This is a genomic window from Streptomyces sp. NPDC048111, from assembly GCF_043202815.1.
Taxonomy (GTDB): Bacteria; Actinomycetota; Actinomycetes; order Streptomycetales; family Streptomycetaceae; genus Streptomyces.
Window position 1 is genome coordinate 86,258 of sequence record NZ_JBIDBD010000013.1, and the last position, 55,042, is coordinate 141,299.

At 71.8% G+C, this 55,042-nt stretch carries 55 protein-coding genes and 1 pseudogene (1 of these 56 only partly in view); 29 read left to right on the forward strand and 27 right to left on the reverse strand.

The genetic code is table 11. The features are described 5' to 3' along the window. Window positions 1-157: 157 nt before the first annotated feature. The 3 genes from ACGF3I_RS21330 to ACGF3I_RS21340 all read right to left on the reverse strand — a co-directional run bounded on the left by ACGF3I_RS21330 (window position 158) and on the right by ACGF3I_RS21340 (window position 3,194). Entirely contained in the window at window positions 158-1,006 is an 849-nt protein-coding gene (locus tag ACGF3I_RS21330; RefSeq protein WP_393134279.1) for an SMP-30/gluconolactonase/LRE family protein, read from the reverse strand. Further along, a complete protein-coding gene (locus ACGF3I_RS21335; RefSeq protein WP_393134281.1) occupies window positions 1,003-1,773 on the reverse strand; it encodes an IclR family transcriptional regulator in 771 nt (256 codons plus the stop codon). Before ACGF3I_RS21335 ends, ACGF3I_RS21330 begins: the two co-directional genes overlap by 4 nt. A gap of 191 nt (window positions 1,774-1,964) precedes the next feature. Continuing rightward, window positions 1,965-3,194 (reverse strand): alpha/beta hydrolase family protein, encoded by a 1,230-nt coding sequence (locus ACGF3I_RS21340; RefSeq protein WP_393134283.1) that lies wholly within the window; start codon window positions 3,192-3,194, stop codon window positions 1,965-1,967. A 128-nt stretch (window positions 3,195-3,322) separates the two neighbouring features. Between ACGF3I_RS21340 and ACGF3I_RS21345 the strand changes: the two genes are divergently transcribed. Continuing rightward, window positions 3,323-3,916 carry a TetR/AcrR family transcriptional regulator gene (locus tag ACGF3I_RS21345; RefSeq protein WP_393134285.1) on the forward strand — a complete coding sequence of 198 codons (594 nt, stop codon included), beginning with the start codon at window positions 3,323-3,325 and terminating at the stop codon, window positions 3,914-3,916. A 55-nt stretch (window positions 3,917-3,971) separates the two neighbouring features. Here the strand turns inward: ACGF3I_RS21345 and ACGF3I_RS21350 are convergent, their stop codons facing one another. Next, window positions 3,972-5,060 (reverse strand): alcohol dehydrogenase catalytic domain-containing protein, encoded by a 1,089-nt coding sequence (locus ACGF3I_RS21350; RefSeq protein WP_393134287.1) that lies wholly within the window; start codon window positions 5,058-5,060, stop codon window positions 3,972-3,974. Between the two features lie 109 nt (window positions 5,061-5,169). On the opposite strand from ACGF3I_RS21350, the gene ACGF3I_RS21355 reads away from it, so the two are divergent. Then, window positions 5,170-6,072 (forward strand): LysR family transcriptional regulator, encoded by a 903-nt coding sequence (locus ACGF3I_RS21355; RefSeq protein ID WP_393134289.1) that lies wholly within the window; start codon window positions 5,170-5,172, stop codon window positions 6,070-6,072. Window positions 6,073-6,214: 142 nt separating this feature from the next. On the opposite strand, the gene ACGF3I_RS21360 is transcribed toward ACGF3I_RS21355, so the two are convergent. Beyond that, window positions 6,215-7,654 (reverse strand): FAD-dependent monooxygenase, encoded by a 1,440-nt coding sequence (locus ACGF3I_RS21360; protein ID WP_393134291.1) that lies wholly within the window; start codon window positions 7,652-7,654, stop codon window positions 6,215-6,217. Window positions 7,655-7,770: 116 nt separating this feature from the next. On the opposite strand from ACGF3I_RS21360, the gene ACGF3I_RS21365 reads away from it, so the two are divergent. From ACGF3I_RS21365 to ACGF3I_RS21375, 3 genes are all read left to right on the forward strand, one after another. Further along, complete coding sequence (locus ACGF3I_RS21365; protein ID WP_393134293.1) at window positions 7,771-8,736, forward strand: Lrp/AsnC family transcriptional regulator; 966 nt, start codon at window positions 7,771-7,773, stop codon at window positions 8,734-8,736. A 389-nt stretch (window positions 8,737-9,125) separates the two neighbouring features. Continuing rightward, window positions 9,126-9,746 carry a DUF3291 domain-containing protein gene (locus ACGF3I_RS21370; RefSeq protein WP_393134458.1) on the forward strand — a complete coding sequence of 207 codons (621 nt, stop codon included), beginning with the start codon at window positions 9,126-9,128 and terminating at the stop codon, window positions 9,744-9,746. 19 nt (window positions 9,747-9,765) lie between these two features. After that, window positions 9,766-9,888 (forward strand): hypothetical protein, encoded by a 123-nt coding sequence (locus ACGF3I_RS21375; protein ID WP_393134459.1) that lies wholly within the window; start codon window positions 9,766-9,768, stop codon window positions 9,886-9,888. A gap of 123 nt (window positions 9,889-10,011) precedes the next feature. On the opposite strand, the pseudogene ACGF3I_RS21380 reads toward ACGF3I_RS21375, so the two are convergent. The 3 genes and pseudogenes from ACGF3I_RS21380 to ACGF3I_RS21390 all read right to left on the reverse strand — a co-directional run. After that, window positions 10,012-10,773, reverse strand: a pseudogene (locus tag ACGF3I_RS21380) (Ku protein); the annotation flags it as partial. A gap of 144 nt (window positions 10,774-10,917) precedes the next feature. Next, window positions 10,918-12,162, reverse strand: coding sequence for an enoyl-[acyl-carrier-protein] reductase FabV (gene fabV / locus ACGF3I_RS21385; protein WP_393134295.1), 1,245 nt, complete (start codon window positions 12,160-12,162; stop codon window positions 10,918-10,920). 197 nt (window positions 12,163-12,359) lie between these two features. Then, complete coding sequence (locus ACGF3I_RS21390; protein WP_393134297.1) at window positions 12,360-12,827, reverse strand: MarR family winged helix-turn-helix transcriptional regulator; 468 nt, start codon at window positions 12,825-12,827, stop codon at window positions 12,360-12,362. 256 nt (window positions 12,828-13,083) lie between these two features. On the opposite strand from ACGF3I_RS21390, the gene ACGF3I_RS21395 reads away from it, so the two are divergent. Continuing rightward, on the forward strand, window positions 13,084-13,455 hold the full coding sequence (locus ACGF3I_RS21395; protein ID WP_393134299.1) for a VOC family protein: 372 nt from the start codon (window positions 13,084-13,086) through the stop codon (window positions 13,453-13,455). A 196-nt stretch (window positions 13,456-13,651) separates the two neighbouring features. Here ACGF3I_RS21395 and ACGF3I_RS21400 read toward each other — a convergent pair whose 3' ends face one another. After that, window positions 13,652-14,215, reverse strand: a complete 564-nt coding sequence (locus tag ACGF3I_RS21400; RefSeq protein ID WP_393134300.1) for a cysteine hydrolase family protein — start codon at window positions 14,213-14,215, stop codon at window positions 13,652-13,654. A gap of 271 nt (window positions 14,216-14,486) precedes the next feature. Here ACGF3I_RS21400 and ACGF3I_RS21405 point away from each other — a divergent pair, with 271 nt between their 5' ends. The 4 genes from ACGF3I_RS21405 (at window position 14,487) to ACGF3I_RS21420 (ending at window position 18,582) form a co-directional block, all read left to right on the forward strand. Continuing rightward, window positions 14,487-14,975 (forward strand): hypothetical protein, encoded by a 489-nt coding sequence (locus ACGF3I_RS21405; protein ID WP_393134302.1) that lies wholly within the window; start codon window positions 14,487-14,489, stop codon window positions 14,973-14,975. Window positions 14,976-15,770: 795 nt separating this feature from the next. Further along, a complete protein-coding gene (locus ACGF3I_RS21410; protein WP_393134304.1) occupies window positions 15,771-16,121 on the forward strand; it encodes a PadR family transcriptional regulator in 351 nt (116 codons plus the stop codon). Beyond that, window positions 16,118-17,020, forward strand: coding sequence for a hypothetical protein (locus ACGF3I_RS21415; protein ID WP_393134306.1), 903 nt, complete (start codon window positions 16,118-16,120; stop codon window positions 17,018-17,020). The genes ACGF3I_RS21410 and ACGF3I_RS21415 overlap by 4 nt, the downstream gene beginning before the upstream one ends. A gap of 296 nt (window positions 17,021-17,316) precedes the next feature. Then, window positions 17,317-18,582: an acyltransferase family protein gene (locus ACGF3I_RS21420; RefSeq protein WP_393134308.1), complete on the forward strand. Its 1,266-nt coding sequence runs from the start codon at window positions 17,317-17,319 to the stop codon at window positions 18,580-18,582. Window positions 18,583-18,636: 54 nt separating this feature from the next. Here ACGF3I_RS21420 and ACGF3I_RS21425 read toward each other — a convergent pair whose 3' ends face one another. Continuing rightward, entirely contained in the window at window positions 18,637-19,236 is a 600-nt protein-coding gene (locus ACGF3I_RS21425; protein WP_393134310.1) for a DUF2867 domain-containing protein, read from the reverse strand. Window positions 19,237-19,333: 97 nt separating this feature from the next. Between ACGF3I_RS21425 and ACGF3I_RS21430 the strand changes: the two genes are divergently transcribed. Beyond that, window positions 19,334-19,891: a TetR/AcrR family transcriptional regulator gene (locus tag ACGF3I_RS21430; RefSeq protein ID WP_393134312.1), complete on the forward strand. Its 558-nt coding sequence runs from the start codon at window positions 19,334-19,336 to the stop codon at window positions 19,889-19,891. A gap of 6 nt (window positions 19,892-19,897) precedes the next feature. Here ACGF3I_RS21430 and coaD read toward each other — a convergent pair whose 3' ends face one another. The 4 genes from coaD to ACGF3I_RS21450 all read right to left on the reverse strand — a co-directional run bounded on the left by coaD (window position 19,898) and on the right by ACGF3I_RS21450 (window position 22,690). Next, window positions 19,898-20,323: a pantetheine-phosphate adenylyltransferase gene (gene coaD / locus ACGF3I_RS21435; RefSeq protein WP_393134313.1), complete on the reverse strand. Its 426-nt coding sequence runs from the start codon at window positions 20,321-20,323 to the stop codon at window positions 19,898-19,900. A gap of 168 nt (window positions 20,324-20,491) precedes the next feature. Further along, window positions 20,492-21,217: a dienelactone hydrolase family protein gene (locus tag ACGF3I_RS21440; protein WP_393134314.1), complete on the reverse strand. Its 726-nt coding sequence runs from the start codon at window positions 21,215-21,217 to the stop codon at window positions 20,492-20,494. Between the two features lie 468 nt (window positions 21,218-21,685). After that, window positions 21,686-22,111: a DUF3592 domain-containing protein gene (locus ACGF3I_RS21445; protein WP_393134315.1), complete on the reverse strand. Its 426-nt coding sequence runs from the start codon at window positions 22,109-22,111 to the stop codon at window positions 21,686-21,688. Window positions 22,112-22,318: 207 nt separating this feature from the next. Further along, window positions 22,319-22,690, reverse strand: a complete 372-nt coding sequence (locus ACGF3I_RS21450; protein WP_393134317.1) for an RlpA-like double-psi beta-barrel domain-containing protein — start codon at window positions 22,688-22,690, stop codon at window positions 22,319-22,321. Between the two features lie 687 nt (window positions 22,691-23,377). Here ACGF3I_RS21450 and ACGF3I_RS21455 point away from each other — a divergent pair. Together ACGF3I_RS21455 and ACGF3I_RS21460 are read left to right on the forward strand one after the other, a co-directional pair. Then, entirely contained in the window at window positions 23,378-24,325 is a 948-nt protein-coding gene (locus ACGF3I_RS21455) for a helix-turn-helix domain-containing protein (protein WP_393134319.1), read from the forward strand. 131 nt (window positions 24,326-24,456) lie between these two features. Beyond that, the gene (locus ACGF3I_RS21460; RefSeq protein ID WP_393134321.1) at window positions 24,457-25,296 is read left to right on the forward strand and encodes a carbohydrate-binding protein; all 840 of its coding nucleotides are present in this window, start codon (window positions 24,457-24,459) and stop codon (window positions 25,294-25,296) included. Window positions 25,297-25,411: 115 nt separating this feature from the next. Here the strand turns inward: ACGF3I_RS21460 and ACGF3I_RS21465 are convergent, their stop codons facing one another. Then, on the reverse strand, window positions 25,412-25,879 hold the full coding sequence (locus ACGF3I_RS21465) for a PPOX class F420-dependent oxidoreductase (protein WP_393134323.1): 468 nt from the start codon (window positions 25,877-25,879) through the stop codon (window positions 25,412-25,414). A 282-nt stretch (window positions 25,880-26,161) separates the two neighbouring features. Between ACGF3I_RS21465 and ACGF3I_RS21470 the strand changes: the two genes are divergently transcribed. Next, window positions 26,162-26,995 carry a PIG-L family deacetylase gene (locus ACGF3I_RS21470; RefSeq protein WP_393134325.1) on the forward strand — a complete coding sequence of 278 codons (834 nt, stop codon included), beginning with the start codon at window positions 26,162-26,164 and terminating at the stop codon, window positions 26,993-26,995. Window positions 26,996-27,038: 43 nt separating this feature from the next. Here the strand turns inward: ACGF3I_RS21470 and ACGF3I_RS21475 are convergent, their stop codons facing one another. Together ACGF3I_RS21475 and ACGF3I_RS21480 are read right to left on the reverse strand one after the other, a co-directional pair. Beyond that, on the reverse strand, window positions 27,039-29,258 hold the full coding sequence (locus tag ACGF3I_RS21475; protein ID WP_393134327.1) for a PQQ-binding-like beta-propeller repeat protein: 2,220 nt from the start codon (window positions 29,256-29,258) through the stop codon (window positions 27,039-27,041). Beyond that, on the reverse strand, window positions 29,255-31,720 hold the full coding sequence (locus ACGF3I_RS21480) for a PQQ-binding-like beta-propeller repeat protein (RefSeq protein ID WP_393134329.1): 2,466 nt from the start codon (window positions 31,718-31,720) through the stop codon (window positions 29,255-29,257). The genes ACGF3I_RS21475 and ACGF3I_RS21480 overlap by 4 nt, the downstream gene beginning before the upstream one ends. A gap of 320 nt (window positions 31,721-32,040) precedes the next feature. Between ACGF3I_RS21480 and ACGF3I_RS21485 the strand changes: the two genes are divergently transcribed. Then, window positions 32,041-32,970, forward strand: coding sequence for an aldo/keto reductase family oxidoreductase (locus tag ACGF3I_RS21485; protein ID WP_393134331.1), 930 nt, complete (start codon window positions 32,041-32,043; stop codon window positions 32,968-32,970). A 173-nt stretch (window positions 32,971-33,143) separates the two neighbouring features. Then, on the forward strand, window positions 33,144-33,863 hold the full coding sequence (locus ACGF3I_RS21490; RefSeq protein WP_393134461.1) for a class I SAM-dependent methyltransferase: 720 nt from the start codon (window positions 33,144-33,146) through the stop codon (window positions 33,861-33,863). 55 nt (window positions 33,864-33,918) lie between these two features. Here the strand turns inward: ACGF3I_RS21490 and ACGF3I_RS21495 are convergent, their stop codons facing one another. Next, window positions 33,919-34,341 (reverse strand): hypothetical protein, encoded by a 423-nt coding sequence (locus ACGF3I_RS21495; RefSeq protein WP_393134333.1) that lies wholly within the window; start codon window positions 34,339-34,341, stop codon window positions 33,919-33,921. A 178-nt stretch (window positions 34,342-34,519) separates the two neighbouring features. Between ACGF3I_RS21495 and ACGF3I_RS21500 the strand changes: the two genes are divergently transcribed. Further along, entirely contained in the window at window positions 34,520-35,158 is a 639-nt protein-coding gene (locus tag ACGF3I_RS21500; RefSeq protein WP_393134335.1) for a hypothetical protein, read from the forward strand. Window positions 35,159-35,259: 101 nt separating this feature from the next. Continuing rightward, the gene (locus ACGF3I_RS21505; protein WP_393134336.1) at window positions 35,260-35,622 is read left to right on the forward strand and encodes an NTP pyrophosphohydrolase; all 363 of its coding nucleotides are present in this window, start codon (window positions 35,260-35,262) and stop codon (window positions 35,620-35,622) included. Here ACGF3I_RS21505 and ACGF3I_RS21510 read toward each other — a convergent pair. Then, entirely contained in the window at window positions 35,619-36,143 is a 525-nt protein-coding gene (locus ACGF3I_RS21510) for a MarR family winged helix-turn-helix transcriptional regulator (protein WP_393134338.1), read from the reverse strand. The genes ACGF3I_RS21505 and ACGF3I_RS21510 overlap by 4 nt on opposite strands. A 200-nt stretch (window positions 36,144-36,343) precedes the next feature. On the opposite strand from ACGF3I_RS21510, the gene ACGF3I_RS21515 reads away from it, so the two are divergent. Together ACGF3I_RS21515 and ACGF3I_RS21520 are read left to right on the forward strand one after the other, a co-directional pair. Further along, the gene (locus ACGF3I_RS21515) at window positions 36,344-37,474 is read left to right on the forward strand and encodes an NADH:flavin oxidoreductase (RefSeq protein ID WP_393134340.1); all 1,131 of its coding nucleotides are present in this window, start codon (window positions 36,344-36,346) and stop codon (window positions 37,472-37,474) included. 283 nt (window positions 37,475-37,757) lie between these two features. Beyond that, on the forward strand, window positions 37,758-38,111 hold the full coding sequence (locus ACGF3I_RS21520; RefSeq protein WP_393134342.1) for a WhiB family transcriptional regulator: 354 nt from the start codon (window positions 37,758-37,760) through the stop codon (window positions 38,109-38,111). Window positions 38,112-38,228: 117 nt separating this feature from the next. Here ACGF3I_RS21520 and ACGF3I_RS21525 read toward each other — a convergent pair whose 3' ends face one another. From ACGF3I_RS21525 to ACGF3I_RS21555, 7 genes are all read right to left on the reverse strand, one after another. Then, complete coding sequence (locus ACGF3I_RS21525; RefSeq protein ID WP_393134463.1) at window positions 38,229-38,696, reverse strand: ATP-binding protein; 468 nt, start codon at window positions 38,694-38,696, stop codon at window positions 38,229-38,231. A gap of 88 nt (window positions 38,697-38,784) precedes the next feature. Further along, window positions 38,785-40,218 (reverse strand): MFS transporter, encoded by a 1,434-nt coding sequence (locus ACGF3I_RS21530; protein WP_393134344.1) that lies wholly within the window; start codon window positions 40,216-40,218, stop codon window positions 38,785-38,787. Beyond that, window positions 40,215-40,766, reverse strand: coding sequence for a phosphoribosyltransferase family protein (locus ACGF3I_RS21535; protein WP_393134346.1), 552 nt, complete (start codon window positions 40,764-40,766; stop codon window positions 40,215-40,217). The genes ACGF3I_RS21530 and ACGF3I_RS21535 overlap by 4 nt, the downstream gene beginning before the upstream one ends. Window positions 40,767-40,778: 12 nt before the next feature. After that, window positions 40,779-41,501, reverse strand: coding sequence for a ribulose-phosphate 3-epimerase (locus ACGF3I_RS21540; RefSeq protein WP_393134348.1), 723 nt, complete (start codon window positions 41,499-41,501; stop codon window positions 40,779-40,781). Further along, window positions 41,485-42,522, reverse strand: a complete 1,038-nt coding sequence (gene prs / locus ACGF3I_RS21545; protein WP_393134350.1) for a ribose-phosphate diphosphokinase — start codon at window positions 42,520-42,522, stop codon at window positions 41,485-41,487. Before prs ends, ACGF3I_RS21540 begins: the two co-directional genes overlap by 17 nt. Window positions 42,523-42,526: 4 nt before the next feature. Beyond that, window positions 42,527-43,189, reverse strand: a complete 663-nt coding sequence (locus ACGF3I_RS21550) for an HAD family hydrolase (RefSeq protein WP_393134352.1) — start codon at window positions 43,187-43,189, stop codon at window positions 42,527-42,529. Window positions 43,190-43,200: 11 nt separating this feature from the next. Beyond that, the gene (locus tag ACGF3I_RS21555; RefSeq protein WP_393134354.1) at window positions 43,201-43,770 is read right to left on the reverse strand and encodes a TIGR00730 family Rossman fold protein; all 570 of its coding nucleotides are present in this window, start codon (window positions 43,768-43,770) and stop codon (window positions 43,201-43,203) included. 630 nt (window positions 43,771-44,400) lie between these two features. Here ACGF3I_RS21555 and ACGF3I_RS21560 point away from each other — a divergent pair. From ACGF3I_RS21560 to ACGF3I_RS21600, 9 genes are all read left to right on the forward strand, one after another. Then, complete coding sequence (locus ACGF3I_RS21560; RefSeq protein WP_393134356.1) at window positions 44,401-45,447, forward strand: hypothetical protein; 1,047 nt, start codon at window positions 44,401-44,403, stop codon at window positions 45,445-45,447. Next, window positions 45,444-46,820 carry a hypothetical protein gene (locus ACGF3I_RS21565; RefSeq protein ID WP_393134358.1) on the forward strand — a complete coding sequence of 459 codons (1,377 nt, stop codon included), beginning with the start codon at window positions 45,444-45,446 and terminating at the stop codon, window positions 46,818-46,820. The genes ACGF3I_RS21560 and ACGF3I_RS21565 overlap by 4 nt, the downstream gene beginning before the upstream one ends. A gap of 7 nt (window positions 46,821-46,827) precedes the next feature. After that, window positions 46,828-47,571, forward strand: coding sequence for an SDR family NAD(P)-dependent oxidoreductase (locus tag ACGF3I_RS21570; RefSeq protein WP_393134360.1), 744 nt, complete (start codon window positions 46,828-46,830; stop codon window positions 47,569-47,571). A gap of 12 nt (window positions 47,572-47,583) precedes the next feature. Next, window positions 47,584-48,501, forward strand: a complete 918-nt coding sequence (locus tag ACGF3I_RS21575; RefSeq protein WP_393134362.1) for a TauD/TfdA family dioxygenase — start codon at window positions 47,584-47,586, stop codon at window positions 48,499-48,501. Between the two features lie 262 nt (window positions 48,502-48,763). Next, entirely contained in the window at window positions 48,764-49,462 is a 699-nt protein-coding gene (locus tag ACGF3I_RS21580; RefSeq protein ID WP_393134363.1) for a hypothetical protein, read from the forward strand. Between the two features lie 6 nt (window positions 49,463-49,468). Beyond that, window positions 49,469-50,800 carry an amidohydrolase gene (locus ACGF3I_RS21585; RefSeq protein ID WP_393134365.1) on the forward strand — a complete coding sequence of 444 codons (1,332 nt, stop codon included), beginning with the start codon at window positions 49,469-49,471 and terminating at the stop codon, window positions 50,798-50,800. 11 nt (window positions 50,801-50,811) lie between these two features. Then, window positions 50,812-52,149: an APC family permease gene (locus tag ACGF3I_RS21590; protein ID WP_393134367.1), complete on the forward strand. Its 1,338-nt coding sequence runs from the start codon at window positions 50,812-50,814 to the stop codon at window positions 52,147-52,149. An 8-nt stretch (window positions 52,150-52,157) separates the two neighbouring features. Continuing rightward, the gene (locus tag ACGF3I_RS21595) at window positions 52,158-52,979 is read left to right on the forward strand and encodes a carbon-nitrogen family hydrolase (RefSeq protein WP_393134369.1); all 822 of its coding nucleotides are present in this window, start codon (window positions 52,158-52,160) and stop codon (window positions 52,977-52,979) included. Between the two features lie 132 nt (window positions 52,980-53,111). Next, window positions 53,112-53,942, forward strand: coding sequence for a B3/4 domain-containing protein (locus ACGF3I_RS21600; protein ID WP_393134371.1), 831 nt, complete (start codon window positions 53,112-53,114; stop codon window positions 53,940-53,942). A 151-nt stretch (window positions 53,943-54,093) separates the two neighbouring features. Here ACGF3I_RS21600 and ACGF3I_RS21605 read toward each other — a convergent pair whose 3' ends face one another. Further along, on the reverse strand, window positions 54,094-55,042 hold the 3' portion of the coding sequence (locus tag ACGF3I_RS21605; protein ID WP_393134373.1) for an ATP-grasp domain-containing protein. 341 nt of this gene lie beyond the right edge of the window; the window shows 949 of its 1,290 coding nt (coding positions 342-1,290); its start codon lies off the right edge, out of view; it ends in the stop codon at window positions 54,094-54,096.

Below are 55,042 nucleotides of genomic sequence, written 5' to 3' on the forward strand. Positions count from 1 at the left end.
CTCCGGGAGGGATCCGCCGGGGGGGGGGGGGGGGGGGCCCCCCCCCCCCCCCCCAAAACCCCCCCCCCCCCCCCCCCCGCCCCCCCCCCCCCCCCACCCCCCCCCCGCGCCCCCCCCCCCCCCCCCCCCCCCCCCCCCCACGGCACATGACGGCACATCAGCCGCCGAAGGCCGTCCCCGGCAGTCCGCGCCCCGCCCCCGGCACGACGAGCAGCGAACCGGCGAGCGGGTGGGGTGTGGCCGGGCCGACGCGGGCGGAGGTGATGTAGAGGTCGGTCAGGCCGGGGCCGCCGAAGGCGCACGCGGTCGGGCGCCGCACGGGCAGCTCCACCACGTGGTCCAGAGAGCCGTCCGGCGCGTACCGGTGCACCGCGCCGCCGTCCCACAGGGCGACCCACACCCCTCCTGCGGCGTCCACGGTGAGCCCGTCGGGATGTCCCGCGCCGGTCTCCACGGAGGTGAACGGCTTCCGATTGTGGGCGAGTTGGCCGTCGAAGTCGAAGACGTCGACGGTCCGGGTCGGGGTGTCGATGTAGTACATCAACTGCCCGTCCGGGCTCCAGCCGATGCCGTTGCTGACGCTGACGTCGCCGAGGACGGTGGTCGAGCGGCCGTCCGGGGCGACCCTGGCCAGGGTGCCTCCGCCGGGCGCCTCGTCGTAGCGCATCGTTCCGGCCCACAGCGCGCCGTCGGGAGCGACGGCCGCGTCATTGGCGCGCCGGCCCGGCACGGGGTCGCGCAGGAGCCACCGGAAGCTGCGGCTGCCCTCGGGCCCGTACAGGCCGATGCCGTCGCGGAGGTTGACGACCAGACCGCCGCCGGCGCGCGGCTTGGCCGCGCCCACGTGCTGTTCGGTGGGCATGACGGTGCGGCGTCCGGTGCCGGGGTGGTAGGTGTGGATCCGCGAGGAGAGGATGTCGACCCAGATCAGCCGCCCGCTCGCCGCGTCCCAGGTCGGCCCCTCGCCGAGTGCGGCCGCCTCGCGCACGGCGACCTCGTACGTCACGGCGTGCCCCGGTGGCCGAGGCGGGCCGACAGGTCGCCCGCTCCCTTGCGGGCCAGTTCGGCCAGTTCGCCCTCGCGGTCGGCGCTCCAGCGGATCATCGGAACGGAGACGGACAGTGCCGCCACCACGCGGCCGGTGCGGTCCCTGACCGGCGCCGCCACACAGCTGACGTCCGGGTTCGACTCGCGGTGCTCGACGGCCGTGCCGCGCTCGCGGATCTCGGCGAGGGCGACGCGCAGCGCGTCCTGGTCGGTGATGCTGTCGGGGGTCATGCCGGTCAGCTCGCGTCCGGCGAGGCGGGCGTCGAGTTCGGCCTCGGGCAGTGCGGCGAGCAGCATCTTGCCGACGGAGGTGCAGTGTGCGGGCAGCCGGCGGCCGGCCGCCGAGACCATGCGCACGGCGTGCGTGGAGTCGACCTTGGCGATGTAGATGACGTCGGTGTCCTCCAGGATCGCGACGTGGACGGTCTCGTCGCAGGTCTGCGCCACCTCGCGGGCCACCTGCTGTCCCTCGGCCGCGAGATCGAGCTGCTCGGCGTACCGGCTGCCGAGCTGGTAGGTGCGTACGCCGAGCCGGTAGCGTCCGGGCTGCTCGGGCACGGGGGCCAGGTAGGAGCGGGCCGCCAGGGTGGTGAGCAGCTCGTGGACCGTGGTGCGGGGCAGTTGGAGGCGCCGTGTGACATCGGGCGCGGAGAGGGCGCCCTCGCTCTCCAGGAAGAGTTCGAGCACGTCCAGCGCCCTGGTCACCGCCGGAACCAGTCGGCCCACGTCCGCCACCCACCCTCTTCGTTCGAAACTCCGGCCACTGCCCGGTATGACGAACACAGGCTAACCACAGGGGCGTTCGGCGGGCAATGGGGACGACACCGGGGCGGGCGGAGCGGCCGGACGCGAGGCACCGGCGGGCGCCGGCACCCCCCGGGGCGTGACGGGGGTGCTCGGCGGACCCGGGTCGCCGGTCAGGCGGTGACCGTGGTGCTGAGGGTGTCGTCGAGCCAGTCGAGGATGCGGGCGCCTGCCAGGCGCATCGCGCCGGGGTGGCAGTGGGCTCCGGCGCCCTCCTCGGTGGTGAAGCGCATGAGGGTCTTGGGACAGGTCAGGTGGGCGTAGAGCTTTTCGGGCTGGCCCTTGAAGAACATGTCCTCCTCGGCGTCGCACACGAGGGTGGGGCACTGGATCTTCTCGGCGATTCCGTCGGCGAGGGTGTAGTCGAGGTAGGAGGCGGAGAAGGCGCGGGGGCTGTCGACGCCCATGACGTACATGCCGTGGTTCATGGCCCAGCGGGAGATCGGGTCCCTGGTCATGAGCTGTTCGAGGGCCGCGTCGAGTTCGGGGGCGCTCTCGCTGCGCAGGAGCCGCTCGGCCTCCTCGCGGGGCCCGGGGATGTTGCGGACAGATATCTCGCCGAGCTCGTACAGTCCGTCGACGGCGATGACCGCGGCGAGGCGGTGCTCGAAGGCGGCGGCCCGGGGGGCGAGGATGCCGCCCATGCTGAGGCCGAGGAGCGCGATCCGTCGGTCGTCGATGTCCGGGACGCTCTCGGCGAAGTCGATGACGGGGGTGATGACGTTCTCCCAGTCCGGGCGGAACACCAGACCCTGGTGGTGGCGCGGGCCGGGCATGCCGGGGCCGTCGAAGAGGAGCACGTTGTAGCCGCGCTCGACGGCCGCGGTCGCCCCGAAGAAGTGCATCTCCTCGGCGGTGCCGTCGAAGCCGTTGTGCATGATCAGGGTGGGACGGGGCGTCCCCGACTCGTCGACCCGGTAGAGGTATCCCGGCAGGGTGGTGTCCTCGTAGGGGATCTGGACGGGCTCGATGCGCGGGGAGGTGTAGAGGGCCGCTGCGGCCCTGAAGCACTCGACGCTGCGGTCGTAGGCGCCGTCGTGGCGCGGGTCGCACGGGTGGCCGTGCAGGAAGAACTCGGCCGACCGGTAGTAGTTCGAGGCCCGCAGGAAGCCGTCCCGCGCGCTGACCTTGTGCCCGGCCTTCAGCGCCTTCTCGGCCTCCCCGGCGACCCGGTCGGCGGTGGCCGCCCACTCCGTGTACCAGCTGTCGAAGTCGCCCTCGGTGATCCGCCCGGCGGTGGAGAGGACCTCGCCGAAGTCGGCGCCGCCGTAGGCGATGTGGCTCATCGAGCGCAGGGTCTCGTACCAGAACTGGATGTTGTTGGGGAACAGGATCTGCTGCATCGCACTCTCCTCGGAGCGTCGGCCGACGATCGCCGGACCACCCACAAGCACAGATCTGTGCTTGTGATGAACAGGACTGTAGCCCCATCCGGCGCACTAAGCAAACATCTGTGCTTACGATGGGTGTCATGAGCCCTCATCCGTCGGCACCACGTATCCGCAAGAGCCCCGAGCAGGTCCGCTCGGCCGTCCATCAGGCGGTCATCGATCTGCTGTCCGACCCCGAGGGAGCCGATCTCTCCATTCCCGCGATCGCCCAGCGCGCGGGCGTCAACCACACGAGCGTCTACCGGCGTTGGGGCAGCCGCGACGCGCTGCTGGCCGATGTGGTCACCACCCGTCTCGAACTGGACTCGCCCCTGACCGACACCGGCAGCCTGCGCGGTGACCTCATCGCCTGGATGCGAGCGGGGGTGGCGAGCATCCACACCGTGGAGGGCCGGGCCCTCATCCGCGCCGTCGCCCTCTCGATGCCGAGCGCCACTCCCGCGCGGGGGGAGCGCAGGCAGCAGTTCCAGCGCCGCCTGTCCTCCATCGACAACATCCGGCAACGCGCGGCGGCCCGCGGCGAGAGCCCGCCGCCACTCGAGGAGATCCTGGACCAGCTCCTGGCCCCGCTCTACATCCGGGCGATCTTCTCCATCGACCCGCCGGACACCGGCTACCCCGAACTGCTGGTGGACCGCCTGCTCGACGACACCCGCGCACGCGGGGCCGCGTGAATCACCCGGCCCCGCCGCCGGCCGGCCCCGGGCCCGCGCCGTCACGCCACGGGACTCAGGCGGCCCGCGGCATCAGGGCGGTGCGGTCGAACGGGCCGCCGTGTGCAGCGGCGTACGCGATGGCGTCGTTGACCTCGTCCAGGCCGAACGAACGGACCCGTTCCGGCGCGAGATCCAGCGTGCCAGCGGCGAGGAGCCGGATGATGCCGACGTTCGCCGTGCGCGGGTACATCCACTGCCCGCGCACGGTGACCGAGTTCCGCATGATCCACGGGTACGGGAGGGCGAGGTCGTCGCCGCCCAGCATGCCGACGCCGCCCATCAGGACGACCCGCCCGTACTCGCGGACCGTCATGGCCGCGGCGCGCGCCACCGCGCTGGGCGCGCTCGGCGGGAGCAGGTCGATGACCATGTCGATCGGGCCTTCGGCCGCCGCGGTCATCGCCGCGCGGTCGGCCGCTTCGTCACCGCTCAGGGCAACCGGACGCACCCGCTCACCGAAACGGTCGGCCAGCAGGCGGAGCGCGGCCCGGTTGCGGCCGGGCGCGACGACGCGGCCCGCACCCATGGCGAGCGCGACCGCGACCGCGCAGCTGCCGAGGTTGCCGGTCGCCCCGCTCACCAGCAGCGTCTCCCCCGCCGCAAGGGCGCCGGCGAGCAGCCCGCCGTACGCGATGACATGGGTGCCGAGCGCGGCCCAGCGGGCCGGATCCCGGCCCGCCGCATCGGGCAGGGCGAAGACGTTCTCCGTCGGCACGCGCATCAGCTCGGCGAACGACCCGTCATGCAGGTACCGCGCGAGCCGGGCCCCTCCCTCACCGCGTGAACTCCAGCCCTGCAGCGTGATGTCGGGCGTCAGGGCATCGTCGCGCGAGCGGACCGTGACATCGCACCACACCAGGTCCCCGGCCCGCAGCCGCGTGGCGTCCGGACCCGCGTGGACGATCCGTCCGACGCCACCGATGCCGGGCACCACCGGCGGGACGAGGGGGTAACGGCGTGCACCGCTGAACACCTCGGCCGCGTACGGGGCCACGCAGGTCGCCAGCACCTCGACCACCACCTCGCCCCCTCCCGCCTCGGCATCGGGCACCTCGCCGACCGTGAGCGGGGCACCGAATTCCCGTAGTACTGCTGCTCGCACGTGAAGGACCTCCAGGTTGTCGTCCGTTTCCGTTCGTCCGTTCCGACGCTAGAAGCCTTGTGGGCATGCGGGAAGCGACGATTGCGCATCCGTGGTATGCGTAAACCGCATGGACATCTCCAGTGCGGGCCTGCGGGTCCTGCGGCAGATCGCCGAGTCCGGCAGTTTCACCGCGGCGGCGGTGCGGCTCGGCTATACGCAGTCGGCGATCTCACGCCAGGCCGCCGCCCTCGAACGGAGCGCGGGCACCGCCCTGTTCGAGCGCCACCCCGGCGGGGCCCGCCTCACTCCGGCCGGGCTCACCCTGCTGCGGCACGCCCGCACCATCCTCGACTGCCTCGCCACGGCCGAGCAGGACCTCGCCGGCACGGCACCGCAGACCGAGCAGGTACGCCTCGGGGTGGTCCTCAGCGCGGGCGCCGCCCTCCTGCCCGCGACCCTCGCGCGCCTCGCCGCCACCCACCCGCACATCAGCGTCACGACGACCGAGGGCACCACACCCACCCTGCTCCGGACCCTGCGCGCCGGCACCATCGACCTGGCCCTCCTCACGTCCCGGCCGCCCCACCGCCCCCTCGACGGCGAATCACCACGCCTGCACGTCGAGACGGTCACCGACACCGAACTCGTGGTCGCGGCCGCCTCCACGGGGGCGTTCGCCGGACGCGGCACCGTGCACATCGACGAGCTGGTCGACGTCCCGTGGATCGCGACGCCGGCCTCGGCCTCCGAACCGCTCCTCGGCGTCTGGCCGGGCCTGCCCGCACGGCCGCACATCGCCCACCGCGCCCGCGACTGGCTCACCAAACTCCACCTCGTCGCGGGTGGCTTCGGCATCACGACGGTTCCCTCCGGCCTCGCCCCGGTGCTGCCGCCCGGTGTGCGCCTCCTCCACGTCGAAGGCGCTCCCACCGAGGTCCGCCGGATCCTCGTGGCCCGTCTGCCGGGCCCCTCGGCCGCGGCCGCCACCGCTGTCACGGCCGTCACCCGAGCGATCGTCGCGTCCGCCTGAATGAGATGCCCGCGACCGCCGAGGCACCCTGCCACCCCCGCCGCGAAAGGCCCGTCCGGCCCCGCGCGCCGGGGGGCCGTCTCCACCCGCCACGCCCAAGACGAGCCGGGCCGTCGCCGAGCACTCCCTGCTCCGCGTCGCCTCACGGCGTGCGCGGCTCCCCGAACCACCGGGTGAGCGCCTTCTCCGGGTCGTTCGCGCCGGCCCAGCACACATAGCCGTCCGGACGGATCAGCATCGGCCCGCTGTCGGCGCCCGCGACCACGCGGTCGACGCGGTCCGCCCAGAGGGCGGCCGTCGCGGCGTGGGCGTCGGCCGGGTCGAGGAGTATGCCCCGCCCGGACCGCAGCAGTGCGTGCAGTCGGCCGGTGCCGAGTTCCCGGTCGGATGCCTCGCGGCCGACCAGCGGATGGTCATCGGCGCCCGGCATCGGGTAGCGGACAGCCGTCCCGGCCATCAGATCCGCCACATAGTGCTGCACGGCCGGAAGTTGGGCCATGTCCCGGAAAAGCTCGCGGGCGGCGACCACCTCGGGGTCGCGCGTGCCGGACCAGTCCATCAGCAGACTCTGGGCCCGCACGTTGCGCAGCACGGCGGCTCCCACCGGATGCCGCTCCGCGTGGTAGGTGTCGAGCAGCCCGTCCGGCGCCCAGCCCCGAACGGCCGCCGCGAGCTTCCAGCCGAGGTTGAACGCGTCCTGCATACCGGTGTTCATCCCCTGTGCGCCGAGCGGGAGATGGACGTGGGCGGCGTCGCCCGCGAGGAACACCCGTCCGTGCCGGTACTGCTCGACCTGCCGGGACGCGTTGGTGATGCGGCGGGCGTACCGCAGTTCGACCAGCCCCACCCGCGTACCGAAGACGATGCTCAGCGCCTCGCGTATCTCGTCCTCGGTGACCGGCAGGTCACGGGGCAGCGAGCGGCCCGGGCCGCCGAACACGAGCCGGCGCAGTGGCCGGCCCAGCTGGTCGGTGCCGATCGGGAACACGGCCACCCAGTGCCCGTCCTCGCTCCACGTGTGCGAGGTGTCCGGTTCGCCGCTCAGCCGTACGTCGGCGGCCACGATGGTCAGCGTGCCGGCCTCCCCGGGGAACGCGGCCCCGAGCAGCGACCGTACGGTGCTGTGCGCCCCGTCGGCCGCGACCAGGTAACGGGCGCGCAGAGAGCGGCCGTTGGCGAAGAACGCGGTGACCCCGGCACCGTCCTGGGCGAGCCCGGTCAGCTCGTGCTCCCTGCGGGCCCGCAGGCCGTGCGCGGCCAGGTGCTGCTCGAAGAACCCCTCGACGGCCACCTGCGGCACGGACCGCCACGGGAGCCGGTGCCGGTCGGGGTCGTGCGGGAGCGGGATGCCGGCGAAGTGGCCCGTCGTGACGGGGTGCTCGCCCGTCGCCAACAGCGGTTCGAGCAGGCCTCGTTGGTCGAGCGCCTCCAGGGTGCGGGACTGCACGCCGCCCGCTTTGGACAGCTCACCGCGCCGCGCCAGCCGGTCGACGAGAACGGTCGCCACACCCTCCCTCAACAGCTCGTTCGCCAGCGTCATGCCCGTCGGTCCTGCGCCCACGACGAGTACATCGGTATCCACAAGCCCTCCACGGTCCGGGTCGATCGGAACGAACCCCATACTTCGCCCGGCCACTCGGCACGACCAAGCAACTCCCCTCAATACGCCCGTACTTGACACCGGCTAGCCTCAACCCGATGGAATCCGACTACGACGAACTCGACCGCCGACTCGTCCACGCACTGCAGGTCGACGGGCGCGCACCGTTCAGCACCCTCGCCGAGGTCCTTGGCGTTTCGGACCGCACGGTGGCCCGCCGGTACGGCAGGCTGCGGTCGGCCGGGGCGATCCGCGTGCTCGGCGGGATCGACCCCACCGCGCTCGGCGCCGCCCTGTGGTTCCTTCGGGTGCGCTGTGCGCCCGCGGCCTCCCTCTCGGTCGCCGAGGCCCTGGCCCGGCGGCCCGACACGTCCTGGGTGAGCCTCAACTCCGGTGGTACGGAACTGACTTGCGTGGTCCGCACCATGGACGAGGCGGACGGCGAGACACTTCTCCTGGCCAAGCTGCCCCGCACCCCACGTGTGGAGGGCGTGACCGCACACTCGGTCCTGCACATCTTCTACGGCGGGCTCAACAACTTAGCGGGCAAGCTGGGGCCGTTGGACGCGGCGGCGATCGAGCGCCTGCGCCCGCCCCCGATGCCCCACCGACAGGGACCGGTACGCCTGGACGACGGTGACCGCAGGCTTCTCGCCCTCCTCTCCGTCGATGGGCGGGCCGGTTTCGAAGAGTTGGCCTCGGCGACGGGCTGGTCGGCGTCCACGGTCCGGCGCCGTATGACGGAGCTGCGCGAACACGGAGTTCTCTATCTCGATCTCGACGTCGACTGGCGCATGTTCGGCGTACGCGCCCGTGCCCTGCTCTGGCTGTCGGTCGCCCCCGCCCATCTGGAGGCGACCGGCCGGGCGCTGGCCGCACACCCGGAAATCGCGTTCGCCGCCGCCACGACGGGCCCGACCAACCTGTACGCGAGCGTGGTCTGCACGAGCCAGCCGGAGCTGTACCGCTATCTGACCACGCGACTCGGCGCCCTTCCCGCGATCACCCACTTCGAGACGGCGCCGGTGATCAAGACGATCAAGCAGGCGGCGAACCGGGCGTAGCGCCCGCGCACCCGAGGGAGGGTGGGTCGGCGCGGGCCGACTGCGCGAGTGTCCGCGAGAGGTGTGCCTCGTGAGCCTGCAATCGGGAAGCCACATGGAGACCATGTGGAAGCCACGTGGGCGGAGAAATCGCAACTTCGACAACGGCGGCGGAGGCGGTTACCTTCGCCTGGTCCTCGGCAATCACCCACCGCCACGCAGGAGTTCACAAAGCCGAGCACCCACGCCGGGAACGGCCGACCGTGCCCACGCCTCCGCGCATGCCCGTGCCCCTCGCCCACGCCCAAGCCCCCGCCCAGGAGCCGTCGCCCCCGCGCTACGCCGCCCTTGCGTGGGCCACCCACCGCATCCGGCCCCGCAGCGAACCAGCAACCATCAGGGAGAACCACATGTCCCAGCTCGCGCTGTACACGTTCGGCGTCCTGAAGGCGCCCCTCGCCGATCCCGCCCCGCTCACGCATGCCCTGATCGAGAGCGGCGAGGCCGTCTACCCGGCGATCAGCGGCCACCCCGGATACCTCGCGCACGCCGAAGCGGCGGACGGCGCGCGGGGCTCACACTTCGAGCTGAACTGGGGGGCGTGGGGAGAGTTCGTCGTACCAAGCTGGTACGAGAAGGGCCGCACCCCCGAAACCACCGCCCTGGCCGCCACCCTCTCCCTCTGGACCGACCCGCGCTCCGCCTTCGACGCCATCTACACCGGTGTCCACCGCGAGGCGCTGAACAGGCGCTACGACTGGTTCGAGCGGACCGATTACGCGAACTACGTGTTCTGGTGGGTGGCGGACGGCGTGATACCCACCTGGCAGGACGGGGTGACCCGACTGGAGCACCTCCACGCCCACGGCCCGGCGCCACACGCCTTCACCTTCCGCCACGCGTACACCACGGAAGGATCGCCGACCACGCTGAAGGACGAGCGCACTGAACGACGCGGAGCCCCGTCGGCCGACCCACTAGGGGCGATCCGCGACTCCGACGGCAGCCACTCCGCCACCCGCGCGGGATGACGAGGAGGACCTACGACGCCTGCTTGAGGGCGTCCACCAGGTCGTCGCGCGTCATGTGGGAGCGGCCCGGGATGTCGGCCGCCGCCGCCTTCTTGTAGAGGTCGGACTTGGTGAGGCCCGCGAGGTCCGCGGACTTGGGTGAGGAGCGGATCCGCTTCTTGCCGGTCGGCTTCTTGCTACCGGCGGCGGTGCCCGTGTCGCGCCGGGCGGCGGCGCCCCGCGCCTTGCCGGCAGCCGCGCTCCGGGGCTCGCGGGCCCGGTCGACACTGGCCTGCAGGGCCTGCATGAGGTCAACGGCACCCGTGGGCTCCGCGGCCGGCTCCGCCTTCTCCACCGTCTCGCCCGACTGTTTGGCCTTGATGAGGGCGGCGACCTTCTCCTGGAAGGTGTCGTGGAACTGCTCGGGGTCCCAGTCCGTCGTCAGCGCTTCGATGAGCTGTTCCGCCATCTTCAGCTCTTTCGCGGTGGCCTTCGTCCTGCCCGGCAGGCCGTCGATCTCGGACTTCGGATCCCGGATCTCGTCCGCCCAGTGCAGGGTGTGCAGCGTCAGCAGACCGTTCTCGGCCTTCAGGGCGACCAGATACTCGTGCTGGCGCATCACGAACGTGGCGATCCCGGCCTTCCCCGATTTCGCCAGCGCCTGCTCCAGGAGGCTGTAGACCTTCCCGAAGCCCTTGCCGCGCGGGCCGAGGTAATAGGTCCTGTCGAAGAAGATGGGGTCGATCTCCTCCAGGTCGACGAAGCCGGAGATCTCCAGGGCCTGCGAGCGCCCAGGAGCGATCTCGTCGAGCTCCTCCGGCTCCACCAGGACGTACTCCCCCGCACCCGTGTCGTAGCCCTTGACGATGTCGTCGAGCTCGACCTCCTTGCCCGTGCGTTCGTTCACCCTCCGGTTGCGGATCCGGTCCGAGGTGCCGCGCTGGAGCTGGTGGAAGTGGACGGTGTGGCTGTCCGTGGCCGTGTAGAGCCCGACGGGCAGGCTGACCAGCCCGAACGAAAGGTTCCCGGCCCACACGGGTCGCGCCATCACCACCACCGCCTTCGCCACACCCCAGCCGTCGTCGGCTCCAGCTCACCGCCTCCCGTCGAACTCCGCAATCCCAGGGGGTCTGCTCAGGGCGGGGCGGGGGCGATGCGGGGGGGCTGCTGTGCGGGCCCCGGGAGGCGTGGGTCAGGTGGTGGGCACGGGCCAGGGGACGTCGGTCTCGACGGCGGCCGCGTAATCGACGCCGGGCACGGAGAAGCCGTAGAGGCGGCGGACCTCCTCACTGAACCAGTCGAGATCGGCGAGCCCGGTGATGGTGTCGCTGGTCGCCATGCTCCAGCGCTCGGCGACACTGCTTTGGACGGCGGGATCAAGTTCCCAGGTGTCCAGACGGACCCGTCCCTCGGCGTCGAGGTCGAGCGCCCGGGCTCCGGTCAACTGGTCCCACAGCTCTACCAGTTGACCGATCGGGGGCACCATACTGTCGCCGAGAACCCCCCGCAGGAGCCCGACGTACAGGGCGATGCCGGGGATCGCGGTGGAGGACTGAGTGACGGCAGCCGCGTTGACGGAGGTCACGGCGCGGCCCCCGAGGGTCCTGCCGAGGCGCTCGTCCAACCTACGTGCGGTGGCTTCGAGATGGGCCTTCGCCGCACCAATGGTGCCCTGCCGGTAGATCGCCGCGGTGAGGGGCGAGCCGATGTAGGAAAGGGCTGCGGTGGTGAAGCCTTCGGCCAGCAGGGAGCGCTCCGCGAGGTGGGTGTTCCACCGCTCCCAGTCGGCACCGCCCATCACCGCCACGGTTGCCTCGATGTCGTCGCCCTCGGCCGGTGCGGTGGTGACTTCTGTGATCTCCGGGGTGCCGCGCTCGTCGAAGACAAGGGTTTTGGTGGTGTGCTGCGCGCCGATCGGTCTCAGGACCGAGGCGTGCACGGTGCCCGTCTCCGGGTCGGTGCGGCGGGGCGCGGCCACCGAATAGACCAGGTAGTCGAGCCGCCCTCCGAAGCGCTCGGCCAGGAGGTCGGCGACCTGCTCCTTCATCGCGTCACCGAACGCGTCACCGTTCAAGAACACCATGTCCCGCCCGTATTGGCGGGCAAGCCGGGCGGTGGCGGCGGTGCGGTACCAACCGGCCGTGCCGGTGCGCCGGGCAGGCGCCTTCTCGAAGCACACGCCGATGCCGCGGATACCGACGCGGGCCAGGCCGGCGATCGTCGCGGCCAAACCGTAACCGGCCGACGACCCGATGATGAGGGCGACTGGTCCCTCTCTTCCGACTGAGGCCGGGGCCGACGGCGGGGCCGGGGCCGGGGCCGGGGCCGGGGCCGGAACAGCCTGCCACATGTCGTCGACCAGCTGTCGACACCCGACAGGGTGCGAGTCGAGGAACAGGAAGCCCCGGCCCTTGGGCGTGATGACGCGCTCACTCACGTGTGATGTCCCCGATGTTGTGGTTGTCGGACGTACAGCAGCCGTAACGGCCACCCCGCCCCGCAAGTCTGCGCCCGCCCGGAGACCGGAGGTGATCTTTGCGAGGCACAACGATGCATGACCGGACTTGGAGGGTTCCCACTACGTCTGACGGTCCGGCCGGAACCGGGGGGCGCTTCCCGCGAGCCCGCGAAGCATCAACCTTCCAGGGCCGCCGACATGCGCTCGAGGTCGGCGAGGAGTGCCGCGCGGCGCCCGGGCGGGATCGACTCGACCATCCGGTGCTCGACGGCGTACACGGCGGCCTGCACCGAGGCGAGACGCGCCCGCCCTTCCTCGGTGAGAGAGGCGGGCCGCGCTCGGCCGTGTTCGGCGGTGGCGGGCCGGCTGATCAGCCCCGCTTCCTGCAGGCCCCTCAACACGACGTTGCCGGACTGCCGGGTGACGAAGGTGGCCCGGGCGAGGTCGGCGTTCGACATCCCGGGGTTGCGGGCCAGGAGTTCGAGAGTGGAGTACTGCGGCACGGTCAGCCCGTGCTCCCGCACCGCCTTGTCCATCGCTCCGCGCAGGGCGGCCTGCGCCCGCTTGAGCAGGTATCCCACATGCTGCGTGACGTCGTCCGCCGAACGGACGGACTCCGGTGCCGCCGGCTCACTTTCCCTCATGTCAGTATTTTGACATGGATCGCTTGGCGACCTAACCTCAATGTCAAAGTCCTGACATCGAGTCTCGACATCAAGTCCTGACATGGCCGGGGCGCACTCCTGCCGTAGGGGCGCACTCCTGCCGTACGCGCCGAGGCGCGCCCCGACATACGAGCTCGCATACATACCGAAACGCGCCCCGACGTACGCCCCGGCATGCACCCCTGGCGTGCATCGCGACTGGGGCCCCCGACCTGCAAACCCAAGGAGAATCCCCATGCCTGCCACCCTCGACGGTCCCGATTTCATCGCCCTCCAGGTGCATGACGTGGATGCGGCGGCGACCTTCTGCGAGCAGCACCTGGGTCTGCGCCGAGCAGCGGTCTCGCCCCCGCACGCCGTCGTGTTCGACACCAAGCCGACACCCTTCGCCGTCCGCGCTGTCCTGCCCGGCGTCGACCTCACCGAAGTCGCGCACCCGGGCCTCGGCGTCGTGATCTGGTTCCAGACCTCGGACGCCCGTCAGCTCCACGATCAATTGGTCGCCGCCGGCGTCGAGATAGTCGAACCCGTGACGGACAGCCCGTTCGGCCCGAAGTTCTCGTTCGCGGGCCCGGAGGGTTACACCCTGACGGCGCACGGGGGCTGACGGGCCTCGCCGCCGTCCAACTCGGCCCATCTGACGCCGACTTCACCGCCTCACAGGCGGCCGCGACTGCACCGCGAGCACTTGGGGTGGTGCACCTCTCTGTGCGCCACCCCAATGCGTCACCGCCACTCGCCACCGCCACACGCGGCTGCGTGCATGGCCGCGATGTGCCGCCTTTCGGGCGCGACACGTGCCGTCACTCGGATGCGATGCAGCGGAGCCAGTCCTCGACCTCATAGACGTCCGCCCACTGCGGGAACAGCCTCTCGGTGAGCATCCGATGGACCTCGGGGTCGGTGTCGAGGCACGCGTCCGTCAGGACGGTGAGCCCGAAGTCGAGGTCGATGGCACGCCACAGGGTGGACAGCACCACGGCACTCGTGGCGATGCCGGTGAGTACGAGGTGGTTCACATCGCGCGCCCGGAGCACCAGGTCGAGATCGCTGCCCGAGAACGCGCTCCCCCGCCTCTTGGTGACCACCACATCACCTTGCCGCGGCGCGACATCGGGATGGATCCCGGTGCCGGCAGCCCCTTCGGTGAACAAGCCGGCCCGCACCACGTTCGTGATCACCTTGTTGCGCGGGCTGACCTCCGGGTCTCCCCGCCGTAACCCCATGACGACGTAGATCACGGGGATACCCGCGGCCCTGCCTCCGTCGATCGCGCGTCGCAGGCGCGACAGATACCCGGAGCCGTCGTCCGCGATGGCCACCACATCCCGCTGGACGTCCATCACCAGAAGCGCCCTGTTCGCCATGCCGAGATTCCCTTCTCCGGAGCAGATCAAGGCAAGTCTCGCGGATCGGTGGAGCGGGGGGGCGTGGACCGGGGCCTCCAACGCCCTCACCTCCCTGCCCGGTTTCGACGATCGCGCCCAACGCAGTTGCGAAGAAAGCCCGTTGGAGCACAGCCGGCCGCCGACCGAACACGGGGCCCCCGTAACGACAAGTCACCCCCTGCCCTAGGATCAGATGTACGACAGCCTCGACGTATGAGCGTCGGCGCGCGCGAGGAAGAAGGTGCCCAGCGTGAATCTCCTCCCCATCGACGTCGGTCCTCTCAACCCCGCCGTGCCCGATCTCCTGCTCGGCGGCGTCGCGTTCGGCCTCTGCTTCTGGGTGGTGGCAGGCGTGCTGCTGCCCCGCCTCCGGCAGACACTGCACGAGCGCGAGGCCCTCACCACCGGCCGCTCCGAAGAGGCCGACGCCATCCTCGCCGAGGCGGCCGACATACGCGCCCAGTACGAGGCCGAGCTCGCGTCCGCACGTCACGAGGCGGCGCGCATCCGGCAAAAGGCACACGAGGAAGGCACGGTGGCCATCATGGACGCGCGTGCCGAGGGCGCACGCGAGCGCGAGGCCATTCTTGCGTCCGGAGCGGCGGACATCGCCGCCGCACGCCAGGCCGCCGAGGCGGAACTGCGCCCGTACGTCCACGTCATGGCTGTCGAACTGGCCGGCCGCATCCTGGGAGAGCCCTGCCCCGCGTCGGCACCCGCGCCCGCCCGCGAGAGCTGACCCAGGGCGGCAGCTGCCGGCCGGGCCCAGGGATTGCGCCGCAGATTCGGTACCCCCGGGACCCGGTGACCTCATGCCCCAGTGGCCCGGCAACCCGGTAGCCCAGGCCCAGGCACCCCAGCACCCCAGCACCCCAGCACCCCAGCACCCCAGCACCCCAGCACCCCAGCACCCCAGCGAGTGTGGCCCGTTGGCCCGCGGCGGCAACCGCCCGGGCCCACCCCCCTACGCCACGCCAATTCCTCACCGCAGCCGGAGAAGCGCACGGGGGCAGAGCGAGCAACCGCCCTCAATTCCACCAGCGCGCCGCGCACCATCCGCGCACTCGCGCTCACCCCGCCCCCCTTCTCCGGCTGCCGCTCCAGCCGCGCCTCCGGGCCGACCCCTCCCGCCCCTTCGGCCTTCCTGTTCCAAGACCCGGCAAGATCAGGGCGGTAAGCCATGGGCCGCCGTCCGGACGCCTCGGCCATCGCGATCGGCAGCGCCCGCGTGCGGACCCTCAGGAGCCAGAACGGGCAGCGCCGAACCAAGCCCACCCCCCCCATCGGGCCAGGGGTCGTGGCCCGCGACGCCGTTACGCCGAAGGGCCAGAGCCACGTACCGCATCCGCCGAAGCGCGCCGGCACCTCGCCCCCCCCCCGGCTGCTAAACCCAGTAACTCACCTACCAGTGAGCCCAGTTCAGGCTAGATCGCCCTCCGCTCCACACCCCCCCTGCATAACCGCGGGGCCACCCACCCCCTCCTCAGCGCCCTCCCCTTCCGCCATATGCCGGTGAATGACATATGGTGGTCTCATGACTGACCGTGCGATGCGGGAACCGACCCTGCCCCTCCCTACCGCGCTCGCGGACGAGCCGCGTCACGGCTACACGATCGCCCGCGGCGCGGAAGCGCTATCCGGCGAACGCGTACGTCTGCGGGCCGACACCCGTTACAGGGCGCTGGAACGCTCCTCGCAGCAGAGGCTGATCAGGGCACACAGCGAGGAGGTCGCCGAGGGCCGGCCGCGTCGCAGCCACGCCCTGACTTCCCGCGGATGCCGGGCCCTGGCCGCCGCAGCCACCCAAACCACGGCCACCACCCGCGCGGCCGCATCGCGGCGCGGTACAGATTCGGGTGGCGTCGCCAGGGCGGTCGCCGCATGAACCGCGTACTGCTGCGCCTCTACCCGGCGGACTTCCGGCGGTTGTTCGGCGAGGAGTTGGTCGAGGCCTACCGCGAGGCCACCGAGGGAGCGGGCCGGGGCGTCCGTCTTCGCGAAAGCGCCGACGTGGTCGCACAGGGTCTGCGCCTGCGCCTCGGCATCGGATCCGCGCACCGAGGCGGGCGGCTCCTCGCCGCGAGCGCGCCCTTCGCCCTGGCCGCCACGGCTGCGTACGCCGCGTTCAACCTGGTGGGGACCGTCGGTGACTGGTACGTGATCCGCGGCGCCGGCGCCTCCGGGAGCGTCGCCCCGCTCATGACGCTGCTGAACGCCGGCTATGTGCTGACGCTGATCGGCGCGGTGGTCGCACTCGCCGGACGGTACCTCCCCGGTGCCCTGTGTGCCCTTGCCGGGACGGTGGGCAGCGCGCTCGGCTTCCTCGACCCGATCTGGCGCGTGCCGCCCGCGCTCGACTGGCCCCTCATGGGGTGCCTGTTCGCCCCGATCCTGGTCGCGAGCCTCGCGCTCGGGTGTCCCCCTGACCTGCGGCCGGTACGGCGGGCACGCGGCGGTGCGGGTGTGCTCGCGGTCGTGATGTGGGCCGTACTCCTGGTCGCCGCTCTCGTCGTGATCGATCCGCTCGGGCTCGGCCTCCTCTTCCACTGGCGCTTCGGCGTACCTCTGGCGGCGGCCCTCCTGCTGGTGGGGCGCCAGGCCTTCGCCCGGATTAACTCGGCGACGCAACTTGCTTGTGCGGCAAGCCCGTTCGTCATCACTCTGCACTTCTCCGGATGGGGACGCAGCGGGGAGCTTCTGGCGATCGTCGCCGCGCTGGCCGTCATCGCCGCGGTCCTGCGACTGCGTCGCGGCGGTGGGCAAGGCACGGTGAACCCCGCCTGACAGTCGCCCAGTTGGCGATCCGCCCGTCGCTGTGGCGTGCGGTTTCGCCGCCCTCCGGCATGCCCCGATGCATCGCGTACGGCTCGCACGACAGCCGCGACTCGTACGAGAGAACGGCGTCTTGCGTGCGGGCTCCGTGCCAGTCGAGCAGGCCTGCTTCGCCCGAGGTCGAGCCAAGTCGGAGGCCGAGGCCGCGGTCGACGCCCTCCCGGACGGCGAGCGCATACGTCCGTCGCCGCCGCTTTCACCCTCCGACCCGTATGTCACAACCCGCGCCCCCGGCCACAGGAGTTTCGATGCCCGCGTCTGCGCCCACACCTGCACCTACACACACCAAGGCCCGCCCATGCTTCCCCGAGCCCGACGAGCCCGTTGAGCCCGGCGAGCCCCTTGCTGCCGCACGGCAAGGCTCCGCCCGGCCCGCCCCGGCGCCCGGGCGTCTGGCGGCAGTCGACGGGCTGCGGCTGGTCGCCGCGATCGCCGTGGCCGCCTACCACTACGTCGGCACCCCGACCGCGCGCTTCTGGGGCGAGAACTACGAGCTGGCGCAGGTGGCGCCGCTGCTGCACGCGGTCAGCGGTTACGGGTGGCTCGGTGTCGAGGCGTTCTTCCTGATCAGCGGGTTCGCCATCTGCATGAGTTGCTGGGGTCGCACCCCGGCGCAGTTCGCCGTCTCCCGTATCGCCCGGCTCTTCCCGCTGTACTGGGCGGTCGTCCTGCTGGTCGTGGTGATGGGCACGGTGGCCGTCCTCGGGGGACAGAGGTCCGGGGCACCGATCGATGTCCGCACCACGCTCGGCAACTTGACGATGATTCCCAGCCCGCTGGGGGTGCGCTTCACGGCCGGGGTGGCGTGGACGCTGTGGGTGGAGGCGCGCTTCTACCTCCTCGTCGGCGCGCTCCTGCTGATCGGCCTGACCTACCGACGCGTCGTGGCCTTCGGGTTCATGTGGCTGGTGGCGGCGGCGATCGGACGTGAGCTGCACTCCGCCGTGCTGGACGAGATCCTGCTCAGCCAGTATGCCGGGCTCTTCGTGGCCGGGATGGCGCTCTACCTGATGCACCGCTACGGAGCCAATCTGCTGCTGTGGCTCCTGGCCGGGTTCGCGTGGTGCTACACCCTGACGGTCCTGGACGACCGCGTCGCCTCGCACTCCACGTCCAACTGGCCGGTCAGCGCTGCCGTACTCAGCGCCTTCTTCGTCCTGCTCGCCCTCGCGGGTCCGGGGCCGCTGCGCCATCTGCGCTGGCGGGCCCTCGTCTACGCCGGTGCCCTGACGTACCCCTTCTACCTGGTCCACCAAAGCGTCGGCATACCCGTGACGCGGGGCGTCCTCAAGGCCCTGCCTGCCATCGGCCTGCTGCCCTGCATAGCCCTCGGCCTGCTCTTCTCCCTTGCCCTGGCCGCCGCCCTGCACCGCCTGGTGGACCGCAAACTGGGCCGCCTGCTCCGCCACCACCTGACCAACGCCCTGAACCCCGCCCCGAGGGGCCCGCACCGCAAAGCGCCCACGACGACCGTACGAGCACCGCTCGACGCCCGCAGCTCAACTTCGCCCTGACGCACGGCACTTGAGCCGTGCAGCGGAACGGCACGGCAGGAAGTCCCCGCTCGCTCAGCCCGAACTCCGCTCGCGAAGACCCTCCTGCCATCCGCGGCCGATGGTACGCATCAGCGCCGGGTACACGCCGAGATACCGGAAGGGTTTGATCGCGGCCATGTAGAGGCCGCCGAACCGGCCGTTGGGCTTGACCAGGACCGCCATCTGGCCGCGATAGGCGCCGGCGCCGTCCGGTACCCAGCCGATGTGCATCACCGCGTGGACCGTCCGGTTGGCCATCTCGGCCGCCCATTCGTCCCGGGTGAGATAGAGCGAGCTGAACTTGCCCGAGCCCATGTCGGGCCCCCGCGGTTCCCTGAGGTCGGCGGGGAGGCGGTCACGCAGGGAAGCCGTCCGGGAGCCGACGCCGGCGTCGGACTTGTCCCAGCCGAGCAGCGCGCCGAGTCTCCAGCGCACCGCGAACAACAGCCGCGAGACGGGGGTGTCCCCCCGCACCCCGCCCTTGATCCCCTCGGCCAACTGCCGCACCAGCCACTCCAGATCGTCGCGACCGCCGGGGGTGGGCAGCGCCCACACGTCCTCGGTCGTGAAGTCCGGGGTGATCTCGTGGATCCGCCAGGGCAGTTCGGTGTGCGCGCTTCGGAGAAGTCGCATGAGTGGGCCCCCACATCTATACGGCAGCGTATGGATCGAGCGTAACCCCATCTATACGCCCCCGTATACTCATCGGCGACGTGAGGAGAGACACGACATGGGCACGACTCGCACGCCACGCGGCAAATGGATCGAGGAAGGCCTGCGCGCACTAGTGGCGGGCGGCCCCGAAGCCGTCCGCATCGAGGTGCTCGCGCAGGCACTGGGGGTCACCAAGGGAGGCTTCTACGGCCACTTCCGCAACCGGGGGGCCCTGCTCACCGAGATGCTCGACACCTGGGAGTACGAGGTCACCGAGAGCCTGATCGAGCAGGTCGAGGACGGCGGAGGCGACGCGAGGACCAAGCTGGCGCGGCTTTTCGACACCATCAGTACCGACGGGGGGCCGGCCCGCGGCGCCGCCGCGGACGTCGCGCTCCGCGACTGGGCCCGCCGCGACCCGGAGGTGGCCGAACGCCTGCGCCGGGTGGACAACCGTCACATGGACTACCTGCGTTCCCTCTTCTCCTCCTTCTGTCCCGACGAGGACGAGGTGGAGCTCCGCTGCTTCATCGCGATCTCGGTGCGCATCGGCAACCACTTCAACGCGGCCGACCATGTCGGCCGAAGCCGTGCCGAGGTCATGGAACTGGTCAGGCGCCGGCTCCTGGAGTGAACGGCGTCATTCCGGCGCGCGGCCCAGTTGACTCATCGTAGTGACCAGGGTGGAGGAGACGTGCGCGAGATCGGGATCTGCCGCGATGAAGACCGTTTCGACACCGGCCAGTTGATTGTTCATGCGCGCCATCGGCCATTCGTAGTCCAGGTCTGCCGCGCCTCGAACTCCCCGGACCACGACGCCGATTCCGGCTTCGCGGCAGTAGTCGACCAGGAGACCACCGGTGTGGGCGTCAACTGTCACGTTGGACAGACCGGTTGACGCCGCGCGAAGTCGGTCCAGCCGTTCCGCGACGGGAAAACGGCCCGTTTTGTTCGCGTTGACCATCACGCACACGACGACCTCGTCGAACAGCAGGGCAGCACGCCGGAGCACGTCCTGGTGGCCTTGAGTGACCGGGTCGAAAGATCCCGGGAAGAGGGCTCGCATGATCGAACAGGGTAACAAGGGGGCGTCACTTGGAGCGAGGCACCCGCTCCTTGCCGATGGCCGGGCGCCCGTGCGGCGCGGGCAGGCCCGGGGCCGCTTCGCGCGCTCGACGGCCGGGTCCCTGCCTTCCTGGAACCCCCGAACATCCGCCTGCTCCGGGCTGCCGGATCACTCCGTGAGGGGCAGGCACTCGGCGAGCAGATCGACGACGTCGCGCCAGGCCCGCTGCGCATGCTGAGGGTGGTGTCCGACGCCGGGGACCGTGGGGTGGTCGACCGGTGGGTGGTGGAAGGCGTGGAGGGCGCCGCCGTAGACAGTGAGGCGCCAGTCGATGCCGGCGGCCTGCATCTCGGTGGCGAAGGCGTCCCGTTGCGCGGGCGACATGATCGGGTCCTCCGACCCGACCCCGGCCCACACCGGGCAGCGGATGCGCGCCGCTTCGCCGGGCCGACCCGTGGTGGTCGCGTTGACCGTGCCGATCGCGCGCAGGTCGACGCCGTCGCGCCCGAGTTCCAGCGCGATGATGCCTCCGGTGCCGTAACCGATGGCGGCGATCCGGTCGGGATCGGTGCGCGGCTCGGCGCGGAGCACGTCGAGCGCCGCGTAGCCGATGGCGCGCAAACGGTCGGGGTCGGCGAGCAGCGGCGTGCAACGGGCGAGCATCTCCTCGGGGTCGCCCAGATAGCGCCCGCCGTGGAGGTCGAAGGCCAGCGCCACGTACCCCAGTTCTGCAAGCGCATCGGCCCGGCCGCGCTCGACGTCGCTGAGCCCCATCCCCTCCGGCCCGACCAGGACCGCGGGCCGGCGGTCGCCACCGGCGGGGAGCGCAAGGTGCCCGGACATCGTCAGGCCGTCGGCCGCGTATGCGACTGTGCGCGTGGTAACCGTCGTCATGAGACTGGACTGTAGTGATCGCCGGGCCCGGTGCGGCGGGAGTTCCGCTGCGGGCGGAAGGTGGGTCGGCGGGGTTCCGCTGAGGGTGGAAGGAGGGGCCCGGCGTTCGTTCCGCTGCGGGTGGAAGGAGGGCAACCGGCGTTCCGCTGCGGGCGGACGGCGGGGGCCGACGTCCGTTCCGCAGAAGTCCCAGTGGTGTGTTCGGCCGGATGCCATCGCCGCATGCGCCGCAGCCCGCTCTGGGCCACGACGGGAGGACCCGGCCGATCATGTCCCGCTCCGTGCTCTGCATGCCCCGCATGGCTCTACCTACCCATGTCCCGTGAGAGCTCGAAGGCGCGCCGGGCCACGCCCGCGGCCTGCTCGGGTGGCCCTACGCCGGGTATGGGCCCATGCCACCGGGTCCGCGAACAGCGCCCGGACCGGTGCACCGCGCTGCCCGGCGCGCCGACCCTGCGGTGCGGCGGGTCACGCGACGAGAAGGCCGATCAACAGCGCAGCCACCGTCCCCGCCGTGAGCACAGCTCCCACGGCCGTGAAGACCCGGTGGATCGTGGCCGTGTCCCAGCCCTGGATGGCGAACCGGCGCGGGTCGGCCGGGTCGTACCGGACGGTGACCGTGGCCCCCAACCTGAAACGCGTCCCGGGCGCATTGCGGCCGAAGCTTGACGGGTACTCACATGCCTGGCCGTCCTCGGTCGCCCAGGCGGCGACGGGGTGGTAGTACCTGGCGCCCTCATCGGTGCGCCGCACGTCGTGGCGCACGACACGGCCCGTCGCGGTGACCCCCGTGCAGCGGATGGCCCTCGCCCGTCGCAGTCCGTACACGCCGAAGCAGAGGTGGATGACACCGATCGTCAGCGGGATGAGGGAGAAGAGCCATGCGCGTTCCATGAGGTGTGCGACGCATCGGCCGTGGCTTTGGTTGCGCATGAGGCGGCAGGGGGTTCTGGCGTGTGCGAGGAGGATGTGCGAGGTACGTGCTGGGTGCCAGCGGTTTCGGCACCCAGCCGCCCCCGGCACACCATGCCCGCACCCGTGATGGCCCCCGGGTGCACCAGCGCCGAGCCCGCCCGGCGCTGTTGCCCTCAACGATCCGGTTTACCCGGTGAACTTCCAGTCGACGTAGATCGCGCCCACGTCCTGGCTGGCGAAGTGCGAGAAGAGGCCCGGTGACATGTCGAGCCCGGCGTAGGAACAGCCGGGGCACTCGTCGGTGATGGTCGCGGTGGCCGACTTCCCCTTGTACGTGATCTTGATCTTCTTTCCGCACTGCGGGCCGGGGTACCCGCTCCCGAACTGGGCGGAGTTCAGAGCGACGATGAAGTCACTGTCGTTGTTGACCTGCCCGCACGCGCCCAGGCCGGTGGAGTAGAAAGTGGCGCGGGCGTTGGTGAACCCGGTCTTCGGATTCCCGGTGGGGCAGCCTGTCGACTCGACGGTGTCCGCCCGAACCACAGTCGCCTTCGCCACAGTTGCCCCCGGCTCCGGCGCACTCGCCACCGTGGCCCTCGGTGCTACTGCAACCGTGGCCCGCGGCGCCACTGCCACAGTCGCCTGCGGCTCGACGGCCACGGTCGCGCGCGCCTCCGGCACACTCGCGACGGTCGCCTGCGGCGCGACGGCCACTGTTGCCCGCGGCTGCGGCTCGTCCGCCGCGTGCCCCGGCCTGGGCGGCTTGGTCGTGGGGTCCGGAGTGGGCTGCTTCGGCGGCTTCGTCGTCGGATTCGGCGTCGGCCGCTTGGTCGTGGGATTCGGCGTCGGCTTCTTCGGCGGCTTCGTCGTGGGCTTGGGTGAACACGAGGCCGGGGTGGCGAGGCCGGTGCTTTCGGAGGCCGAGGCGGAAACGGTGATCACAGCGGCGGAGGCGGTTGCCAGCAGGGTGGCAAAGGCGGCCGTCAGTATGCGTCGTTGGCTCATTGTAGGTTTGAAAATGCCCGAGTCTGCTAATGGCCGGCTAACGTTCCGCCAACGTGACGGCGGCCGTCTGCTGCCTCGAACTGGTCTGCAGTGCGGCGCAGTTGAGAGCCGCAACGTGACGCCCAGCACCCCATGGGCCCGCCCACGCAACCCGCCCGCTTCCATGACCCGCCCGCCCCCAGGACCCAATCCCGCCAACTGGTCTGGACCTGCGCGACGGCGATGTCCCAGACTGCGGTGATGGACGCGTCACGGCACACCCGGAGCCTCGACATCCCGCTGCACCGCCTCGACGTCCCCCTCCCCCATCTGCTCCCCTTCGCCATCGGCACCTTCGACACCATCGGGGCGCTCTCGCGGGCCAACTTCCCGCACCGCCACACGTTCTACGAGATCGTGTACGTCACCGGCGGCCACGGCGCCCATGTGCTGGACTCGGTCCAACGAGCGCTGCACCCACCGCAGTTGTGTGTCATCACGCCGGGGCAGATCCATCACTGGGCCGACGCGGAAGACCTCACCGGACATGTGGTGCTCTTCAACGAGGACTTCCTGCTCTCGCGGACGCAGGACGTGGCCGCGCTCCGTGCCCTGTCCCGCGCGCCCGGTCACGCTCCGGGCGGGCAGGCCGCGCCCGTCGAAGCGCTCCTGGCGGAGATGGAGGCCGAGTACCGGGCCCTGCGGGCCGGCTATCAGAAGCTGCTCCGCGCGAGCCTGCAGATCCTCATCGTGCGGGCGCTGCGCAGCTGTTCGTCCGCCGAGGAGGCGGCCCCCCACAGCCGCGCCGCCGAGGGGGCGGCCGCACACAGCCGTGCCACCGAGGTGACGGCGGACTTCACCCGCCTGCTCCGGCTGCCCGGCGGCACCTGCCGCTCCGTCGACTCGTACGCGCAGGAGCTCGGCATGTCCGCCGGCCATCTCCATGCGCTGGTGCGACAGTCGACGGGCCTGACGCCGGGCGGGCTGATCCGCTTGCAGAGGACGCTGGAGGCCAAACGGCTCCTGACCGCAACAACCATGACGGTGCGTCAGGTGGCGGGGGCGGTCGGATTCAGGGATCCCGCGTACTTCTGCCGCTTCTTCCGGCGGGAGACCGGTATGTCGCCCGGCGCGTTCCGGGCCGATGCCGGAGGAAATCACCACGATCCCCGGATCGAGTCCATCGCGGCCGGCCCGGACGGCTCATAGCTTGACCGCAGGCACCTCGGGCAGCTCGCGCCGGCCGCGACACGAGCGGCTGGGCGGCCCGACCTGCCATGGCGCCGCGCACCGAGCCGCGGCCGCCGGCCAAGCGCACAGCCACCCCCTGGAGGTCAGCGATGTCCGCTTCCGATGAGCCGACCGGAACCCCGTCCGCCGACGACGCCAAGTCCCCCCGCGTCAGCCGCACGTCATTCCTGCGCGCCGCCGCCGCGATCGGCGCCGCACCGCTGCTCGTCCGCGGCGGGGTGGCCCTGGCCCGCGACCGCGGCACCCCGGCCAAGCCGCTGGAGACGACTCCGCAGTGCCACGACGGGGACGAGCCGACCGTCGAACAGATCGAGGGCCCCTACTTCAAGCCCAACTCGCCCCTGCGCAGCTCGCTCATCACCGACAGCACCCCGGGCACGCGTCTGACGGTCACCGGATACGTCTTCAGCCGGACCTGCCGGCCGATCGCGGGAGCACTCCTCGACTTCTGGCAGGCCGACGACAACGGCGACTACGACAACACCGGCTTCACCTTCCGGGGCCACCAATTCAGCACCGATCAGGGCGCGTTCAGCCTGACCACGATCGTGCCGGGGCTCTATCCGGGCCGTACGCGGCACATCCACGTCAAACTGCAGTCCCCCGGCCAGCGCATCGTCACCACCCAGCTGTACTTTCCGGGCGAGCCCCGCAACAACACGGACTCGATCTTCGACGCCCGGCTGCTCATGAACGTCCGGCAGGCCGGCCCGGCACGCGAGGCCACGTACGACTTCGTTCTGGACGCCCCCGGGGGCCCGACCACCCCGCCCACCCAGCCTCCCTCGGGCACCTGGGCCGCGGGCACGGCCTATCACGCCGGTGACGTGGTGACCTACTCCGGCTCCTCCTACCGCTGCCTCCAGGCCCACACCGCCATCACGGGCTGGGAGCCCCCGAACGTCCCGGCGCTCTGGCAGCGCGCCTGACCGTGCCGCGGGTGGGCCACCGCCGTACGTCGCCGCCCGGACCGGCCGGCGACGTACGGCTCCACCCGAACCCGCCGCCCGGCCGCACCCGGCCGGGCGGCCTTGCCGTGGCGCGTTACTCCTGGGCCAGCCGCGCCGGGAAGCCGCCCGTCGCCACCGGGCTCCAGCGGGTGGGTGTCACGCGGATCAGCGACTTGCCCTGCTTCACCATCGCCTCGCGGTACTCCGCCCAGTCCGGGTGCTCGCCGCTGATGGAGCGGAAGTAGTCCACCAGCGGCTCGACGGACTCGGGCGCGTCGATGACTTCGGCATCGCCGTCCACCTGCACCCACGGGCCGTCCCACTCGTCCGAGAGGACGATCACGCTGACCCGCTCGTCCCTGCGGGCGTTGCGGGTCTTGGCACGGTCGGGGTAGGTGGACATGACCAAACGGCCCTCCTCATCTACTCCGCAGGTCAGCGGCGAGCCCTGAGGGCTGCCGTCGACGCGGCGTGTCAGCAGGATCGCGCGGTGCCGTGGGCGTACGAAGTCCAGCAACTGCTCAAGCTCGACAGGGGTGTTGGAAGCGATACGGGGGCTCATGCCCGGCACCCTACGACAGCGGGCCGGCGTCTTGCGGGTGGCGCGCGCCGCTGTGGCGGGCCGTGAACTTCCCGGGAAGCGGGCGTCCCGGGAAGTTCGGAGGGTTCCGTGTGGTTCAGGTCTGTGGGTGGGCACGCCAGCGCGTCGCCGTCGCGTCGCCTCTACAGTAAAAGGGGCCAGTGAAAAGGCGCCAGCAACAAGGGGACGTGGCGGCGTCCGCTCTGCCGGGTCCGCCCAGCCAGGTCCGCACGGAATCCGCTGCGTCATACAGGAGAACTGTTCGTGAATGCTCGGCCTTTGACACTGATGGCAGTACACGCCCACCCCGATGACGAGGCGACCAGTACGGGAGGGGTTCTGGCCCGTTATGCGGCGGAGGGCGTGCGGACGGTCCTGGTGACCTGTACGGACGGCGGTTGCGGGGACGGGCCCGGCGGGGTCAAGCCGGGCGATCCCGGGCACGACCCCGCCGCGGTCGCCGCCATGCGCCGGGCGGAGCTCGACGCGAGCTGCGCGACGCTGAAGGTGACTCACTTGGAGACGCTGGATTACGCCGACTCCGGCATGATGGGCTGGGCCACCAATGACGCGCCGGGGTCGTTCTGGCGGACGCCCGTCGAGGAGGGTGCCGCGCGCCTCGCGGACCTCATGCGGCGCTATGAACCCGATGTGGTCGTCACCTATGACGAGAACGGTTTCTATGGTCACCCGGACCACATCCAGGCGAACCGCATCACGATGGCGGCCCTGGAGATGATCGGGGGCGCACCGAAGGTGTACTGGACGACGGCTCCCCGCTCGATGATGCAGCGGTTCGGCGAGGTCATGCGCGAGTTCCACCCGGACGCGCCGGAGCCGGACCCGGCCGAAGCCGCCGCGATGGCGGAGATCGGGCTTCCCGACGAAGAGATCACCACCTGGGTGGACACCTCGGCCCACGGTGCCCAGAAGTTCGACGCGCTCGCGGCGCACGCCAGCCAGGGCGAGAACATCTTCTTCCTGAAGATGGGCCAGGAGAGGTTCACGGACCTGATGGGCGTCGAGACCTTCGTACGCGTCCAGGACCGCACGGGCGCGGCCCTGCCCGAGGACGACCTGTTCGCCGGCCTGCGCTGAACCCCACGGCGCGCCGGGGGTGCGTCCGCGCCCGGCCCGCCGACTATTCGCCCAGCGCCAGGGCCACTGCACTCGTCCCGTCGCAGACGTACGTGCGGGAGCCCGCGGTCGTCGATGTCCAGCGGGCCGGGGACGGGGGCCGGCCGTCGTACGGGCGGCTCCACAGGCGGGCGCCGTCGGCGAGGGCGTGGGCGCGGAGGCCGGGCTGCGGTCCGCCCGCGACGCCCAGCAGCACCAGGCCGGCGCGGGCCTCCAGGACCGTGGCCAGTCCGTTGCCCAGGTCCTGCGTGCTCCAGCGGCGCTTTCCGGTGCGCAGGTCGTACGCGGTGAGCGGGCCGTGGGCCGCGGTGATGTCGGTTCCGCGGGGCGCGGCGGTGGTGAAGAGGGTGGCGCCGAACGGCGTCAACTGCTGGGCGGCTGAAGCCTGTTGGCGCCACAGGGGCTTTCCGGTTCTCGCGTCGAGTGCCGCGAAGGCGCCGGTGTCGAGGCTCTGCTGGAACAGCACGGTGGCGCCGTCGGGGCTGAGCAGGGTGGCCGCCGCCAGGGCCTCCCCCTGGATGCCGTCGGCGGAGGTCAGCCCGCTCGGTGAGCGCCACAGGGCCCGGCCGTCGGACAGGCGCAGGGCCGTCAGCTCGGCGGTGTCGCGGCGCAGCGCCACCACGGCGTCGGCGCCGGGGGTTGCGCCGATGCCGAAGAGGTCCGTGGGGCAGCGCCACAGGTCCGTGCCGGTTCGCGCGTCGAGGGCGTGCACGAGGGGCGGGCTGCCTTCGGGGCGGGTCACGCACAGGAGCACCTGGCCGCGCGGGTACACGGTGGTGTGCGGCGCGTCGCGGTGCCAGCGCTGCCGTCCGGTTTCGTCGAGGGCGTAGAGGCCGCCGGTCAGGGCCGACGTCACGTAGGTCCAGCCGGAGGTGCCGGCCACCACCCTCAGGTCCGTGCTCTCGGGATTGCTGTCGCCGGGCGGTGTGAACTGTCGCCGCTGGTCTCCGGTACGTACGTCCCGGGCGTGTACGGCACCGTCCAACTCGACGACGTACACGGTGTGTTCGGCCGTCGCGGAGGGGGCGGTGCCGAAGGGCGCCCTCTTCCAGCAGACCTTGCCCGTGTCCGGGTCGAGGGCGGCGGCTCCCGCGCCGTTCCTGTCACGGACGAGCAGGCGGTCGTCGGCCGTCGTCCAGATCTGGGCGTAGTCGTCGGGGAGTTGGGTCTGCCACAGGACGCGAGGAGGTGCGGGACGGGGGTCGGACATGAGGCGGTCGGTCAGGTACCAGGCTCCGGTGGCCGCGGCCGCGAGTCCGCCGCCCGCCACCGCGAGAACCCGGCGGCGCCCCCACCGGGGTGCCCGGGCACGGTCGAGTTCCCCCCGGACAGTCTCCTCGCGGAGGCGTACGTCGCGCTCCACGCGCTCGGGGAGCCAGCCCGTACCGGGGAGGGCGGGCCCACCGAACAGGGCTGCCAGGTGCGGGACTTGGGGGCGTTGCCACGGCTGCTTCGTCAGACAGGCGGCGATGGGCTCGCGCAGGCCCTCCGGTACGCCGGTCAGGTCCGGGTCCTCGTGGACGGTGCGGTACAGGAGGATGTGCAGTCCGCTCGCGCCGAACGCGCCGCGGCCGGACGCGGCGAACGCCAGTGTGGCGCCGAGCGAGAACACGTCCCCCGCGGCCGTGCAGGTGCGCCCGTCGATCTGCTCGGGCGGCATGTATCCGGCGGTGCCGACGATCTGCCCGGTGCCGGTCGGGCCCGCCCCTTGTACGGCCCGGGCGATGCCGAAGTCGATGACCCGGGGGCCGTCGTCCGCGAGGAGGATGTTGGACGGTTTCAGGTCGCGGTGCACCACGCCCGCAGCGTGGATCGCCGCGAGGGCCTCGGCGAGCCCGGCGGCCAGCGTGCGCACCGTCTCCTCGGGCATCGGCCCGTGGGCCGCGACGGCTTCGCTCAGCGAGGGTGCGGGCAGATAGGCGGTGGCGAGCCAGGGTCGTGCCGCGCCGGGGTCGGCGTCGATGACGGGCGCGGTGAACGCGCCGCTGACGTTGCGGGCGGCCCGCACCTCGGCCCGGAATCGCTCCCTGAACTGCGGGTCCTGCGCGTAGGCGTCCCGCACGACCTTCACCGCCACCGGGCGGCCGGCCCTGGTCGCGGCCAGATGGACCTGGCCCATGCCGCCCGAGCCGAGGAGCCGGATGACGCGGTAGGGCCCGACGGTCGCCGGGAGCGGGTTCGCGGATGCGTCGGCCGGCGACGGTGTGGAGGTGCGCAGCGTCATGCGGCGGCGTCCGCCCGGTACGCGCGGACGTGGCCACCGCCGCTGAGGAAGACGGTGCTTCCGGCGACCGCCACGCTCCACATGTCGAGCCCCTTGGGTGTGCCGCCCGTGCCGGACGGCGAAGGGGCGAGGGAAGGGACGGGCGCGCCCGGTGTGCCCGTGTTCTCCCGCACGGCCCACAGCTCCTTGCCGTCCGAGGTGCGCAGGGCCAGGCAGCCGCCCGCGCCGCTGGAGGTCGTTCCGTCCCCACTGAACTTGAAGGCGCTGAACAGCACCGCCGTGACCTGTTCGGACGCGGCGATGGTGCGGCCGAGGAAGCTGAACGGGGACAGCTGGACGGGGCTCTCCACGCGCCACTTGATGGCGCCGGTGCGCAGATCGATGGCGTAGACGCCGCTGGTGGTGTTGGTGAGCACGAGGGCGCCGACCACGACCGGCGGGGTTCCCGCGGTCATGGGCACCGACCACAGGCGGTGCCCGTCCGCGGTGTCGTACGCCGTCAGGCCGCCCTTGAAGTTCAGTGTGATCAGTACGTCGTCGGCGAGGGTGAGGGCGGAGGTGAGCCCCGAGCCCGCGGTCTTCATGTAGTCGGGGAGGCTGCTGTCGGGTTCGGCGGGCACCTTGATGGACCAGCGTGCGGTGCCGCGCGCCGCGTCCAGGGCGTGGACGGTCAGGCCCTGCGCGGTGTCCTCCAGGTGGTAGAAGCCGCGCCGGTCCGCGCCGAAGCACGCGGTGCTCGGCGCGGTGGGGGCTTTGAAGGGCTGCTGCCAGCGGATGGTGCCGGTGGCCAGATCGGCCGCGACGGCGCTCTGCCTGAGGTCGGGGGTCGTGCCCGTGCCGGGCTTCGCGTGGAGCGGGTCCTGGCTGAAGGCGGTGGTCAGGCAGTAGACGGTGTCGCCGGAGGCGGCGAGGAACGCTGCCGGGGTGGCGGCCTGCGGCAGGTCGGCGCCCTTGGAACGGGTGCGCGCGGTGCCGGGGTCGACGGTGGTCAGGCCGTAGTGCACCCCGGCCGCGTCGACGTCGAGCCGCGACACGAGCACCTTGCCGTCGGTGAGGCCGAGGACGGTGTCCTTGAGCGTCAGCGGGTCGCTGCCGCCCTGGGCCGCCCGGTTGCCCGTCGTGAAGGTGTGGCTCCAGCGGACCGCGCCGGACGCCGCGTCGAACGCCGTCGTGTACGCGGCGTCATGCAGGACGGCCACCGGGCCGAAGGCCCTCAGGTCGGGCATGACGGAGTTGGCGGGCCCCGGCTGTGTCCACAACGGGGCGGGCGGGGCGGTGAGTTGGACCGTGCGCACCTTCGTGCCGAGCGGCTTCGCGCCGCCCGGGTCCTTGGGGTCGTCCGTGCCCGCACCTCTCAGGGCGAGGACGCCTCCGCCCGCGGCCAGGGCGCCCAGGAGGCCGAGCCCGCCGATCAGGGCGCCGCGCCGGCCGATCCGGCGCGCGGGGCGCCCGCTGCCGGGCACCAGGGCGGGCGGGGGTGGCGCCACGGCCATCAGCGCGGCGTCTCGGGCCCGTACCGCCAGGTCCTCGCGCAGCGCCGGGACGAGCAGGTCGTCCGGGTCGGCGGGAGCGAGCGCGCGGAGCACGTCGTCCAGGGTGGGCCGGCGGGAGGGTGTCTTGTCGAGGCAGTGCTGGAGCAGCGGCTGCAGGGGGGCGGGCACGCCGGTCAGGTCGGGTTCGGCGGTCATGACCCGGTGCAGCGCGCCCTCGTCGGCGGTTCCGAACGGCCCTTCGCCGCAGGCGGCGTAGACGAGGAGTCCGGCGAGTGCGAAGACGTCTCCCGCCGGCCCGACGTCGTGCGCGGAGGTGATCTGTTCGGGCGCCATGAAGGCGGGCGAGCCCAGGACGGTGCCGGTGCCCGTCATCCGGGTCTCGTCGAGGGCCCTGCTGATTCCGAAGTCGATGACGCGCGGGCCGTCCCCGGCGAGCAGGACGTTCTGCGGCTTGAGATCGCGGTGCACGAGGCCGGCGCCGTGAACGGCCGCGAGCGCCTCGGCGAGCCCGGTGCCCAGCGCCCGCAGGGCCGGTTCCCTGAAGGATCCGCAGATCCGCACCGCCTGGTCGAGCGTGGGGCCCGCCACATAGGCACTGGCCACCCAGGGCCGGGGTGCTTCGGTGTCGGCGTCCACGACGGCCACCGTGTAGACCCCGCTGACCCGGCGGGCCGCCGCCACCTCGCGGCGGAAGCGGCTGCGGAACGCGGGGTCCCCGGCGTACTCCTCGCGCACCTGCTTGACCGCGACCAGGCGCCCCGAGGCGGCCCGGCACAGCGAGACCACCCCCATGCCTCCCCCGCCGAGCGGACGCATCACGACGTACGGGCCGATGGTGGCGGGCAGCACGACGGTCGCCGCCGTCTGCTGGGCGCCGCCGCCTCCCCCGGGCACGCCGCCGTCCGCTGCGGCAATCGCGGGGTGCGGCTCCTGTGCCGGCTCCGGCTCCCCTGCTCCCACGCTTCCCATGCCTGACGTGCCTCCCCTGGCGTCGCCCACAGTGTCCCGGGTATACACACGATGCCCGCGGGCGAGAAGGGGGACGCCTGGTTCCGGTGAACGGTTCCGCCCGACTGGTCGTCAACTCCCGTACCGGTAGCAAGAATTCAGCCACCGTGGGGCGCCGGGCAGCGTGGGGAGGGCACCCGGGGCCGGCCCGCCACACCAGCCCCTGCGCCCTGCCGGGGTGGGCCGGCCGCGCGCGGCGCGGGGCCCCCGTCGGCCGGCGGGGCGCGCGCCGCGGTCGGGCCGGGCGGCGCCGGTGGAGCGGGGAGTGCAGGATGGTCCCCATGAAGACCATCGCCTTCCCCCAGACCGAACTGCGGGCCTCCAACGTCGTCCTGGGCCTCATGCGCATCGCCGACCTCGCGGACGAGGACATCCGTACGCTCTACGGCAGCGCGCGCGACGCCGGGATCAACACCTTCGACCACGCCGACATCTACGGGCCCACCCGCCACGCGTGCGAGGAGCGGTTCGGGCAGGCCGTCAAGCTGTCCGCCGGTGAGCGCGAGTCGATCGTCATCCAGAGCAAGGTGGGCATCCGGCCCGGCTTCTTCGACTTCTCCAAGGAGCACATCCTGCGCACCGTGGAGGAGTCCCTCGCGGCCCTGCGCACCGACTACCTCGACCTGCTGTTGCTGCACCGCCCGGACACCCTCGTCGAGCCCGAGGAGGTGGCCGCCGCGTTCGACGAGCTGCACGCCGCCGGCAAGGTCGTGAACTTCGGGGTCTCCAACCACCGGCCGGGCCAGATCGAGGTCCTCAAGACCGCGGTGCGCCGGCCCCTGGTGGCCAACCAGGTGCAACTGAGCATCACGCACTGCCCGTTGATCGCTTCGGGGATCGCGGCGAACATGGGCGGTCTCGATCAGTCGGTGGACCGCGACAACGGCCTCCTCGACTACGCACGGGTGAACGGGATGACACTGCAGGCCTGGTCGCCGTTCCAGAAGGGGTTCTTCGACGGGGTCTTCATCGGCGACCGCGAGAGCCACCCGGAGCTGAACGACGTCCTCGACGAACTGGCGGCGAAGTACGGGGTGACCCCCACGGGCATCGCCGTCGCCTGGATCACCCGTCACCCGGCGAACATGCAGGTCGTCCTCGGCACCACCAACCCGGGCCGGGTCGCCGAGTCCGCCGCGGGCTCCGACATCCCGCTCACCCGCGAGGAGTGGTACCGGCTGTTCAGCGCCGCCGGCCATGTGATCCCGTAGGCGATCCGGGGTCCTGGTCCAGGGCGGCCTCTTCACTCTCGCTCAGGTCGGGGAGCCCCGCCCCTTCGCGCTCGGCTCAGGTGCCGGGCGGCCCCCTCCCCCACACACGGCTCAGGTCCCGGGCGGCCCTTCCTTCGCTCATGTCCACCCCCGGCGCGCCGCGAGCGGCCACCATGGACGCGTACGGCAGGCAGATTCGAGCGACAACCACAGGAGCCGATGTGACCGACCAGGACCCCAGCCCGCACCAGCCCGCCCAAGCACTGTTCGACGTGCTCGGCCTCGCCTACGAGGAGGCGTTCGCCGATTCTCCGGCGCACCTCGCGTCGCTGCGGTGGCTGCTGGCCGAGCTCGCCCCGGCAAGCCGCGTCCTCGACGTCGGCAGCGGGACGGGCCGGCCCACCGCGGCGACGCTCCGCGCCGCCGGCCACGACGTGCTGGGCGTCGACATCTCCCCCGTCATGGTCGAGATCGCCACCCGGCAGGTCCCCGGGGCCGAGTTCCGGTGCGCGGACATCCGGTCCGTGCCGCTCGGCACGGCCGCGTACGACGCCGTGTGCGTGTACTTCGCCCTGTTGCAGATGTCCCGCGACGAGCAGGCCCGTCTGGTGGCCCGGCTCGCGCACGCCTTGAAGCCCGGCGGCCGGATGGTCCTGGCGACCGTGCCGGTGGACGCGGAGGACGTCGACGTGGTCTTCATGGACCAGCCCGTGCGCGCGACGAGCTTCGCCCGCGACGATGTCGTCACCCTGGTCACCAGCGCGGGCCTGACCGTACGGGCCGAGCAGAACCTGATGTTCACCCCGGCCCGCCCCGGCGCCGAACCGGAACCCCACCTCTTCCTGTACTGCGTGCGGGAGGAGGAGCGGGCGGCCGGCGCCGTCAACGGGTAGGCGGTGGCGGGCAGTTGGCTCGGTGGCCCGGCCCGCTCACCCCTTGGCGAACGCCTCATTCCTTGGGGAACGCGGTGCGCAGGGCCGCGCCGCGGGCCAGGACCGCCACAGCGATGAGCGCGGCGGCGGACAGGCCCTGCAGGACGGTGTACCAGGGCGGGCACAGTCCGGGGATCAGGTCGACGGCGATGATCGCGACCGGCGCGATCGAGGAGAGGGTGCGCAGGCGGTCGAAGTCCTTGTACGAGCCCTGCGCGGCGCGTCCGGCCATCCGGTGCAGCAGCGGGGCGGCGGCCAGCAGGATCGCGGCGCGGATCCACATGAACGCCGTCACCTGGTGCCCGGTGGCCGCCATGACGGCGACCGTCCCGAGGACGATCGCGCTCACGGCGCCGAAGAGCGTGACGCAGGTGCCCACCGTGTCAAGGGACTTGCGCGCGCCGGGGTGGGTGAGCCCTGCCGTTGTGGTCGTCTTCATGGTGTCCTTCTCCTCCGTGTCGTCGAGGAGACCGACGCTACGGAGCGCGCCCGCGCGGGCATACGGGTCCAGGCCCACGGCCGGGTGGGTCTGGACCCACCCCGCTCCCTGCGGCGCCGCTGTCACCGAGCCCGGGCCCGGGCGCGAGGGGTGGCGGGCCGGTGCCTATGCTGCCCCAATGCCTGAAGTGAACATGAAGAAGTCGCAGGACGGAGCCGTGGACCGCGGGGCGTATGTCCTGTTCACGCTGGCCGTGGTGGGGATCGGCTGGATCATCGCCGCCGCCAACACCGGGATCGCGTACCTCGCCCTCGGCACGGACGTGGTCCCGATCATCACCGGCTTCATCGGCTGCGTCGTCTTCGCGATCCTCCTGCGCTTCCTGCACTGCGCCTGGTGGCTCGCCGCGTGCTCCCTCGTGCCGGCGGTGTTCGTTCTGGTGGGCTCGGTGCAGTACGCCCCCGAGGCGGCGCTCGACGGCCGGGGGGTGCGGGAGACCGTCCGCATCACGGCCGACAGCGCCTCGGGGGGCGGGGGCTCGAACCACCGGTACGCCCTGGTCGGGCAGGGGGGCCGGCTCAAGGAGACCCTGGACTACAGCGGCGACCACCCGAAGTGGCGGGTGGGCGACCGGGTCGAGGTCGTGCACGACCCCGAAGGCGAGATACCCCTGGAGGTGGCCTCCGACGTCGATCCGGGCAATCGCCTCGGCTCGCTCGTCATGGGGGTCGTCGGCTGGACGGGCATCACGCTGCTCGCAGGCCGGCGCGGGTTCGTCCGGCGCAACGCGGGCCGTCGCCCGGTCATCGAGGACTGAGCCGCCCGGCACGGCCGGTGCCGCATGGCAGAATCACGGCCCGTGTTCACGAGAGCGATGCACGTCACGTCCCGTCGGGGCCGGCCGACCGGGGAGGCGTCATGAGCGTACGGCCGGTGCTGATCGTCGATGCCGCGAACGTCGTCGGGTCGGTGCCCGACGGTTGGTGGCGCGACCGCAGAGGTGCGGCGGAGCGCTTGCGCGACCGGCTGGCCGAGCGCGACGCGGGTGACGAGGTGATCCTCGTGGTCGAGGGGGCCGCGCGGGGCGTCGAGTCGGTGCCCGGGGTGCGGGTCGAGTCCGCGCCCGGCAGTGGGGACGACCTCATCGTGGAACTCGCCGCCGCCCACGCCGACCGGCCCTGCACGGTCGTGACCGCGGACCGCGCGCTGCGCGAACGGGTCCGGGCGTACGGGGCCGAGTGCGCCGGGCCTCGTTCGGTGCGGCCGGTCGCCGGGTCCTAGCGGACCGGCGGGGCGGGCTCGCGGGGGGTCGCGGGGCAGGCCTGGGCGGCGCCGTCGTCCTCCGCGCGCGGCCAGAACCGGCCCTCGACGGCCTCGGCACTGCGGTTCAGGCGGACCAGCACGTCGGTCAACTCCCGCACCTCGTCGGGTGACCAGTCCGCGACGACCCGTTCCAGGCAGGAGCGGTTGACCTGCCGGTCCTCGGCGAGGCGGCGTCCGCCCTCGGCGGTGATGCGCCACTTGCGGGCCAGGCCGCCGTCCGGGTCGGCGACACGTTCGGCCAGACCACAGCGCAGCAGGGCCGCCGTCTGGCGGTTCACGGTCGAGGTGTCGAGCCCGAAGGCCTCGGCCAACTGCCCGATGGACATGGGGCCTTGGGTGTCGATCCGGCTGAGCAACAGATAGGCCGAGCGCTCCAGACGCTCGGGGTCGCGCTCGCGGCGGGCCAGCACCTGGTGCCGCGACAGCAGCATCAGCTCGCGCTCCAGCTTCTCCAGCACCGTGCCACCCACCCTTTCCATCGCTCCATTATCGCCGACCCGTCGGCCCGTGGACCTCGTGCGGCAACGGTCGGTGCGCGCTCCGGGCGCCGAGCGGGACGCGGATGCGGGAATAGGACGGGCCCGACGACTGCTGATATGCATCGTACATAGCATGTGTACGATGCACTTCTCGTTCTCACCCGGACGAGAGCCACCGCTTCATCCCGGAGGACCCCCGCATGTCCGTCACCACGTCCCACGGCTCCCGCGCGGCCGAGATCCTGTCCCGGCCCGTCAGGCTGAACGGGCTGACCGTCCCCAACCGCATCGCGATGGCCCCGATGACCCGGATGTTCTCGCCCGGCGGCGTACCCGGTGAGGACGTGCAGGCGTACTACGCGAGCCGGGCCGCCGCGGGCGTCGGCCTGATCGTCACCGAGGGCACCTATGTCGGGCACGACTCGGCCGGGCAGAGCGACCGTGTGCCGCGCTTCCACGGCGAGGACCAGCTGGCGGGCTGGGCGAAGGTGGCCGCTGCCGTGCACGAGGCGGGCGGCACGATCGTCCCGCAGCTGTGGCACATAGGCATGGTGCGCAACCAGGGCGAGGCGCCGTACGCCGAGGCCCCCGCCGTCGGCCCGTCGGGCATCCGCGTGGACGGCACCGAGGGCACCGGCCGGGCGATGACGCGGGGCGACCTCGACGACGTCATCGGCGCGTTCGCCGACGCCGCCGCGGACGCCGAGCGCATCGGCTTCGACGGGGTCGAACTGCACGGCGCCCACGGCTACTTGCTCGACCAGTTCCTGTGGGAGCGCACCAACCGCCGCACCGACGCGTACGGCGGCGACGCGGTGGCCCGTACGAAGTTCGCCGCGGAGATCGTGGCCGCGGTCCGCGAGCGCGTCGCGGCCGACTTCCCGGTGATCTTCCGCTACTCGCAGTGGAAGCAGGAGGCCTACGACGCCCGCCTCGCGCAGACCCCCGAGGAGCTGGAGGCGATCCTGGCACCGCTGACGGCCGCGGGCGTCGATGTGTTCCACGCCTCGACCCGGCGCTACTGGGTTCCGGAGTTCGAGGGCTCGGACCTGAACCTGGCGGGCTGGACCAAGAAGCTCACCGGTCGTCCGACCATCACCGTGGGGTCGGTCGGTCTCGCGGGCGACTTCCTGCGCTCGTTCGCGGGCGAGGGCTCGGACCTGGGTGACATCAACAACCTCCTGGACCGCATGGAGCGCGACGAGTTCGACATGGTCGCGGTCGGGCGGGCCCTCCTCCAGGACCCGCAGTGGGCCGCGAAGGTCCTCGGCAACCGCTTCGACGAGCTGAAGCCGTACGACGCGGCGTCGCTGAAGTCCCTCAGCCGGTAACCGGCCCTCTCGCAGCCTCCGTCCGGGCAGCTCGGCCCGGCCGCCGCCCCGCTCCGCCGCTCCACCGGCGGCGCGGGGCGGTGGCGTTCGCACTCGGCCCCGCCCGGCGCTTCCCTGGTCGCCGTCCCCGTCGTTTGCCGATGAGGTGACCGTGCATGATCGCGAATCGGGGGTAGGAGTCCGGCCGAACGGCGTACGCGCCGCAAGTCGTTGGTCGAAGGCTCACCCGCACCGCGTGTCCGGTACGGCGGGTGCCGCTGTACAGGTGGAGAGGGAGAAGGACATGGGGGCCGTGCTGGCGTGGACCGAGCGGGCGGTGTGCGGGGAGGCGGACGCGGAGGCGTTGTTCGCCGAGGGGGCGAAGCAGCAGGATGCCGCCGCGCTGTGCGCGATGTGTCCCGTGCGGACGGAGTGCTTGGCCCATGCCCTGGACGAGCGGATCGAATTCGGGGTGTGGGGCGGGATGACGGAGCGCGAGCGACGGTCCCTGCTGCGGCGCCGGCCCGACGTCACTTCCTGGCGCCGCCTTCTGGAGCGCGCGCGGGCCGAGCACACCGCCCCGGTCCGGCGCATGGTGCGTCGCGGACCGGGCGGGGCGCACGGGCTCCAGGACCCCGGCACGGCCAGGGCGGCCTGAGCGGGGGGATCGTCGGGCGGGCGAGGGCCGGGATGTTCCCACCGGCTCCACCCGCCCCGTCGCCCTGCCCAGCAGAAGGTGGCTGTCGGAGGCCGGCAGAAGGTGGCCGTCAGAGGATCAGAGGAGCAGACCCGCCGGGTGCCCGCCGGGGTCGTCGGCGAGGACGATGCTCACCGTGACGCGCTTGCCGACCGGTTCGCGGCGCACCTCGAAGCTGCGGCACACGCCCATCACGATCTCCAGACCGTGCTGGCCGACCCGGCCCGGGTCGGCGGGGAGCGTCAGGGGAAGGGCTGATTCGCTGTCCCACACGCTCACCTCCACGCTGCCCCCGCTCACCTTGAGGTCGAGCAGGCAGGGGCCGGGCGCGTACTTGTACGCGTTCGTCACCAGCTCGCTCACCACGAGCAGGACGAGCCCCATCGCGCGTGAGGAGACGGGGATCCCATGGTCCGCCTGTACCTCGGCGAGGAAGCGCCGGGCGACATCGCGAGCCGCCCCGATGGGCTCGTCACCACCGAGCGTCGCCGCCGACCATATCGGCCGGTCCGTCGTCACGTGCCGGACCACGTCATCGCACACCATCAGCTTCACACCGCCATCCCCGTTACCCACGCTCCCGCTGTTACCCGGAATTACGCCCCTCATCCCCCCCGTGTTCCTTATCTTGCCCTCAGCCCTTCGGGGCCCTGCGCACGGGGTACCCCTCGGTCACTCCTGGCGGGGTCGAGGCGGGGCTCCGGCGCCCGGCCCTCCGCACCACGACGACGACCGCGCACCCCAGGGCGGCGAGCACCGCCCCGCCCAGGAACGACAGGCGCAGGCCCGCCGTCGACAGGGCGCCGCCCGTGCCGAGGTCGCTCACCATGAGGAGCAGGGCGAGCCCGAAGGCCACGCCGAGCTGCTGGGTGGTGATGAGCAGGCCGCCCGAGACCCCGTGCTCGTCGGGGCCGAGCCGCTCCGCCGCGGCGACCGCCGCGACCACGGCCGCGAGGACCAGGCCGAAGCCGGTCAGGCAGGTGCCCAGGAGGACGCAGGCGGTGGCGGCGGCCGACGTGGTGGGGGTGGCCGCGAGGACCGCCATGCCGGCGGCGATGGCGGCCAGGCCGCAGCAGTACGTGCCGACCGTGCCGAGGCGGCCGTGCAGATGGCGTGCCGAGCGGGCGCCGAGGGCCGCGGCGGCGGCGTCGGGAAGCAGCATCAGACCGGTGGCCGACTGCGACCAGCCCAGCGTGTGCTGCATGAGCATGGTCGCGAAGTACACCATGGAACCGCCGGCGGCCGGCGCCCACGCGCTGACGAGGTTGGCCAGCCGCACCGCGGGCCGGGCCAGGAAGCCCGGTGGCAGCAGCGGTGTGCGTCCGCGGCCCTGCCACGCGCGCAGCGCGAGGGCGCAGCCCACGGTCGCCGCGAGGCACAGCGCGGCCGCCCACCACTGGGTGCGCGGGTGGGGTGCGAGGGAGAGCAGGGCGATGCCCGAGGCGGCGCTGCCGCCCAGGAGCAGGGCGCTGAGTCCGTCGGGGCGTTCGGCCGTCTCGCGCGGCCGGAACTCTGGCACCCAGCGCAGGGTCATGAGAGCGGACACCCCGGCGAGCGCGGCGCAGAAGACGAACACCGCGGGCCAGCCCGCGAGTTGAGTGATGACGCCGCCCATGACGGCGCCCAGCGCGAAGCCGAGCGAGCCGCCCGCTCCCCACCAGCTCAGGGCGAGTACCTGGTGGCGCCGGGAGGGCAGCGTGGTGATGAGGCCGAGGGCGGCCGGGGTCGCGAACGCCGCGGCGGCCCCCTGCGCGGCGCGCGCCACGGCCAGCACGGCGAACGTGGGCGCGACGGCCGCGGCGAGCGATGCCACGGCGAAGGCCGCGAGGCCCCTGAGCAGGATCCTGCGCAGTCCGAGTGCGTCGGCGAACCGGCCGGCGCACAGCAGGATGGAGCCGTAGGCCAGCGCGTAGGCGGACAGCACCCACTGCAGCCCCTCGGCGCCGACCCGGAACTCGTGCCCGATGTCGGGGAGCGCGACATTGGCGATGGAGAACTCCATGGCCACCAGGAGCTGCACCGAGCAGAGGGCCGCGACCCGCGGCCCCCAGCGGCTGTCCGAACTCACCCATCCCCTCCCGGCGTACGCGCGAAGACGGGGAGGTGGACGAGCGAGTCGACGTCGGGCCGGACGTCGCCCTCGGTGGCCACGGCCAGGGTCTGCACGACCTTTCCGCCGGCCGAACCGACCAGTGTGGTCAGGGCGTTGAGGGTGCCGCCGCTGCTGACGACCTCGTCGACGAGGGCGATGCGCCGTCCGCGGAGCAGGGCGGCGTCCGCGTCGTCGAGGATGAGTTCCTGCCGGCCGGCGGTGCCGATGGTGGTGACCGGCACACGGATGGGTTCGACCATGTGGGGCCGGAGCTTCTTGCGGGCGACGGCGTACGGTTTGGACGCCGCGCCGGCCAGCAGGTGGGCGAGGAGGATGCCGCCGGACTCGGGGCCGAGGATGACGTCCACGTCGTCGTCGAGCCGCTCGGCGAGTGCGGCGGTCACCACCTCCATGAGTTCTAGGTCCCCGTACAGCTTGAGGAAGGCGATGGACACCTCGTCGCCGACCGGCACTATGGGCAGGTCGCGCCGGAGGCCGTTGATCTCGATCGAATGTACGTTCATGGCGCTCCTTCGTCAGGCGATCGACTGGCGCGGCTGCCCGTCCAGGGCGGCGCGCAGTTCCTGGAGACGGCTCAGGCGGGGTGAGCGGTGCGGGAAGACGGTGCTGCCGAGGACGAGGAGATCGGCTCCGCCCGCCGCCATCCGCGGGGCGGTGTCCGGGCCGACCGCGCCGTCGACCTCCACTTCGCCGATCACGCCGGCGTCGCGCAGCTGTGCGGCTTCGGCGACGGTGTCGAGGGCTTCGGGACGGAAGGAGCGGCCCGCGCCGCCGGGGACGACGCTCATCACCGTCAGACGGTGCGGACGGACGTTCCACACGTCCGGCAGCGAGATCGACTCGTCGGGGTCGACGGCCAGCGAGACCGAAGTCCCTTGGTCCGAGGCGTCCTTGAGGGCGCCGGTGACCTCGTCGGTGAGCGATCTCTGGTGGACGCAGACGGTGGCGGCGCCCCGGGCGACGGCCTCGCGCACGGCCGGCGCGGGGTCGGTGAGCATGATGTGCACGTCGATCGGGAGGTCGCAGGAGGCGCGCAGGTCGCTGATCGTCTCCAGCGGCAGTCCGAGTCCCCCGCCGAACGCGGGGTCGACGAGGTCGACGTGCAGGCGGGCGATGCCGAGACCGTGCAGGGTCCGGATGTGCCCGCCGAGGCGGGTCTGGTCGACGCAGACCACGGATATGGCCAGCGCGGGGTGGCGGGTGACGGTGGCACCCGGGCGTTCAGCGGCGAGTGCCATGGACGGTCCTTCGTTCCGGGAGCGGGGGGTGCGGGGCGGCGCCGAGCCGGTCGGCCAGCTCCGTCGCCATCCAGGGGATCGCGGGGGCGAGGGCGAGGCCGGGCACGTCCGGCCGGTGGCCCGCCGCGTCGGTGGTGTGCACCCTGCTCACCACGCCGTCGGTGAGCATCCTGGTGAGGCGGCGGGTGCCGGCGGGGGTGGGGCGCAGATGGGTGGCGACGACGTCCACGGCCAGGGCGGGGCGGTGCTCGCGCAGCGCCTCGACGGTCCGCTCCACGGTCGCGCCACTGGTGATCAGGTCGTCGACCAGCACCACGTGCCCCATGTCGCCGACGTCGTGCGGCGCGCGCAGGCGGACGGACACGTCTTCGGGGCCGGTGCGGTGCTTGTCGAGGACGACATGGCGCAGGTCCAACTCGGCCGCCAGCAGGGCGACTTGTTCCACGGCGCCCGCGTCGGGGGCCACCAGGACCGTATCGGGCCGTACGAGCGGACGCAGCAGCCGCAGCTGGAGTTCGTGGGCGGACAGGAACACCATCTCGGTGCCGGCCCGGGCGAACAGGTCGCGCAGCACGTCCTGGGCGCCGGAGGCGATGGACACGAGGGCGTCGAGCCCCGCGGACGACGCGAGGTCGGCGAGCAGGCCCGCCATCACGGGTCTGCGCTGTCCGGGGATCAGCCGGTCGTGGCGTGCGTAGGCGAGGTGCGGGAGTACGGCGACGATGCGGGCGGCGCCGTGCTCGCGGTAGCAGCGGGCCGCGGCCAGCAGGCTCATGAGCGCCTGGTCGGCGCCGGTGTGCGGGCCGGTGAGGGACTGGCACAGCAGGACCGTGCGGCCTTCGGCCGCCGCGGGCAGTTCGACGCAGAGCTCGCCGTCGGGGAAACGCTGGTCGAGGGCGGGGTGCGAGGTCACGTCCCAGCCGTGTCCGCGCAGGGCGCGCTCCAGTGGGCCCGGCTGGTCCGGGAAGGTGTCGGTGAAGTCCCGGCAGTAGCCGACGATGATCTCGCAGGGGGTCACCACGGCGTCACCATGCTTCCTCCGCGGGGGCCAGCAGCAGGCGCAGTGCGTCCTCGATGTCGTCGCCGTCGTAGTGGTGGGCCGCCAACTCCCGCAGATTGGGCGTGCTGTTGACGGCTACGGTGCGGGTCAGCGTGCGAAACAGCGGGATGTCCGAGTCGGAGTCGCCGAAGGCGATGACCTCGGAGGGGTCCAGGCCCAGTTCCTCCCGAAGGCGGTGCACGATCACCGGCTTGTCCTCGGGGTTGAGGATGTCGGCGGGGTAGGAGGAGGCGAAGACGGCGTCGAAGCCGGGGAAGCATTCGGCGAAGGGCCGGGGGGCCATGGTGATCAGGCAGGTGGTCACCGACTGGTCGCGCAGCCGTTCCAGCGTGCGGGCCAGACCGCCGATCTTGGGACTCGCGTCGAAGGCCAGCCGGTAGAGCTCCATCCCGGCGCGCGCCCAGGACACCAGGCACTGTTCGGCGAACTCGGTGCTGTTGATGAGCTGGTCGCGGTAGGCGAGTTCGAGCCGGTCCACGGTCGCCACGTCGCCGGCGGCGAGCCCGATCTGGCGGCAGGCCGTGGTACCGGGGAGCAGGGTGCCGTCCATGTCGAAGACGGCCAACTTCGGCTGGATCAGACGCTGTTGTAAGGCCGCGTCGTGTTGAGCCGTGTCGGGGGATGTCATGGCCGGTCCCCTCAGGCCGCGGCGAACAGGTGCGGAAGGCCGGGGCGTGTGCCCAGGAGGGACAGCAGCTCCCCGGGCTCGGCACTGACGACCACGTTGTCCAGATACCGCTGCTGTACGAAGCCCTCCTCGACCGCGTGGCGCAAGTAGGCCAGCAGCGGCTGGAAGTAGCCGTCGACATCGAGCAGGGCGCAGGGCTTGGCGTGCAGTCCGAGCTGCGCCCAGGTCAGCACCTCGAAGAACTCGTCGAAGGTGCCGAACCCGCCGGGCAGCGCCACGAACGCGTCACCGAGTTCGATCATGCGGGACTTGCGCTCATGCATGTCGTTGACGACTTCCAGGCGGGTGAGCCCGCGATGGGCGACCTCGTGGGCCACCAGCTGGGCCGGCATGACTCCGATGACCGATGCGCCCTTGGCCAGGGCGGCGTCGGCCACCGTGCCCATGAGTCCGGTGGAGGCGCCGCCGTAGACGAGTCCCAGGCCGAGCGAGGCGACCTCCGCGCCGAACCCGGCCGCGGCCTGGGTATAGGAAGCCTGCCGTCCGGACGAAGCTCCGCAGTACACCGTGATGTGACGCACGAAAGATCCTGTCTGAAAAGGTACGGGCGAATTCAGGAAAGCGTTTCAACTTTCATGTACGACGCCGCAGATCACGACGGTTCGGACGGTGGCCGGGCGACGAGAACAAGACATTCCCCGTGGAGCGGGACCGGCGGTTCCCGCCACGCCGATCTTGTTGCTCCGCGCGTTCTCGACGTGCCGCGACATGGCCGCTCCATCCGTGACCGGGCGCCGCGCCGATGATCGGCGGGCGGGCGTCGGGGAGTTGTGTCATACGTACGAACAGGGGGACTGTAGCGCACAGCGCCGACCCCGGGTCCAGTGCGAATAAGGCACTTGTCACGTGGTCATGCGTATGACTACGCTGCCACTCGTCCGATGCGCACCCAGGTATGAACTCGCCTTCTGAGGCCATCAGTTGGCCCGTCCGGTGACCGTTTGCCGCCTGCCGAGTGCGCTTCTGCTGAGAGTGGCGCATCCTGGCCGATTTGCTCGTTGAAGTCGGTTCCGCACGTGAGTACAACGCTTCGTCTTTTCTGACGGGAAGGTTTCCACGTGAGTCAGTCCATGCAACTTTTTGTTGACACTCTGCTAGTCCTGGGATTCGGGGTGCAGCATTCCGGAATCGCCACCTTACGAGTCAAACGCGTGGTCAAAGCGAAGACCGGCATAGAGCCTTTGGCCTGGCGTTCCGTTGAATCCCTGGCGAACGTCGTCTACATATTGGCCGCCGGCGCTCTCTGGCAGCACACCGACACGGTGATCTGGGAGCTGTCCGGCGCGCCGATGGTGATCATGTACAGCCTGGCCGTCGCGTCCTGGCTCTGGTACTGGCAGCTCCACCTGTTCGAGTACGACTGCGGACTCGCCTTCGGCTCGACGACGCTGGTGTCCGAGACGGCCAAGGCCTCGAAGCCGAAGCTGACCAGCTGGAAGGTCGGCAGCCGCCGCTGGATCCGGTTCCCCGTGCACACCGCGTTCTTCGGCATGTTCTTCCTGCTGCCGACGATGACGTCCGACCTGCTCGTCCTGGCCGTCGTCCTCAACGTCTACAACGTCGTGGGCAGCATCCTCTACGACAAGCGCCTGGTCGCCACCGCAGGTGAGCCCTACCTGCGCTACATCGACGTGACGGGCCTGATCTTCCCGCCGGTCTACCGCTGCCTCAAGGGTGCCGCCGACATCCCGATGCCCTCCCCCGCCCACTGGCGCAAGCCCTCCATGCACCTGCCGGGCCTGATCGTCGGCCTCGGTCTCGGCGCGCTCTACTACGCGCTCATCGGCGCGCGGGCCGTCACCCCCATGGACATGCTGAAGGCCGGCGGTGCGGGCCTGCTCGGCGCCGTCGTGACCGGGCTGCTGCTCGGCACCGTCCTCAAGCCGCGGGCGTCGGACTGGGCGCAGCAGCAGACCGACCTGTCCACCACCGTCGCCCTCAACGCGGCGACCGGTGTGGTGACTTGGGCGACGATCGGCTGGATCCAGACGGGCACGGCCCCCTCGTTCGCGGCGTTCCTGCCGCTGTGGTTCATCGTCCAGTACCTCGGTCACGTCTTCGCCTTCCTGGCCAACCGCGGAAAGTGGTCCGCGGCGCTCGCCGAGGACGGGGCGGCCACCCGGCCGCAGGCGGCCGAGCCGGTCAAGCAGCGCGCCGGCAGTGTCGCGGCCCGCCTGTCGTCCGGAGGCCGCGCATGACGGAAACGCTCGTGTCCTCCTCCCAGGACGTGGACCAGCAGCGCACCGAGGGACTCGACATCCCGCTGCGCCGCCCCACGACCCAGTCGCCGTACTGGCACCGCGACGAGCCGGTGGTCGCCGTGGCGCGCGTCGACCCCGAGTACGCCCGGCTCAGGGAGCACTTCCCCCAGGGCTGGCTCCACCTCGTCCACGCCAAGTCCCTCTTCGACGGGATCGCCGCCCTGGACGTGCCCCACGTCCCCTCGGAGCGCAGCCAGGAGCAGAGCCTGTTCCTGGTGCGCGCCGCGGCCCAGGAGCTCGTCTCCTTCGCCGAGTTGGAGACCACTCCGGGCACCGAGGACGCGGTGGCCCACGCCCTCGAGGTGGTGGCCCGCCTCGACTCCTACGCCCGCACCGGCACCTGGGAGCCGATCACCCTCAGGCCCCCGCAGCCGGGCAGTCCTTGGCTCTACTGCGGACCCATCGCGAGCTGGGCGATGCGCACGGCCCGCCGGTCCATCGGCTTCCTGGTGGCCGCCCCCGCCGCCGGCGACCTCCAGGAGGAGGTCGACATGGTCACGCTGCGCACGGACTGGGTCCGTGAGCGCGTGGCGCAGATCCTCGGCGGCCCGGTCCGCTCCAGCGAGGGTGTGCAGCCGGGCATGCACGTGCTCGACCTGCTGCTCAGCGGCGGCGAATCGGCCGTCGGGCACAAGAACTTCGCGCACTTCTTCCCGCTGGAGGCGGCGGGCTCGCGGGTCCAGGGGCCCGAGTTCACCGTGGTGTTCGCCAACATCCACCGCAGCCGCATCCAGCACTGCTCGCTGCGTCTGTTCCGCGAGATCCAGGGCCGGGAGACCGAGACCCGCCTGGACGGCCTGGTGCGCAACTCACTGCGCTGGTTCAGGGGCCACGACCTCGGCCACTTCTGGCGCAAGGAGAGCGTCGTCGGTGACGGCGCGCCGGCCGAGGGGCTCACCGCTTTCGAGCTGATGGGTCTCGAGGAGACGTACGCGGACGTCCTCGGGCTGCTCTCCGCGCGGCTGTTCGCCTCCGACCTGCATCTGTCCGAGGCCTACCGGGTCGAGCTGTTCCGCTACCTCTCGCGCCGCCACGACCACTTCGCCGACAGCACGGCGGCGGTCCTGACGGCCGGCTGGCTGCGCCTGCACGACGTCTCCCTGGAACCCGAGCCCGGCAGGCGCTGGCTCATGGGCGCGCAGCACGCGCTCGGGGAGCTGGCTGGCGCGCTGCACCGCACGCTGTGGGAGCAGGACTCCTCGGCGCTTCCCACGCTCCGCGCCGCCATCGCGGCGGGGAGCGCCTATCAGAGGCAGTTCTCCGACACCTTCGGCACCCTGCCCACCGACCTGTCGTACACCTTTGGCTGAGAGAGACATGAAACAGCGCACTGTCATCATCACCGGTGCCTCCTCGGGGATCGGCCTCGCCACGGCGCGCCGGTTCGCGGCCGCCGGCGACCACGTGGTCAACCTCGATCTGGTCCAGCCCGCCGAGGCGGACGCCGTCGGCGAGTGGATCCGGGCGGACGTCACCGACTGGAGCGGGCTGCGGACGGTCGTCGACGGCGTCCACGCAGCGCGCGGCTCGATCGACGTGGTCGTCGCCAACGCCGGTATCAGCCTGCGGCGTTCGTTCGTCGACATGACCGAGAAGGACGTCCGCTCGCTGCTCGACATCAATGTGCTGGGCGTCGTGGCCCTGTGGCAGGCGGCGGCCCGGCACATGATCGAGGACAGGAGCGGGGTCCTGCTCGCCACCGCCTCGACCAACGCCTCGGCCGGTTACCCCTACTACGCCGACTACAACGCCTCGAAGGCGGCGGTGCTCGCCCTGGTGCGGACCGTCGCCCTGGAGCTCGCCCCGCATGTGCGGACCGCGTGCGTGAGCCCCGGCTACGTGATGACGCCGATGCAGCGGGCGGAGTACACGGACGAGATGTTCGCCGAGGTCAACGCGAAGATCCCGGCCGGCCGCCACGCGGACCCGTCGGAGATCGGCGAGGCCTTCTTCTATCTGGCCTCGGACGCGGCGCGCTTCATCACCGGCCAGCAGATCGTGCTGGACGGCGGTGAGCTCGCCGGCGGGACGGCGTCGGCGCACGGGACCGTTTTCAACTGAGGAGAGACCACCATGCAGCACAGCCTCGTACGGAGCGGTCACGGCAACGGCACCGGGACCCTGGTCACGGCCGGTGAGGGACAGGCGCTCGACGCGCTCGACCGCTCCTGGGTGCTCGACCAGCTCGCGACGTCCGGATATCTGGTGCTCCGCGGCTTCGCGCCGACCATCGAGCAGTTCTCCGGACTGGTGAACTCGGTGTGCACGCGCACCACGCTCGACCCGGCCCGGGAGTTCAGCGAGGGCAGGACCGTGCAGAAGGTCGACCTCGGGACGGACGCGGTCGGCCTGCACACCGAACACGGCACCAATCCCCTGACGCCCGACCTGACGTGGTTCATGTGCGAGAGCGCGGCGCGCGTCGGCTCGCAGACCACCGTCTGCGACGGCTACGCCGTGTGGGAGAACCTGACGGAGCGGACCCGTGAGCTGTTCGCGCGGCAGGACATCCTGTATTCGCGCAACATCGCCGAGCAGGCGTGGCGGGCGCTGGCGTCCAACCTCCTCAACGGATCCAAGCCGGACAGTGAGATCACCGTGCACGACCTGATCGACCTGGCGAAGCTCTTCGGCGAGGACAAGCTCCAGATCCGCGCCAACGACGACGGGTCCATCCACTACGTCTACAAGGTGCCCGCCGCGCACCCCACGCTGTTCGGGGAGCGCCTCGCGTTCGCCAACAGCATCCTCGGGCCCTCGTACCACTACGAGAAGCCGCGGATCGCCTTCGCGGACGACACCGAGATCCCGGCGCAGGCCCTGGAGGACATCGAGAAGGTGACGGCCTCGCTGACCGAGGACATCGACTGGCAGGACGGTGACGTGGCCATCGTCGACAACACCCGCGTGATGCACGGCCGCCGGGCCATCGAGGACGCGGACCGCCGCAAGATCTACGTGGCACTCGGGTACGTCGACGACCAGCGGTGACCCCCACGCACACGCCGACGTGAGGTCGGTTCCGCGGGGCGTGCCGCACGACAGGGCGGCACGCCCCGCGGACACAGCGGTGCGTCCGATCGCTTGAAAGGAGTTCGCCATCTCTCCGCTGCACCACTCCATCGACACCCTGCGCGGCACGTCCGCGCAGCCACTGCCGCAGTACCGGCTCAAGAACGGCTGGTCGTACATCTGCTGGGACCGCACCGCGCGGTTCACCGAGGAGTACCAGGACATCGTCTTCTCGCTCCTGGTGGAGATCTCCACCAAGGCGTTCGGTGCCGACATGACGCCGTACTGGCGTGACCGCAGGGCGGCACGCTTCTTCGAGAAGATCACCAAGTTCTGCCTGCTGGTGGACCCGCTCGGGAACATCGCCGGCTGGACCGGCTACCACCGCCGCATCTTCGGCAACGCCCAGTGCCTCTACCTGGACTCCAGCGGGGTGCTGCCGGAGTCGCAGGGCGGCGGCCTGATGGGGCACATCCACGCCAAGATGATCATTCAGGAGTGTCTGCGGTACGCGCCGCGTCCGGTGTACCTGCTGGCACGGACCGAGAGCCCGGTGGTCTACCGGCTGCTGCGCAACGGCTGCGGGGCGGAGAACATCTGGCCCGCGCCCGGCGCCCGCACCAGCCGCGAGGTCTCACTGATCGGGGCGGACGTGGCCGAATGGCTGGGCCAGGGCGAGAAGTTCGACCGCGCGAGCATGAAGGTCGTCGGCGCGTACGACAACCTCGACGCGCTCTACGGCGATCTTCCGGCCTGCGGCGAGCCCACCATCGACGCGTTCTTCCGCAGCACCCTGAACCCCGAGGACGCCTACATCGTGGTGGCGAAGGCCGGGCTCGGGCGGATCGCGCGCGAGTGGCTCGGCAAGGAGTACAAGGCGGCCCGCTCCGGCCGTCCAGGACAGACGGTGCGCCGTCTCATGCACCAGATGGGCAGGTGAGCCGGTATGCCGACGGCCGAGCCGCGTGAGGACGAACTCGTCGGGCGGGCGCGGACCGTGCTCGCCCCGCTGGGCGCGGGCTACCTCGACGAGATCGAGGCGATCTACACCGATCTGCACCGCAACCCCGAACTGTCGGGCCAGGAGGAGCGCACGGCCGCGGTGGCCGCGGACCATCTGGAGAAGGCCGGGTTCGAGGTCGTCACCGGCATCGGCGGGCACGGCGTCGCCGGGGTCCTGCGCAACGGCGAGGGCCCCGTCGTCATGCTGCGCGCCGACATGGACGCGCTCCCGGTGCGGGAGGCGACCGGCCTCGCGTACGCGAGTGACCGGCGGGCCGTCGACGACGACGGCGAGGAGGTGCCCGTCGCCCACGCCTGCGGGCACGACGCGCACCTGAGCAGTCTGCTCGCCGCCGCCACCCTGCTGGCCGGGAGCCGGCAGTCCTGGAGCGGCACGGTGCTCGCGGTCGCGCAGCCCGCCGAGGAGACCGGGGCGGGCGCTCCGGCCATGCTCGACGCCGGGCTCTACCGCGATGTCGTCAAGCCGGACATCGCCCTGGCCCAGCACGTGGTGCCGCTGCCCGTCGGGATCGTCGGTCACCGGGTGGGCCCGATGATGGCGGCGTCCGCCGTCGTACGGGTGCGGATCCACGGGCGGGGCGGGCACAGCTCGGCGCCCCAGGCCACGATCGACCCGGTCGTCATAGCCGCCCATGTGGTCACCCGGCTGCAGACCATCGTGGCCCGTGAGACGGATCCCGCGGCCTGTGCCGTGGTGAGCGTCGGCTCCATCCACGCGGGCACCAAGGCCAACGTCATCCCGGAGACCGCCGAACTCGGCATCAGCGTGCGGTGCTACGACACCGCCCTGCAGGGCGGGCTCCTGGAGGCGGTCCACCGCATCGTGACGGCCGAGGCGGCTGCCGCCGGCGCGCCGCGCGAGCCCGAGATCGAGGTCGTCGAGGGCGTCCCCGTCAACGACAACTCGCCCGCGGACACCGAGCGCGTCCGCGCCACGCACCAGGCCTACTTCAACGACGGCTGTGTGGTGGAGATGCCGCTGCTCGCGGCCAGCGAGGACTTCCCGTACTTCGGCGCCGCGGGCGCCGGGGCGCACTACGAGGGCGATCCGGTTCCCACGGTGTACTGGGTGGTGGGCAGCGCGTCCTTCGACGCGTGGCTTTCGGCTCCCGGTGACACGCCGCAGGAGAAGGTGAAGCATCTGCCCGTCAACCACTCCCCGCAGTTCGCACCCGACCCGAGGCCGACGCTCCTCACGGCCTCGGAGGCCCTGGTGACGGCCGCTCTCACCCATCTGGCCAGTCCCGCCCACTGAAGGAAACGCGCATGTCGACGAAACCCATCCAGAAGATCGGCTACCGGGAGGCCACGGCGCTCGGCGTGGGCGGCATCATCGGTGCCGGCATCTTCGTGCTGAGCGGCACGGCCAGCGGCATCGCCGGTCCTGCGGTGATCGTCTCGTTCGGCATCGCGTTCGGCGCCTCCCTCATCCTCAGCCTGTGCTACGCCGAGTTGAGTTCGATGCACGACGACTCGGGCGGTCCGTACGCGTACGCCAAGCGCCACCTCCCGCCGTACGTGGCGACCATCGTCGGGTGGGCGAACTGGGGCGCCTGGATGTGCGCCAGCTCCTACGTCGGCATCGGTGTGGGCAGTTATCTGCACCTGCTGGTGCCGGCGCTGAGCCAGGGGGTGGCCTCCACCCTGGTGATCGCCGTCTTCACCGCTCTGAACCTGCTGGGCATCCGGTTCTCGGGCAAGGTGCAGTTCATCGCGCTGGTCCTCACCGTGCTGGTGCTGCTGGGGTTCATCGCGGCCGGCGCCACCCACGTCGACATGGACAAGTACACGCCGTTCATGCCCCACGGGATGAGCGGGGTGATGCAGGCCGCGCTCATCGGGTTCCTGTCCCTGACGGGCTGGGACGCCATCGTGGTCTCGGCGGAGGAGATCACCAATCCCCGCCGCACCATTCCGCTGTCCATCCTGACGAGCCTCGGCATCTCGTTCATCCTGTACGCCGGTCTCCTGCTGATCGAGAACGGCATCATCCCCTGGGACAAGCTGGGCGCCTCGCAGACGCCGGTGGTCGACGTCAGCCGCGCCTTCTTCGGAACCCACGGCCCCTTCGTCGTCAACTGCATCGTCCTGGTGGCCCTGTTGGCGGCCGTCAACGCCAACCTGATCGTCATCTCCCGGGCGTCCCTGGTGCTCGCCCGCGACCGTCTCGCCCCGCGCCTGCTGAAGCACACCGCGGGCCGCAACCACGTACCGGCCGTCTCCATCGTCCTGGCCGGTGTCGCCCAGGCCGTGATGTCCACGGCGGGCAACCTGCGCTTCGCGGTCTCCGCGACCGGTTTCCTCTACACGCTGACCTTCATCACCTCGATCGTGGCCCTGTTCATCGCGCGGCGGCGCGGGATCATCGCGAGCTTCCGGGTGCCGCTGTATCCGGTGATCCCGGCGCTCGCGCTGCTGCTGTGCTGCGTCTTCATCACCTCCGCGGGCGTGCCCGGCATCCTCACGGGCATCGGGTGGATCGCGCTCGGCCTGTGCTACGCCGCGTGGGAGCGGCGCACCAAGGACCCCCGCGCGGCGGAGCCCTCGGCGCCCGGAGCGGTGGCCCAGAGCGTCGGCGCCGGCGACGACCGGAACGGGATCTGAGGCCGGCCATGCATGTCGTGCTCATCCAGGCGGACGTGGATCACGGGCAGGCGTTCGCACACCGCGTCGCCGCGATGTGCCGGGAGATCGCCGGCCACCGGGAGGCGGACCTCGTCGTCCTGCCCGAGCTGTGGGCCACCGGCTACTTCGCCTTCGACGACTACGTCCCGACCGCCGAGCCGCTGGACGGCCCTACCGTACGGGCGCTCGGCGCGGCGGCCCGGGAGGCCGGCGTCCATCTGCACGCGGGCAGCATCGTCGAGCGCGCCGCCGACGGGCGCCTGCACAACACGAGTCTGCTGTTCGGCCCCGACGGCCGGCTGCTGCACACCTACCGCAAGGTGCATCTCTTCGGCCACCACTCACGGGAGTCCGCCCTGCTCTCCCCCGGCGATCTGGTGCACTGCCAGGACACCGGGCTCGGCCGGGTGGGTCTGACGACCTGTTACGACCTGCGCTTCCCCGAACTGTTCCGGCTCCTGGTCGACGACGGTGCGCGGCTCCTGCTCGTCTCGGCCGCCTGGCCGGCCGAGCGGATCGCGCACTGGCGTCTGCTGGTGCAGGCCCGGGCCATGGAGAACCAGGCGTGGGTGGTGGCCTGCAACGCGACGGGTCCGATCGCGGGGGTGACGACCGGCGGGCACAGCCTGGTCGTCGACCCCTGGGGGCGCATCGTCGCGGAGGCCTCGGACGCGGACACGGTCCTGGCCGCCGACATCGATCCCGGCGAGGCGGCCCGGGCCCGCGAGGCGTTCCCCGCGCTCGCCGACCGCCGCATCCCCGTACCCCCGCCCCCGTGGAGCCGCACGACCGGCCCGCGCGACCGCTGACCCGCGCCGTCGCCGTGGCCCGTACCCCTCGACCCGTCCGGTGATGTCCGCGTGGCCATCGCCGCAGTCCCCCGTACCCGCCGTTCCCCGTACCTGCAGTTCCCCGTACATGCACACCTTGAGGAAGTCACCATGAACCACGCCGATTCCCCGTCGGTCGCCCCGTCCGCACACACGTCGGCCGAAGCCTTCGCCGACGCGTCGGCCGAGGCGGTCGCCGGAGCGCCGGTCGCCCGCCGCCTCACCGTCGCCGTCTCGGCCGAGATCGCCGAGCGCTACCCGCAGTGCCGCACGATCTTCCTGGTCGCCCGCGGCATCAAGAACCACGAGGCGTGGCCGCGTACGGAGGACGAGCTCAGTGCCTTCGAGGCGGACGTGCGCGAAGGGCGCGTGACCCTGCCGGGCGAGGACGAGCCGGCCATCGCGACCTGGCACGAGCTGCTGCGCTCCTTCGGCACCAACCCGCGCCGGGCCCGCCCGAGCATCGACGCGCTCAGCCGCCGTCTGCGCAAGTCGGGCCGGCTGCCCAGGGTGTCGCCGCTCGTGGACACCTGCAACCTCATCTCGCTGCGCTGGATGCTGCCCATCGGCGGGTTCGACCTCGCCGCGTTCACCACCGGTATCGAACTGCGCCACGCCCGCCCCGACGACGTGTACGTGCCGCTCGGTGAGCCGGACGAGAGGGAGGTGCCGCGCGAGGGCGAGGTCGTCTACGCGGACGGCACGCAGATCATGACGCGGCACTGGAACCACCGGGACAGCCACATCACCAAGGTGACGGCCGGCACCCGTGACGCCGTGGTGCTCCTTGAGGGGATCGCCCCGGTCGTGCCGCAGGAGACCCTGGTGCGGGCCCGCCAGGAACTGGCCGACCTGCTGGCTCCGCACGCCGAGGAGGTCACGCTCTACGCGGGCGACGCGGCCGAGGCGCCCTTCGAGCTGTCCTGGGAACCGTCCCGCTGATCCACGCGCCCTCCCGCGCCGTCAACGCCCCGAGGACTGAACTCCCATGCTCCACACCACCGTTGAGGACCGATTAGGGCCAGGACCGCCGACCGGAACCGGGTGCCGCCGTCCGCGGCGGCACCCGGCTGCCCGGCGAACCGGTCCTCGATCAGGCGGCGGACCCGTGCACCGGCTCGTCCGCCAGCTCGTAGAAGCCACGGCCGTCCAGGAAGCGGACCGTGCCGAGGTCGCGCAGCAGGACCTCGTCGACGTCGTGCGCCATCGACACCGCCATCGGATACGTCGAGTCGTCCACCGTCGGCGAGATGACCTCGCCGGGAGCGACCAGCTCGCGCACCCCTCGTACGCTCTCCAGACGCTTGAGGGCGTCGAGGTCGCGGTAGCCGCGCAGCGTCCCGCCGACCGGCGAGATCATGCCCGCCCAGGCCACGCTGCGGCGCAGCACGTACTCCTGCTCGTAGCGCGCGAGGAAGCGGTCGGGGTCCATGAAGGCGTCCACGGTCCAGCTGATCTGGGATTCACCGGTGGCGTCCGCGGTGAAGCCCGGCAGGTCGAGCCCGGATATGCGGGCGCCGACCTCCACCAGGCAGGGGCCGTCCGGGGTCAGTTTGACCTCCACGTGGGCCGGGCCGTGGGCGATGCCCAGGGCGTCCAGGACCTGGAGGGCGTAGGCGACGACCTGGTCCTGCGCCTCTCCCCGGCGCGGCAGGAGATGACACGCAGCGGCGAGGTCGACGACTCCGTTGGCGCTGATGCGGTGCGTCTTCCACACGTCGCAGACGTGGTGCTTGCCGTCCCTGCTCACGGTGTTGACCAGATATTCGGCGCCGACCAGGTATTCCTGGGCCACCACGCCGTCGTGCGTCTCGGAGAAGATGTTCCGCCGCCCCTGGAGCCGGCGGTACGCCCGCACGGAATCGTCCACGGTGTCGCACCAGAACACGCCGTCGTTCGCGGCGCTGCGCAGCGGCTTGAGGATGGCGCGACCGCCGAGCCGGCGGTGCCAGTCCACGAGCTGGTCCTCGCTCTCGACCCTGATCTGGCGCGCGCCGCGCAGCCCGCGGGACTTGATCCGCTCGATCATGGCGAACTTGTCG

Bases quoted from the DNA above. Each gene is read 5' to 3' on its own strand.
- ACGF3I_RS21340 (WP_393134283.1), bottom strand. From the start codon at position 3,194: ATGCAGCAGATCCTGTTCCCCAACAACATCCAGTTCTGGTACGAGACC.
- ACGF3I_RS21345 (WP_393134285.1), top strand. From the start codon at position 3,323: ATGAGCCCTCATCCGTCGGCACCACGTATCCGCAAGAGCCCCGAGCAG.
- ACGF3I_RS21355 (WP_393134289.1), top strand. From the start codon at position 5,170: ATGGACATCTCCAGTGCGGGCCTGCGGGTCCTGCGGCAGATCGCCGAG.
- ACGF3I_RS21365 (WP_393134293.1), top strand. From the start codon at position 7,771: ATGGAATCCGACTACGACGAACTCGACCGCCGACTCGTCCACGCACTG.
- ACGF3I_RS21370 (WP_393134458.1), top strand. From the start codon at position 9,126: ATGTCCCAGCTCGCGCTGTACACGTTCGGCGTCCTGAAGGCGCCCCTC.
- ACGF3I_RS21390 (WP_393134297.1), bottom strand. From the start codon at position 12,827: ATGAGGGAAAGTGAGCCGGCGGCACCGGAGTCCGTCCGTTCGGCGGAC.
- ACGF3I_RS21395 (WP_393134299.1), top strand. From the start codon at position 13,084: ATGCCTGCCACCCTCGACGGTCCCGATTTCATCGCCCTCCAGGTGCAT.
- ACGF3I_RS21400 (WP_393134300.1), bottom strand. From the start codon at position 14,215: ATGGCGAACAGGGCGCTTCTGGTGATGGACGTCCAGCGGGATGTGGTG.
- ACGF3I_RS21410 (WP_393134304.1), top strand. From the start codon at position 15,771: ATGACTGACCGTGCGATGCGGGAACCGACCCTGCCCCTCCCTACCGCG.
- ACGF3I_RS21415 (WP_393134306.1), top strand. From the start codon at position 16,118: ATGAACCGCGTACTGCTGCGCCTCTACCCGGCGGACTTCCGGCGGTTG.
- ACGF3I_RS21420 (WP_393134308.1), top strand. From the start codon at position 17,317: ATGCCCGCGTCTGCGCCCACACCTGCACCTACACACACCAAGGCCCGC.
- ACGF3I_RS21425 (WP_393134310.1), bottom strand. From the start codon at position 19,236: ATGCGACTTCTCCGAAGCGCGCACACCGAACTGCCCTGGCGGATCCAC.
- ACGF3I_RS21430 (WP_393134312.1), top strand. From the start codon at position 19,334: ATGGGCACGACTCGCACGCCACGCGGCAAATGGATCGAGGAAGGCCTG.
- coaD (WP_393134313.1), bottom strand. From the start codon at position 20,323: ATGCGAGCCCTCTTCCCGGGATCTTTCGACCCGGTCACTCAAGGCCAC.
- ACGF3I_RS21440 (WP_393134314.1), bottom strand. From the start codon at position 21,217: ATGACGACGGTTACCACGCGCACAGTCGCATACGCGGCCGACGGCCTG.
- ACGF3I_RS21445 (WP_393134315.1), bottom strand. From the start codon at position 22,111: ATGGAACGCGCATGGCTCTTCTCCCTCATCCCGCTGACGATCGGTGTC.
- ACGF3I_RS21455 (WP_393134319.1), top strand. From the start codon at position 23,378: ATGGACGCGTCACGGCACACCCGGAGCCTCGACATCCCGCTGCACCGC.
- ACGF3I_RS21460 (WP_393134321.1), top strand. From the start codon at position 24,457: ATGTCCGCTTCCGATGAGCCGACCGGAACCCCGTCCGCCGACGACGCC.
- ACGF3I_RS21465 (WP_393134323.1), bottom strand. From the start codon at position 25,879: ATGAGCCCCCGTATCGCTTCCAACACCCCTGTCGAGCTTGAGCAGTTG.
- ACGF3I_RS21475 (WP_393134327.1), bottom strand. From the start codon at position 29,258: ATGACGCTGCGCACCTCCACACCGTCGCCGGCCGACGCATCCGCGAAC.
- ACGF3I_RS21480 (WP_393134329.1), bottom strand. From the start codon at position 31,720: ATGGGAAGCGTGGGAGCAGGGGAGCCGGAGCCGGCACAGGAGCCGCAC.
- ACGF3I_RS21485 (WP_393134331.1), top strand. From the start codon at position 32,041: ATGAAGACCATCGCCTTCCCCCAGACCGAACTGCGGGCCTCCAACGTC.
- ACGF3I_RS21490 (WP_393134461.1), top strand. From the start codon at position 33,144: ATGGACGCGTACGGCAGGCAGATTCGAGCGACAACCACAGGAGCCGAT.
- ACGF3I_RS21495 (WP_393134333.1), bottom strand. From the start codon at position 34,341: ATGAAGACGACCACAACGGCAGGGCTCACCCACCCCGGCGCGCGCAAG.
- ACGF3I_RS21500 (WP_393134335.1), top strand. From the start codon at position 34,520: ATGCCTGAAGTGAACATGAAGAAGTCGCAGGACGGAGCCGTGGACCGC.
- ACGF3I_RS21505 (WP_393134336.1), top strand. From the start codon at position 35,260: ATGAGCGTACGGCCGGTGCTGATCGTCGATGCCGCGAACGTCGTCGGG.
- ACGF3I_RS21510 (WP_393134338.1), bottom strand. From the start codon at position 36,143: ATGGAAAGGGTGGGTGGCACGGTGCTGGAGAAGCTGGAGCGCGAGCTG.
- ACGF3I_RS21515 (WP_393134340.1), top strand. From the start codon at position 36,344: ATGTCCGTCACCACGTCCCACGGCTCCCGCGCGGCCGAGATCCTGTCC.
- ACGF3I_RS21520 (WP_393134342.1), top strand. From the start codon at position 37,758: ATGGGGGCCGTGCTGGCGTGGACCGAGCGGGCGGTGTGCGGGGAGGCG.
- ACGF3I_RS21525 (WP_393134463.1), bottom strand. From the start codon at position 38,696: ATGGTGTGCGATGACGTGGTCCGGCACGTGACGACGGACCGGCCGATA.
- ACGF3I_RS21535 (WP_393134346.1), bottom strand. From the start codon at position 40,766: ATGAACGTACATTCGATCGAGATCAACGGCCTCCGGCGCGACCTGCCC.
- ACGF3I_RS21540 (WP_393134348.1), bottom strand. From the start codon at position 41,501: ATGGCACTCGCCGCTGAACGCCCGGGTGCCACCGTCACCCGCCACCCC.
- ACGF3I_RS21550 (WP_393134352.1), bottom strand. From the start codon at position 43,189: ATGACATCCCCCGACACGGCTCAACACGACGCGGCCTTACAACAGCGT.
- ACGF3I_RS21565 (WP_393134358.1), top strand. From the start codon at position 45,444: ATGACGGAAACGCTCGTGTCCTCCTCCCAGGACGTGGACCAGCAGCGC.
- ACGF3I_RS21570 (WP_393134360.1), top strand. From the start codon at position 46,828: ATGAAACAGCGCACTGTCATCATCACCGGTGCCTCCTCGGGGATCGGC.
- ACGF3I_RS21575 (WP_393134362.1), top strand. From the start codon at position 47,584: ATGCAGCACAGCCTCGTACGGAGCGGTCACGGCAACGGCACCGGGACC.
- ACGF3I_RS21585 (WP_393134365.1), top strand. From the start codon at position 49,469: ATGCCGACGGCCGAGCCGCGTGAGGACGAACTCGTCGGGCGGGCGCGG.
- ACGF3I_RS21590 (WP_393134367.1), top strand. From the start codon at position 50,812: ATGTCGACGAAACCCATCCAGAAGATCGGCTACCGGGAGGCCACGGCG.
- ACGF3I_RS21595 (WP_393134369.1), top strand. From the start codon at position 52,158: ATGCATGTCGTGCTCATCCAGGCGGACGTGGATCACGGGCAGGCGTTC.
- ACGF3I_RS21600 (WP_393134371.1), top strand. From the start codon at position 53,112: ATGAACCACGCCGATTCCCCGTCGGTCGCCCCGTCCGCACACACGTCG.